This window comes from uncultured Bradyrhizobium sp. (assembly GCF_936943645.1).
GTDB lineage: Bacteria > Pseudomonadota > Alphaproteobacteria > Rhizobiales > Xanthobacteraceae > Bradyrhizobium.
In genome coordinates this window covers 57,494-113,808 of sequence record NZ_CAKZJO010000084.1, presented here as the reverse complement: position 1 = coordinate 113,808, position 56,315 = coordinate 57,494, and the positions used below count along the sequence as shown (strand labels likewise).

51 protein-coding genes (2 of these 51 running past the window's edge) are annotated in these 56,315 nt (G+C 64.4%); 17 read left to right on the top strand and 34 right to left on the bottom strand.

The window, feature by feature from the left end:
* From Q0743_RS24590 to Q0743_RS24560, 7 genes are all read right to left on the bottom strand, one after another.
* Window positions 1-2,700 carry the 5' portion of a nitrate reductase gene (locus Q0743_RS24590; RefSeq protein WP_298244066.1) on the bottom strand. 6 nt of this gene lie to the left of the window's left edge, so only the first 2,700 of its 2,706 coding nucleotides appear in the window; it begins with the start codon at window positions 2,698-2,700; its stop codon lies off the left edge, out of view.
* Between the two features lies 1 nt (window position 2,701).
* Window positions 2,702-3,919, bottom strand: a complete 1,218-nt coding sequence (locus Q0743_RS24585; protein WP_298244065.1) for an FAD-dependent oxidoreductase — start codon at window positions 3,917-3,919, stop codon at window positions 2,702-2,704.
* A gap of 10 nt (window positions 3,920-3,929) precedes the next feature.
* Window positions 3,930-4,358, bottom strand: coding sequence for a globin family protein (locus Q0743_RS24580; protein ID WP_097659768.1), 429 nt, complete (start codon window positions 4,356-4,358; stop codon window positions 3,930-3,932).
* A 122-nt stretch (window positions 4,359-4,480) separates the two neighbouring features.
* Window positions 4,481-5,872 carry an MFS transporter gene (locus Q0743_RS24575; RefSeq protein WP_298244064.1) on the bottom strand — a complete coding sequence of 464 codons (1,392 nt, stop codon included), beginning with the start codon at window positions 5,870-5,872 and terminating at the stop codon, window positions 4,481-4,483.
* 326 nt (window positions 5,873-6,198) lie between these two features.
* The gene (locus Q0743_RS24570) at window positions 6,199-7,917 is read right to left on the bottom strand and encodes a nitrate ABC transporter ATP-binding protein (protein ID WP_298244063.1); all 1,719 of its coding nucleotides are present in this window, start codon (window positions 7,915-7,917) and stop codon (window positions 6,199-6,201) included.
* A gap of 6 nt (window positions 7,918-7,923) precedes the next feature.
* Window positions 7,924-9,012, bottom strand: a complete 1,089-nt coding sequence (locus Q0743_RS24565; RefSeq protein WP_298244062.1) for an ABC transporter permease — start codon at window positions 9,010-9,012, stop codon at window positions 7,924-7,926.
* 76 nt (window positions 9,013-9,088) lie between these two features.
* Entirely contained in the window at window positions 9,089-10,552 is a 1,464-nt protein-coding gene (locus tag Q0743_RS24560; RefSeq protein WP_298244061.1) for a CmpA/NrtA family ABC transporter substrate-binding protein, read from the bottom strand.
* 728 nt (window positions 10,553-11,280) lie between these two features.
* Between Q0743_RS24560 and Q0743_RS24555 the strand changes: the two genes are divergently transcribed.
* From Q0743_RS24555 to Q0743_RS24545, 3 genes are all read left to right on the top strand, one after another.
* Entirely contained in the window at window positions 11,281-12,120 is an 840-nt protein-coding gene (locus tag Q0743_RS24555) for a formate/nitrite transporter family protein (protein WP_298244060.1), read from the top strand.
* A 59-nt stretch (window positions 12,121-12,179) separates the two neighbouring features.
* On the top strand, window positions 12,180-13,916 hold the full coding sequence (locus Q0743_RS24550) for a bifunctional protein-serine/threonine kinase/phosphatase (protein WP_298244059.1): 1,737 nt from the start codon (window positions 12,180-12,182) through the stop codon (window positions 13,914-13,916).
* A gap of 253 nt (window positions 13,917-14,169) precedes the next feature.
* Window positions 14,170-15,465 carry an endonuclease/exonuclease/phosphatase family protein gene (locus tag Q0743_RS24545; protein ID WP_298244058.1) on the top strand — a complete coding sequence of 432 codons (1,296 nt, stop codon included), beginning with the start codon at window positions 14,170-14,172 and terminating at the stop codon, window positions 15,463-15,465.
* Window positions 15,466-15,547: 82 nt separating this feature from the next.
* On the opposite strand, the gene Q0743_RS24540 is transcribed toward Q0743_RS24545, so the two are convergent.
* Window positions 15,548-16,465: an intradiol ring-cleavage dioxygenase gene (locus tag Q0743_RS24540; protein ID WP_298244057.1), complete on the bottom strand. Its 918-nt coding sequence runs from the start codon at window positions 16,463-16,465 to the stop codon at window positions 15,548-15,550.
* A gap of 162 nt (window positions 16,466-16,627) precedes the next feature.
* On the opposite strand from Q0743_RS24540, the gene Q0743_RS24535 reads away from it, so the two are divergent.
* Window positions 16,628-17,902 carry a serine hydrolase gene (locus Q0743_RS24535; protein WP_298244056.1) on the top strand — a complete coding sequence of 425 codons (1,275 nt, stop codon included), beginning with the start codon at window positions 16,628-16,630 and terminating at the stop codon, window positions 17,900-17,902.
* Between the two features lie 51 nt (window positions 17,903-17,953).
* Here the strand turns inward: Q0743_RS24535 and Q0743_RS24530 are convergent, their stop codons facing one another.
* The 3 genes from Q0743_RS24530 to Q0743_RS24520 all read right to left on the bottom strand — a co-directional run bounded on the left by Q0743_RS24530 (window position 17,954) and on the right by Q0743_RS24520 (window position 20,870).
* Window positions 17,954-19,273, bottom strand: a complete 1,320-nt coding sequence (locus Q0743_RS24530; RefSeq protein WP_298244055.1) for a TRAP transporter large permease — start codon at window positions 19,271-19,273, stop codon at window positions 17,954-17,956.
* Entirely contained in the window at window positions 19,270-19,785 is a 516-nt protein-coding gene (locus Q0743_RS24525; RefSeq protein ID WP_298244054.1) for a TRAP transporter small permease, read from the bottom strand. The genes Q0743_RS24530 and Q0743_RS24525 overlap by 4 nt, the downstream gene beginning before the upstream one ends.
* A gap of 86 nt (window positions 19,786-19,871) precedes the next feature.
* Entirely contained in the window at window positions 19,872-20,870 is a 999-nt protein-coding gene (locus Q0743_RS24520; RefSeq protein WP_298244053.1) for a TRAP transporter substrate-binding protein, read from the bottom strand.
* Between the two features lie 524 nt (window positions 20,871-21,394).
* Between Q0743_RS24520 and Q0743_RS24515 the strand changes: the two genes are divergently transcribed.
* From Q0743_RS24515 to Q0743_RS24495, 5 genes are all read left to right on the top strand, one after another.
* Entirely contained in the window at window positions 21,395-22,852 is a 1,458-nt protein-coding gene (locus Q0743_RS24515) for a sensor histidine kinase (RefSeq protein ID WP_298244095.1), read from the top strand.
* A 412-nt stretch (window positions 22,853-23,264) separates the two neighbouring features.
* On the top strand, window positions 23,265-24,224 hold the full coding sequence (locus tag Q0743_RS24510) for an AraC family transcriptional regulator (RefSeq protein WP_298244052.1): 960 nt from the start codon (window positions 23,265-23,267) through the stop codon (window positions 24,222-24,224).
* Between the two features lie 97 nt (window positions 24,225-24,321).
* Complete coding sequence (locus Q0743_RS24505) at window positions 24,322-24,612, top strand: hypothetical protein (RefSeq protein ID WP_298244051.1); 291 nt, start codon at window positions 24,322-24,324, stop codon at window positions 24,610-24,612.
* A gap of 129 nt (window positions 24,613-24,741) precedes the next feature.
* Window positions 24,742-25,947, top strand: coding sequence for an NAD(P)/FAD-dependent oxidoreductase (locus tag Q0743_RS24500; protein ID WP_298244050.1), 1,206 nt, complete (start codon window positions 24,742-24,744; stop codon window positions 25,945-25,947).
* Window positions 25,948-26,040: 93 nt separating this feature from the next.
* Window positions 26,041-26,958 carry an MBL fold metallo-hydrolase gene (locus Q0743_RS24495; RefSeq protein WP_298244094.1) on the top strand — a complete coding sequence of 306 codons (918 nt, stop codon included), beginning with the start codon at window positions 26,041-26,043 and terminating at the stop codon, window positions 26,956-26,958.
* A gap of 247 nt (window positions 26,959-27,205) precedes the next feature.
* On the opposite strand, the gene Q0743_RS24490 is transcribed toward Q0743_RS24495, so the two are convergent.
* Both Q0743_RS24490 and Q0743_RS24485 read right to left on the bottom strand, forming a co-directional pair.
* A complete protein-coding gene (locus Q0743_RS24490) occupies window positions 27,206-27,937 on the bottom strand; it encodes a cytochrome c biogenesis protein CcdA (protein WP_298244049.1) in 732 nt (243 codons plus the stop codon).
* A 206-nt stretch (window positions 27,938-28,143) separates the two neighbouring features.
* On the bottom strand, window positions 28,144-28,410 hold the full coding sequence (locus Q0743_RS24485; RefSeq protein WP_097659543.1) for a hypothetical protein: 267 nt from the start codon (window positions 28,408-28,410) through the stop codon (window positions 28,144-28,146).
* A gap of 484 nt (window positions 28,411-28,894) precedes the next feature.
* Between Q0743_RS24485 and Q0743_RS24480 the strand changes: the two genes are divergently transcribed.
* From Q0743_RS24480 to Q0743_RS24465, 4 genes are all read left to right on the top strand, one after another.
* Window positions 28,895-29,944 (top strand): LysR family transcriptional regulator, encoded by a 1,050-nt coding sequence (locus Q0743_RS24480; protein ID WP_298244048.1) that lies wholly within the window; start codon window positions 28,895-28,897, stop codon window positions 29,942-29,944.
* A gap of 29 nt (window positions 29,945-29,973) precedes the next feature.
* Window positions 29,974-30,345: a helix-turn-helix transcriptional regulator gene (locus Q0743_RS24475; RefSeq protein WP_020608151.1), complete on the top strand. Its 372-nt coding sequence runs from the start codon at window positions 29,974-29,976 to the stop codon at window positions 30,343-30,345.
* A gap of 265 nt (window positions 30,346-30,610) precedes the next feature.
* Window positions 30,611-31,426, top strand: a complete 816-nt coding sequence (locus Q0743_RS24470; RefSeq protein ID WP_298244047.1) for an enoyl-CoA hydratase — start codon at window positions 30,611-30,613, stop codon at window positions 31,424-31,426.
* 99 nt (window positions 31,427-31,525) lie between these two features.
* Window positions 31,526-31,810: a hypothetical protein gene (locus Q0743_RS24465; RefSeq protein ID WP_298244046.1), complete on the top strand. Its 285-nt coding sequence runs from the start codon at window positions 31,526-31,528 to the stop codon at window positions 31,808-31,810.
* Window positions 31,811-31,858: 48 nt separating this feature from the next.
* On the opposite strand, the gene Q0743_RS24460 is transcribed toward Q0743_RS24465, so the two are convergent.
* The 8 genes from Q0743_RS24460 to Q0743_RS24425 form a co-directional block, all read right to left on the bottom strand.
* Window positions 31,859-32,938, bottom strand: a complete 1,080-nt coding sequence (locus Q0743_RS24460) for an isocitrate/isopropylmalate dehydrogenase family protein (RefSeq protein ID WP_298244045.1) — start codon at window positions 32,936-32,938, stop codon at window positions 31,859-31,861.
* A 128-nt stretch (window positions 32,939-33,066) separates the two neighbouring features.
* A complete protein-coding gene (locus tag Q0743_RS24455; protein ID WP_298244044.1) occupies window positions 33,067-34,134 on the bottom strand; it encodes an alcohol dehydrogenase in 1,068 nt (355 codons plus the stop codon).
* Window positions 34,135-34,209: 75 nt separating this feature from the next.
* A complete protein-coding gene (locus tag Q0743_RS24450) occupies window positions 34,210-35,181 on the bottom strand; it encodes an ABC transporter ATP-binding protein (protein ID WP_298244043.1) in 972 nt (323 codons plus the stop codon).
* Window positions 35,178-36,167, bottom strand: coding sequence for an ABC transporter ATP-binding protein (locus Q0743_RS24445; protein WP_298244042.1), 990 nt, complete (start codon window positions 36,165-36,167; stop codon window positions 35,178-35,180). The genes Q0743_RS24450 and Q0743_RS24445 overlap by 4 nt, the downstream gene beginning before the upstream one ends.
* A complete protein-coding gene (locus Q0743_RS24440; RefSeq protein WP_298244041.1) occupies window positions 36,164-37,036 on the bottom strand; it encodes an ABC transporter permease in 873 nt (290 codons plus the stop codon). Before Q0743_RS24440 ends, Q0743_RS24445 begins: the two co-directional genes overlap by 4 nt.
* A complete protein-coding gene (locus Q0743_RS24435; RefSeq protein ID WP_298244040.1) occupies window positions 37,023-37,973 on the bottom strand; it encodes an ABC transporter permease in 951 nt (316 codons plus the stop codon). The genes Q0743_RS24440 and Q0743_RS24435 overlap by 14 nt, the downstream gene beginning before the upstream one ends.
* Before the next feature lie 7 nt (window positions 37,974-37,980).
* Window positions 37,981-39,525, bottom strand: coding sequence for an ABC transporter substrate-binding protein (locus tag Q0743_RS24430; RefSeq protein ID WP_298244039.1), 1,545 nt, complete (start codon window positions 39,523-39,525; stop codon window positions 37,981-37,983).
* Between the two features lie 131 nt (window positions 39,526-39,656).
* Window positions 39,657-40,853, bottom strand: coding sequence for a CoA transferase (locus tag Q0743_RS24425; RefSeq protein WP_298244038.1), 1,197 nt, complete (start codon window positions 40,851-40,853; stop codon window positions 39,657-39,659).
* A 191-nt stretch (window positions 40,854-41,044) separates the two neighbouring features.
* On the opposite strand from Q0743_RS24425, the gene glgA reads away from it, so the two are divergent.
* On the top strand, window positions 41,045-42,460 hold the full coding sequence (glgA, locus tag Q0743_RS24420) for a glycogen synthase GlgA (RefSeq protein ID WP_298244037.1): 1,416 nt from the start codon (window positions 41,045-41,047) through the stop codon (window positions 42,458-42,460).
* A 377-nt stretch (window positions 42,461-42,837) separates the two neighbouring features.
* Here glgA and Q0743_RS24415 read toward each other — a convergent pair whose 3' ends face one another.
* Complete coding sequence (locus Q0743_RS24415) at window positions 42,838-43,986, bottom strand: patatin-like phospholipase family protein (RefSeq protein ID WP_298244036.1); 1,149 nt, start codon at window positions 43,984-43,986, stop codon at window positions 42,838-42,840.
* 49 nt (window positions 43,987-44,035) lie between these two features.
* Window positions 44,036-44,860, bottom strand: coding sequence for a 3-hydroxybutyrate dehydrogenase (locus Q0743_RS24410; RefSeq protein ID WP_298244035.1), 825 nt, complete (start codon window positions 44,858-44,860; stop codon window positions 44,036-44,038).
* 177 nt (window positions 44,861-45,037) lie between these two features.
* Here Q0743_RS24410 and Q0743_RS24405 point away from each other — a divergent pair, with 177 nt between their 5' ends.
* Complete coding sequence (locus tag Q0743_RS24405) at window positions 45,038-45,919, top strand: LysR family transcriptional regulator (protein ID WP_298244034.1); 882 nt, start codon at window positions 45,038-45,040, stop codon at window positions 45,917-45,919.
* Window positions 45,920-46,104: 185 nt separating this feature from the next.
* Here Q0743_RS24405 and Q0743_RS24400 read toward each other — a convergent pair whose 3' ends face one another.
* The 3 genes from Q0743_RS24400 to Q0743_RS24390 form a co-directional block, all read right to left on the bottom strand.
* On the bottom strand, window positions 46,105-46,821 hold the full coding sequence (locus Q0743_RS24400; protein WP_298244033.1) for a peroxiredoxin-like family protein: 717 nt from the start codon (window positions 46,819-46,821) through the stop codon (window positions 46,105-46,107).
* Between the two features lie 83 nt (window positions 46,822-46,904).
* On the bottom strand, window positions 46,905-47,189 hold the full coding sequence (locus Q0743_RS24395) for a hypothetical protein (protein ID WP_038946988.1): 285 nt from the start codon (window positions 47,187-47,189) through the stop codon (window positions 46,905-46,907).
* A 49-nt stretch (window positions 47,190-47,238) separates the two neighbouring features.
* Entirely contained in the window at window positions 47,239-47,415 is a 177-nt protein-coding gene (locus Q0743_RS24390; RefSeq protein ID WP_298244032.1) for a hypothetical protein, read from the bottom strand.
* Window positions 47,416-47,427: 12 nt separating this feature from the next.
* Between Q0743_RS24390 and Q0743_RS24385 the strand changes: the two genes are divergently transcribed.
* Together Q0743_RS24385 and Q0743_RS24380 are read left to right on the top strand one after the other, a co-directional pair.
* Window positions 47,428-47,922 carry a cupin domain-containing protein gene (locus Q0743_RS24385; RefSeq protein ID WP_298244031.1) on the top strand — a complete coding sequence of 165 codons (495 nt, stop codon included), beginning with the start codon at window positions 47,428-47,430 and terminating at the stop codon, window positions 47,920-47,922.
* A 187-nt stretch (window positions 47,923-48,109) separates the two neighbouring features.
* On the top strand, window positions 48,110-49,309 hold the full coding sequence (locus Q0743_RS24380) for an MFS transporter (protein ID WP_298244030.1): 1,200 nt from the start codon (window positions 48,110-48,112) through the stop codon (window positions 49,307-49,309).
* Here Q0743_RS24380 and ccoS read toward each other — a convergent pair.
* The 8 genes from ccoS to ccoN all read right to left on the bottom strand — a co-directional run.
* The gene (gene ccoS, locus Q0743_RS24375) at window positions 49,306-49,473 is read right to left on the bottom strand and encodes a cbb3-type cytochrome oxidase assembly protein CcoS (RefSeq protein WP_008550618.1); all 168 of its coding nucleotides are present in this window, start codon (window positions 49,471-49,473) and stop codon (window positions 49,306-49,308) included. The genes Q0743_RS24380 and ccoS overlap by 4 nt on opposite strands.
* Complete coding sequence (locus tag Q0743_RS24370; RefSeq protein WP_298244029.1) at window positions 49,473-51,662, bottom strand: cation-translocating P-type ATPase; 2,190 nt, start codon at window positions 51,660-51,662, stop codon at window positions 49,473-49,475. The genes ccoS and Q0743_RS24370 overlap by 1 nt, the downstream gene beginning before the upstream one ends.
* A gap of 11 nt (window positions 51,663-51,673) precedes the next feature.
* Window positions 51,674-52,159, bottom strand: coding sequence for a FixH family protein (locus Q0743_RS24365; RefSeq protein WP_298244028.1), 486 nt, complete (start codon window positions 52,157-52,159; stop codon window positions 51,674-51,676).
* A gap of 15 nt (window positions 52,160-52,174) precedes the next feature.
* Window positions 52,175-53,641, bottom strand: coding sequence for a cytochrome c oxidase accessory protein CcoG (gene ccoG, locus Q0743_RS24360; RefSeq protein ID WP_298244027.1), 1,467 nt, complete (start codon window positions 53,639-53,641; stop codon window positions 52,175-52,177).
* 121 nt (window positions 53,642-53,762) lie between these two features.
* On the bottom strand, window positions 53,763-54,638 hold the full coding sequence (ccoP, locus tag Q0743_RS24355) for a cytochrome-c oxidase, cbb3-type subunit III (protein ID WP_298244026.1): 876 nt from the start codon (window positions 54,636-54,638) through the stop codon (window positions 53,763-53,765).
* 6 nt (window positions 54,639-54,644) lie between these two features.
* Window positions 54,645-54,809, bottom strand: a complete 165-nt coding sequence (locus Q0743_RS24350) for a cbb3-type cytochrome c oxidase subunit 3 (RefSeq protein WP_212343476.1) — start codon at window positions 54,807-54,809, stop codon at window positions 54,645-54,647.
* 13 nt (window positions 54,810-54,822) lie between these two features.
* Complete coding sequence (gene ccoO, locus Q0743_RS24345; RefSeq protein ID WP_298244025.1) at window positions 54,823-55,557, bottom strand: cytochrome-c oxidase, cbb3-type subunit II; 735 nt, start codon at window positions 55,555-55,557, stop codon at window positions 54,823-54,825.
* Window positions 55,558-55,569: 12 nt separating this feature from the next.
* Window positions 55,570-56,315, bottom strand: partial view of a cytochrome-c oxidase, cbb3-type subunit I gene (ccoN, locus tag Q0743_RS24340; RefSeq protein ID WP_298244024.1) — the 3' end only. Its footprint extends 904 nt past the window's final position; the window shows 746 of its 1,650 coding nt (coding positions 905-1,650); its start codon lies beyond the right edge, outside the window; the stop codon is at window positions 55,570-55,572.

Below are 56,315 nucleotides of genomic sequence, written 5' to 3'. Positions count from 1 at the left end.
CACCGCGCTCGCGACCTTCGCCTGCTTCGCAGGCGCTGCCTCCGTCGTTGCAATCAACCGCTTCAGTTCCGGGATGCACGACCCGCAATTGGTGCCGGCCTTGAGCTTGGCGCCGATCTCGGCGGCGGTGCGCGCGCCGGCCGCGATGGTGTCGCAGATGGTTCCGCGGCCGACGCCGAAGCAGGCGCAGACGATCGGCCCGGTCGACGCGGCGCCTTCGCTCGATTTACCTGACAGCAGCATCCGCCGCTCGTCGTCGGTGACGTGGTCGGCAACGAACAGTCTCTTTACCACCTCCCAGTCGCCGGCGTCATGCGCGGGACCGACAAACAGGCAGGTCTCGATGCGATCGCCTGCGAAAGATGCGGCGCGATAGACACCGCCGCCGAAGTCGCGATAGTCGGCGACGTCCTCGCCCGCGACGGTCTCTAGCCAGGCCGGCCAGCGCGAGAGATCCGCATTGTCGGCAAAGAGATAGCCGAAGCCGCCGGCGACGGTGACGCGGGTCCAGAGCAGGTTCGGCGGAAGTGCGAGCTGCTTGCGCGACAGCGCAAAGCCGCGGAAGACGAATTCGTAAGGTGCGATCGCGGCCGGCGTCGCCTTGGACTCCGGCTGCCCGGAAAACGGATCGGTGAACGACTGCACCAGCGCGCCGACGCGACCGTGCGAGGCGTTCATCGCGCTCCAGTGGATCGGCACGAACAGCGCGCCGCGCTGCTGGCCCCCACTGACGACGGCCTTCAGGATGCACTGCCCATAATCGGTGGTGATACGGGCATAGCCATCATGAACGATGCCGTATTTGCCGGCGTCGTCAGGATGGATCTCGACAAAGGGCTCCGGCAGATGCGCGCCGAGGCGCTGGCTGAGACCCGTGCGCGTCATGGTGTGCCACTGGTCGCGAATGCGCCCGGTGTTGAGCCTGAGGGGGCGCGAAGCACCCGTCTCGCTGCGCAGCGATGGCACCTCCGGCGCGACGAAGCGGCCTTTGCCGTCATTGGTGAAGAACCCACCCTTCGCGAAGAACCGGTCGCCGGGCGCCCCGCCTTCGAGCACCGGCCACTGCACCGGCTTCAGGGCATCAAAGCCCTCGTCGGACAGTGAGGTCAGCGCGCCGATGTCGAAATCGCGGCTGCCCTCATTCTCGAAGGCCGAGAGCGCGGCATGCTCGCGGAAGATCTCGGCGGCGGATTTGTAGTTGAAGCTGTCGCCGAAGCCGAGGCGCTTTGCGGTCTCGCTCAGGATCCACCAATCGGGCCGCGCCTCGCCCGGCGCCGGCAGGAAAGAGCGCTGGCGCGAGATGCGGCGCTCGGAGTTGGTCACCGTGCCTGATTTCTCGCCCCAGGCGAGCGCGGGCAGCAGCACATGCGGACCGGCCTCGACGGTGTCGTTGGAGAGCACGTTCTCGGAGACGACGAACAACTCGAGCTTCTTCAGCGCCTCGCGCACGAAGTCCGCATCGGGCAGCGACACCGCGGGGTTGGTGCCCATCACCCACAGCGCTTTCACTTCGCCGCGGTTGATGGCCTCGAACAGCTGCACCGCCTTCAGGCCCTCATGGGTGGCGATGCGCGGCGCCTTCCAGAACCGCCTGACGCGGTCGATGTCCGGCGGCGTGAAACCCATGTGCGCGGCCAGCATGTTGGCGAGCCCGCCGACCTCGCGGCCGCCCATCGCATTGGGTTGGCCGGTGAGCGAAAACGGAGAGGCGCCGGGCTTGCCGATGCGTCCCGTCGCGAGATGGCAGTTGAGAATCGCGTTGACCTTGTCGGTGCCCTGCGCCGACTGGTTGACGCCCTGCGAATAGAGCGTGACGACCTTCTCGGTGGCGCGGAACATCTTGAAGAAGGCGGCGACGTCCTGCTCGGACAGGCCGGTGGCGAGCGCGGTCGCAGTGACGCTGCCGGCGATATTGCGCGCGCGTGCCAGCGCGTCATCGAAACCCGACGTGCTCTGCGCGATGTAGTCCTGGTCCAGCGCGCCGTTGTCGGCGAGATGGACGAACAGGCCGGAGAACAACGCGGTGTCGGTGCCCGGCTTGAGGCCGAGGAAAAGGTCGACGTCTTCAGCGGTGTCGGTACGCCGCGGATCGATCACGATCATGCGCGCGCCGCGCTCTTGCCTGTTCTTCAGCATGCGCTGGAACAGCACCGGATGACACCAGGCTGCGTTGGAGCCGACGAAGACCAGCAAATCGGCCTGATCAAGATCTTCATAGCAACCGGGCACGGTATCCGAGCCGAAGGCACGGCGATGGCCGGCGACCGAGGACGACATGCAGAGCCGCGAATTGGTGTCGACGTTGGCCGTACCGACAAAGCCCTTCATCAGCTTGTTGGCGACGTAATAGTCCTCCGTGAGGAGCTGGCCGGAGAGATAGAACGCGACCGCGTCGGCGCCGTCGCGGGCCACAATATGCTTCATGCGATGAGCGACATGATCCAGCGCATCGCTCCAGGCGACCCGCTCCATCACACCCTTGCAGCGGATCATCGGATAGAGCAGACGGCCTTCGAGGCCAACGGTCTCGCCGAGCGCAGAGCCCTTCGAGCACAGCCGGCCGAAATTGGCGGGATGATCCGGATCGCCCGCGATCGCAGCCCCGCCCTTGCCGTCGGGTGTCACCAGCACGCCGCAACCGACGCCGCAATAGGGGCATGTCGTTCGGGTCGCACGGAGGTTTGGATCGATTGCCGTCATATCAAGCCGCTTTCGAAGGCAGCGCAAGCGCGCGGCCGAACATCATGTCGGTGCGGATCGCCGCCACCTTGTCGCGATTGCGGATCAGCTCGAGATACCAGAGCGCATCCACGGTATCGCCGATCAGCACCGCGCCGGTGAGCCGGCCGTCGGCGATGACGAGCTTCTTGTAGGTGCCGCGCCTGCGGTCGGTGAGGACGAGACTCTCGCTGCCCTCCCCACCCATGAAGTCGCCGGCGGAGAACACGCTGACGCCGGAGACCTTCAGATTGGTCGAGACCACACTGCCCTGATAGGCGGCGGGCCGGCCGGCCAGATGCCGCGCCAACGCGCGCGCCTGTTCATAGGCAGGCTCGACCAGGCCATAGCAGGTGCCGCGATGCTCGGCGCATTCACCGAGCGCGAAGATGTCGGAGGAGGAAGTCTGCATCACGTCGTTGACGACGACGCCGCGGTTGACAGCGATCCCCGCCTCTTTCGCCAGCGCGACGTTCGGCTTGATGCCGGCAGCGAAGATCACCGCATCGGCCTCGATGCGGCTGCCGTCCGCCAGCTCGACGGCCTCGACGTGACCATCGCCATGGATGCGGGCAGTGGAGGCGTTGAGCAGGATGCGGATGCCCTTGCGCTCGACCAGCGTCTTGAGCAGGTCGGCCGCGGGCGCGTCGAGCTGACGCTCCATCAGCCGGTCCATCAGATGCAGCAGCGTGACGGGCGCGCCGGCCTTGGCGAGACCATAAGCAGCCTCAAGTCCGAGCAGGCCGCCGCCAACGACGACGACGCGTTTCTTCGCCGCGGCCAGCGTCAGCAAGAGGTCGACGTCGCGGGTGTCGCGGAAGGTGTGAACGCCGGCGAGATCGGCACCCGGCACGTTGAGCCGCAGCGGCGTCGATCCCGTGGCGAGCACGAGCTTGGAGTACTCCATGCTCTCCTCGCCCTCGATCTTCAGCTCGCGACGCCCGGTGTCGATCTCGGTGACGCGATAGCCGTAGCGGACGGTGACGCCGCGATGGCGCCACCAATCTGCCGGCCGCAGCTCGATCTCGTGCGAGCCGGTCTCGCCGGCCAGCACGGACGAGAGCAGGACGCGATTGTAAGCGAGCCGCGGCTCTTCGCCGATGACGGCGACCGCGTAGCGGCCGAGCGCGGTCTTGGCGAGTTCGTCGACCAGACGCGCGGCTGCCATACCGTTACCGACGATGACCAGCGGTTCACTCACGAGGCATCTCCTATTCAGCCGCCTGCGGCCGTGCGCCGTAGGCTTCGGACATCATGTAGCCGGACAGCACGCCATAGGCGTCGGTCCAGGCCTTTGCCAGTTCGGGCGTCCATGCTTCGCCGAGACCCTTTTCCAGGGTCCACAGCAGGGTCGCACCGACCACGGGATAGTGCTCGGCCATTGCGCCGTAAGCGACGTGACGCTTGGCGAGCGCGGAGGCCGCGGGAAGAATCGTCTCGAGGTTCGAGAGGCCGCCGACGACGGCGGCGAGCATGCCCATCAACTTCTTGCGCTGCTCGGTCATGTCTTCGGGAAACATCGCGCGCACGGACGGCGCCACCTCGAACAGTCGGTCGTAGAACAGCACCGCAGCCTGCTCCGATATCGGTGCGACCTTGGCGAAGCTCTGCTGGATGAGAGTGATCTGTTCGGGCGTCATGTGGTTCTCCTGTCTGTTTCGGTTTGCCTTGGTGCGCGCCGTTGCGAACAAGGTTCATGGGTCAAACGTCATCAGAGAGTCTTCTCCCCGCGTACGGGGAGAAGCGAGATTCGTACCAAGTTTTAGACTCTTGCTTCGGCAAGGCTTGACGCGCCCTCGCCCTGCGGGCTGCGACGCAGATAGAACCACCAGGTCAGAGCAAGGCACGAGGCGTAGAAGCCGAGATAGATCGCGAGCGCGAGCTGCGGGCCGCCAGTCAAGGCGATCGACTTGCCGAAACCGGTCGGGATCAGGTAGCCGCCGACGGCGCCGATCGCGCCGATGAAGCCGACTGCCGCGCCGCTCTCGATGCTCGCCGTCTTCAATGCGGCGCTGCGTGCCGCATCGCCCTTGCCGCGCACTTTGAACAGATTCTCCTCGCGGAAGATCGAGGGGATCATGCGGTAGGTCGAGCCGTTGCCGATGCCCGTCGTCACGAACAGGATCAGGAACATCGACAGGAAGCCGATGAAATCCTTCTGTCCGACGAAGTAGAGCACGCCGACCGTGGCGCCGGCCATCGCGATGAAGTTCCAGAACGTCAGGATGGAACCGCCGATCCTGTCGGCAAGCCAGCCGCCAAGCGGACGCGACAGTGAGCCGACCAGCGGCCCCAGGAACGCGATCGAGATCGTCATTGCCGGAAACTGGGTCTTGATCAGCAGCGGAAACGCCGCGGAATAGCCGATGAAGGAGCCGAACGTGCCGATATAGAGATACGCCATGATCCAGGTGTGCTTGCGCTTGACGATCGCAAGCTGGTTCTTCACCGACGACTTGGCCGTCGTCAGGTTGTTCATGAAGAACACCGCTCCGAACACCGCGATCGCGATCGGCAGCACCCACATCAGGCCGGCGTTCTGCAGGAAGATGCCGTCGACGGGCGTGGCCTGGAACAGGTTGAAGACGGCGAGCGTCATCAGGATCGGGGTCAACAGCTGCACGCTGGAGACGCCGATATTGCCGCCGGCTGCATTCAGGCCGAGCGCCCACCCTTTCATCCGATCCGGAAAGAAGAAGGAGATGTTGGTCATGCTGGAGGCGAAATTGCCGCCGCCGAGGCCGGCGGTCGCGGCGACCAGCAGCATCAGCCAGAACGGGGTGTCGGGCTGGCTCACGAAATAGGCGAGCGACAAGGTCGGGATGAACAGGATCGCCGCGCTGAAGATGGTCCAGTTGCGGCCGCCGAAGGTCGTGACCGCGAAGGTGTAGGGAAAGCGCATCAGGGCGCCGATCAGGCCCGGCACCGCGATCAGCTGGAACAGCTGGTCCGTCGTGTAGTGGAAGCCTGCCTGCGGCAGCTTGGTGGTGACGATGCTCCAGATCAGCCAGACCGAGAAGCCGATATGCTCGGCCACGATCGACCAGATCAGGTTGCGTCGCGCGATAGTCTTGCCAGTCGCAGTCCAGAACGCCTCATCTTCGGGGCGCCAGTCTGAAATCCAAGTGGAGTTCAGATTCGGATTCTTCGTCATTGAGTATCCCTTCCAGGCTCACCGCTGCGTCGTTGCAGGCTCGGCCTCCAGGCACGGAGGCGTGCTCCGAGGCTTCACCCCGGTGGCGAGATCACGATGCTGATTGATGATGTTGAGGGACGTCGTCGTTGGCGTCGCGCAAAGACGTTTCAATTTCCGTGCCAATTGCGCGCACGAGTGAAATACAGGGATTTCAGAACGTTATTCGCGTCGCCCGAAATTTTCGCAGGGCTTTTCGCACGCTTAATTTGCGATTCGCTCAATCCTTGTGCGACGCACAAGGATTGAGCTTGGTGTCGATTAATTAAGCGTGTGGTGGATCATGATCACGCCGCCTCAGGATTCGCTGCCGAGGTCACCGCCGGCGCCTTCGGTGCGGCCCCATGCTCATACGCCTCGAGGAAATCGAGCAGCTCACGGCGGTAGCGGTAGTAGTCCGGATGCTCGAGCAGGGTCTTGCGCGTGCGGGGCCGGGAAATGTCGACCTCCATGATGTGGCCGATCCGAGCATTGGGCCCGTTTGTCATCATCACCACGCGATCGGCAAGCAGGATCGCTTCGTCGACATCGTGGGTCACGCACATGGCCGTTACCTGCGTGCGCTTCCAGACTTCCATCAGCACTTCCTGGAGGTCCCAGCGGGTGAGGCTGTCGAGCATTCCGAAGGGTTCGTCCAGCAGCAGCAGCTTCGGGGACAACGCGAAGGCACGCGCGATTCCGACGCGCTGGCGCATGCCGTTCGACATCGCCGCGGCTGGCTTGTCGAAGGAATCGGCGAGACCGACGCGCTCGAGGTAATAGTCGACGATCTCGTCGCGCTGCCGCCGCGTGGCGTGCGGATAGACACGATCGACGCCCAGCGCAACATTCTCCCGGGCCGTGAGCCACGGAAACAGCGAGGGAGCCTGGAACACGACGGCCCGGTCGGGGCCGGCCGTGGTGACCTCGCGACCATCGAGAATGATGCCGCCCAAGGAGACGTCGTTCAGGCCCGCGGTCATCGACAACACCGTCGACTTGCCGCAGCCGGAGTGGCCGATCACCGAGATGAACTCGCCCTTGCGCACCTTGAGATCGAAATTATCGACCACGGTCAGCGGTCCGGTAGGCGTCGGGTAGACCTTCGATAGTTGAGAGAATTCGAGATAGCGATCGAGATTGAAGGAGGTGGACGCCGCCTTCTCTCGATAGGCTGCCGGCGGCCTCTCGGTCTGGGTAATCGGCACAACGTTCGGCAGCTGACGTACTTCGCCGTCCGACCGCGAGGCGCGCTCGTTGACAACGTCCAGAAGATAGCTGGTGACGGCTTGGCGCAGCCGCTTGAACGCCGGGTCCTCGTTGACCGACGCACGGTCGCGCGGTCGCGGAATATCGACCCTGAACTCCTGGCCCAGGGTCGCGTCCGGGCCCGGCAGCAGCGGGATGATCCGGTCGGCAAGCAGGATCGCCTCGTCGACGTCGTTGGTGATGAGCACCACGGTGCGCTTGTCGCGCGACCAGATGTCGACGATCTCGTCCTGCAGCTTGGCGCGGGTCAATGCATCGAGCGCGGACAACGGCTCATCGAGCAGGAGGATCTCCGGACTGGTTGCGAGCGCGCGAGCAACGGCGACCCGCTGCCGCATGCCACCGGACAACTCGGCAGGCAGGCGCGTTGCAGCGTGCGAAAGCCCGACCATGGCGATGTAGCGATCGACCCGCGCCGAGCGTTCGGCCCTGCTCTCGCGAGCGAAGACCTGGTCGACCGCGAGCGCCACATTGCCGCGCACGGTGAGCCAGGGCATTAGGGAGTAGGACTGGAACACGACTCCACGGTCCGGACCTGGTCCACGCACCGGCTCGCCCTTGAGCGTGATCTCACCGGAGTCGGGCTGTACGAGCCCTGCGATGGTCGAGATCAGCGTCGTCTTGCCGCTTCCCGAGAAGCCCACGATGGCTATGAACTCGCCTTCGGCGACCTCGAGATTGACGTCGGAGAGCACGCTGGTCCGCTCGGCGCCGGTGCCGTAGGCCTTGCACAGACCCTTGAGAGACAGGAACGACATGCGACCTCAGCGCTGGCTTGAGAAGGTGAAGGCAGACTGCAACGCGTACATCACGCGGTCGAGCAGGAAGCCGATGATGCCGATGGTCAGCACCGCCACGATGATCCGCGCGAGCGATTGCGACGAGCCGTTCTGGAACTCGTCCCAGACGAACTTTCCAAGGCCCGGATTCTGCGCCAGCATCTCGGCCGCAATCAGCACCATCCAGCCGACGCCGAGCGAAAGCCGCAGACCGGTGAAGATCAGCGGGAGCGAGCTCGGCAGCACCAGCTTGGTGATCGTACGCCACGTCGGCAACTGCAGCACGCGCCCGACGTTGAGCAGATCCTTGTCGATCGAGGCGACGCCAAGCGCGGTGTTGATCAACGTCGGCCAGAGCGAGCAGAGCGTTACTGTGATCGCGGAGATGACCAGCGATTTCGGCAGGAATTCCGACGGGTTCACATAGAGTGCCGAAACCACCATCGTCACGATCGGCAACCAGGCGAGAGGCGACACCGGCTTGAAGATCTGGATCAGCGGGTTGAGTGCGCCATTCATGGTCTTGGACAGGCCGCAGAGGATGCCGAGCGGAACGGCAACAAGCGTCGCAACCACGAAGCCGAGCGCGACCGTCATGAGACTGGTCATGATCTGGTCGAAATAAGTTGGCTTGCCTGCATAGTTGCGATGCCGAACTTCCTCGGGATGCCCGTCGATGACGGCCTTGGCGTTGCGCGCATCCTGGCGCTCGTAGAATGCCGCCTGCTTGGCACGCTCGGCACGATGGTCGGCATAGAGGTTCTTTGCCTGGACCCACACTTCGGCTGGCCCGGGAATGGCGCCGAGCGAGGTCTTGACCTGCGGTGCAGCCAGGGCCCAGGCGAGGAGAAAGACGCCGATGCCGACAAGCGGCACCAGCAATCCCTGGCGCAACTCCTTCAACTGAGGCTTGACGATGTCGCCGGCAGCGATGCGCGCGAGCGGCGCAAGCCAACCGAGGCCCAGAATGTTCAGATAGACGGCGGCGCTATTGATGCGCGCGAGCATTCGCTCGCGCCGCGCGCGCTTTGCCTCTTCAGCGCTGACGTCAACGTATTCGCTAACCAATGCCATTTGCATCTTCCCTTGGTGTCCACCGCCGGATTACGAGCAGGACGCCGGGCCGCAACCGCGGCCCGGCTGCGATTTCTCAGCCGTCGATGACTTTGGCGCCGTCGATCTTCTGCTTGCCCTTCAGACCGATCTTCAGGCTGTCGATGTAGGCGTTGGGCTTGCGGCCATCGTAGGTGATGCCGTCGATGAACTCGGATGTCGGCGGGCGGTAGCCGTCCGTTTCCCAGGGGAAGTCTTCCTTCTTGGCCTTGCCGTCGGCGATCAGAAGCTTGGCCGCGGCCAGATACAGGTCGGAACGGTACACGCTCTTCGCCGTGTCGTGATACCACGCATCGGTCTTGGCTTCGCCGATCTGTCCCCAGCGGCGCATCTGGGTCAGGTACCAGACGGCATCGGACAGGTACGGATAGGTGGCGAAGTAACGGAAGAAGACATTGAAATCGGGTATCGGCCGCTTGTCGCCTTTCTCATATTCGAAGGTGCCGGTCATCGAATTGGCAATGACCGCCTTGTCGGCCCCGACATATTCCGGCCTCGAGAGCAGCTCGACCGCCTTGGCGCGGTTGGCATTGGCATTCTCATCCAGCCACATTGCAGCGCGGATCAGCGCCTTGGTGAGAGCAAGCACCGTATTCGGGTTCTTCTCGGCGAATGCCGCGGTGATGCCGAATACTTTCTCCGGGTTATTCTTCCAGATCTCGTAGTCGGTGATCACGGGCACGCCGATGCCCTTGAAGACGGCAGCCTGGTTCCAGGGCTCGCCGACGCAATAGCCGTTGATCGTGCCGGCCTCGAGGGTCGCCGGCATCTGCGGCGGCGGCGTTACCGAGAGCAGCGCTTCGGCCGCGACCGTTCCGGTCACGTCCTCGGCCGAATAGTAGCCGGGATTGATGCCGCCCGAAGCGAGCCAGTAACGAAGCTCGTAATTGTGGGTCGAGACCGGAAACACCATGCCCATCTTGAAGGCCTTGCCGTCGGCCTTCAGCTTCTCGACGGCCGGCCGCAACGTGTCGGCCTTGATCGGGTGCAAGAGCTTGCCGCTCGCATCCTTTGGGATGCTCGGCTTCATCAATGCGAAGATCTCGTTCGAGACCGTGATGGCGTTCCCATTGAGGTCCATCGAGAACGGGGTGATGATATGGGCCTTGGTACCGAAGCCGATCGTGGCAGCCAGCGGCTGGCCGGCGAGCATGTGCGCGCCATCGAGCTCGCCGCTGATGACGCGGTCGAGCAGAACTTTCCAGTTGGCTTGTGCTTCCAGCGTGACGAACAGGCCCTCGTCTTCGAAGTAGCCGTTCTCCTTGGCGACAGCCAGCGGCGCCATGTCGGTCAGCTTGATGAAGCCGAACTTTAGCTCTTCCTTCTCTGGTTTGAGAGTGGCCGCGCACACCCGGCCGGCGGAGATCGCGTAAGCCGCGGCGGCAGCGCCCCCGGCAAGGAAAGTGCGACGGTCGAGACCGGTGAGCGGGTTCGCGCCAGCTTCGCCGAGAAGATTGCTCTTATGGCGGCCGCGCAAGGACTTGTCAGTTGGCTTCGTCATTGAATGTGATGCTCCTTTGTGACCGAAGGACCATCCGCGCATGCCAACTCCCCCAACGCGCACGGGGACGCGTCTCCGGGAAGGCCCGGATGGCGAAGGTCACGATTCGGATGGAGATCTTCGAGGGACGGCGTCGATGGCGTCGACCCCTCCCAAACAAGAAGCATGCCAAGCCGAGCCATTCTAAAAAACATAAAAATGTCAGCTAGTTGCTTCCGATGTCGTCCGTGCCACTGACTCCGGATGCGCTCGCAAATCCAGCGGATCGCCCAGACTTTGTGCGACGCACAAGAAATGGGCAGAGGTCGTTGCGGAAGGGGCGAAACGATCGCGTGCAGGCCCAGAACGAAGACAGGGATGGCGACGATTCAGGGCTCCGGCAGGCTTTGGGCTCTGAAATAGCCGCCTCATCTGCATCAAACCCGCGCGAGAGAGGTAGCCACGGCCAACCACATGGGTTGGCACGTGGATTGCTTCATCCTCGATCACTCAGTCAACGACGACTGCGGTTCGCCGAAATGTTGAGGCCTCCTGGGGCTGAAACGCGGGGAAAGCTTGACCGTGCTCCGCCGGCCCCCGGCGCAGTCGTCGTGACGCGATCCACGCGAAATCTTGTGCTCCTGGGGTCCGCTCGTTGCCGGCTCGCCAATACGCGCGGAAAGGATGCGCCAATAACTGCGCCGCCCGGAACGAACGTACCTTCATTCATACGAGCAAAGGAACCATTGATGTCGTATCTCGCGCCTTCGGAATTCGTCACCAAGATGGTGGATGCAGGCGAGTCCAAGATCTTCATGTCCACCCGGGATACGGTCATCCGGGCCTATATGGCCGGTGCGATCCTCGCGCTAGCGGCCTGGTTCGCCGTCACGATCAACGTCAACACCGGCCAGCCGATCATCGGCGCCCTGTTGTTTCCGGTCGGCTTTTCCATGCTCTATCTTCTGGGCTTCGACCTACTGACCGGCGTCTTCGTGCTTGCGCCGCTCGCCCTGATCGACAAGCGCCCCGGCGTCACCCTTGGCGGCGTGCTGCGCAACTGGGGCCTCGTCTTCGTCGGCAATTTCGCCGGCGCCTTCACCGTCGCCTTCATGATGGCCTTCGTCACGACGTTCGGCTTTACGCAGGCGCCTGACAAGGTCGGCGCGGCGATCGGCAACATCGGCGAGGGCCGAACACTCGGCTACGCCGCGCATGGTGCGGCCGGCATGGCGACGCTGTTCATGCGCGGCATGCTTTGCAACTGGATGGTCTCGACCGGCGTCGTCGGCGCCATGATCTCGACCTCAGTCCCCGGCAAGGTCATTGCGATGTGGATGCCGATCCTGGTGTTCTTCTACATGGTGTTCGAGCATTCCGTCGTGAACATGTTCCTGTTCCCGTCGGGACTGATGCTCCACGCCAAGTTCTCGATCATGGACTATCTGATCTGGAACGAGATCCCGACCGTGCTCGGCAACCTCGTCGGCGGCCTCGCCTTCACCGGCATGACCCTCTATGCCACGCACATCATGACGTTGCCGAAGCGCCAGGTCGACAAGGCTGTAAAGCCGCGCGTCGTCGCCTGAGCGAAACATCTCGACAGGGGAGCCTCGCCCGAGCAGGGTGAGGCTCCCCTCTCCTGGTGATGACGATGACCCCCGGACTCCTGATTTCGGTCGGCCAGCACTCCGACAAGGGCCGCAAGCCCGTCAACCAGGATTTCCACGGCGTCCTGATTCCAGAGGAGCCGCTGCTCGGCCTGAAGGGCATCGCCGCGGTCCTCGCCGACGGAATCTCCAGCAGCAGCGTGAGCCAGATCGCCAGCGAGTCGGCGGTCAAGAGCTTCCTGATGGACTATTACTGCACGTCGGAATCCTGGACGGTCAAGACGTCCGCCCGCCGCGTGCTGGATGCCACCAATTCCTGGCTGCACGCGCAGACGCGCAAGAGCCAATATGCCTATGACCGCGACAAGGGCTATGTCTGCACCCTCAGCGCCCTGGTCATCAAGGCGACCACCGCGCACATCTTCCACGTCGGCGACTGCCGCATCTACCGCGTCGCCGGCAAGGCGCTGGAGCAGCTGACCGACGATCACCGCATCATCGTCTCGTCCGAGCAGACCTATCTCGGCCGCGCGCTCGGGATCAATCCGCAGCTCGAGATCGACTACCAGGCATTCGAGGTCGAAGCCGGCGACACCTTCCTGCTGGCGACCGACGGCGCCTATGAATTCGTCGACGCGCGTTTCGTCACCAGCGCGCTGAACGAGCATGCCGCCGAGCTCGACGTCGCGGCAAAGGCGATCGCCGAGGAGGCCTACCGGCGCGGCAGCGACGACAACATCACCGTCCAGATCATTCGCATCGACACGGTGCCGCAGCGCGAGCCGGCCGGCATTTTCAATCAGACCTCGGAGTTGCCGCTTCCCGCGTTGCCGGAGCCGCGGGCGATCTTCGACGGCTATCGGATCGTCCGCGAGATCCACGGCAGCAGCCGCAGTCACATCTATCTTGCCGTCGACACCGAAACCGAGCAGCCGGTCGCGCTCAAGCTGCCATCGGTCGATTTGCGCGACAATGCCGCCTATCTCAAGCGCTTCTTGATGGAGGAGTGGATCGCGCGCCGGATCGACAGTCCGCACGTTCTGAAGCCGCTGTCACAGTCGCGACGGCGCGGCTATCTCTATGTCGCGACGGAATTCGTCGAGGGGCAGACCCTGAAGCAGTGGATGACCGACAATCCACGCCCCGATCTCGAAACCGTGCGCGGCATCATCGAGCAGATCGCCGCGGGCCTGCGCGCCTTCCATCGCATGGAGATGCTGCACCAGGACCTCAGACCCGACAACATCCTGATCGACAAGACCGGCACCGCCAAGATCATCGACTTCGGATCGGTCAGGGTCGCCGGCGTCGCGGAGGCTGCGCCGCTGGAGGAAGCTGACGAAATCCTGGGCACGGTCCAGTACACGGCACCGGAGTATTTTCTTGGGCAGGGCGGCTCGCCGCGCTCCGACATGTTTTCGCTCGCCGTGATCTGCTACCAGATGCTGACGGGAAAGCTACCTTACGGCACCCAGGTCGCCAGGATCCGGCGAAAGGCGGATGTGCGGAAGCTCAAATATCGCCCTGCAGACGAGGACCGTAACGTGCCGGTCTGGGTCGATGGTGCGCTCCGGCGCGCGCTGCATCCAGATCCGTACAAGCGGCATGAGGATCTCTCGGAGTTCGTCTACGAGCTGCGCACGCCCAATCCGGCCTATCTCGACACGCGGATAACGCCCCTCCTGGAGCGCAGCCCGCTGATGTTCTGGAAGCTGACCTCGGCCGTGCTCGCCTGCGCCGTCGTGGTGCTGCTGGCGCTGCTGCATGCGAGATAGGGCTGTTTAGAGAGACGCGGACGTCAGCTTTTCGCGCTGTCATGCCCGCGCTCTTCGAGCTCTCGCCGAAATTGGCACCATTCACCACTGCGACATTTGGTTGTATTGACAGGAAAAACGCCCGTAAGAAGAGTGTGGCTCTATTCAACTTCCGATTGCGCAGCTGTCGATAGAGCGGGCACTTCAAAATCGTTGCTAGCAACAAGCCTTGCATCCCGGCAGCGGCGACCAACGCCTTTTATTGCGAGGGATTATGTCGAACAACTACACCGAACTTCGTGCATTTCTGAAGGCAGATCCAACAGCCGCGAAGCGCTGCATCGAAAGACTGATCAAGATTCGATCATCCCTCAACGAAGTTCGCAGACGCAAGAGCGACGGCACTCTCCTGTTGGCAACGTGGAATCTCCGCGACTTCGATTCCAACAAATTCGGCTTTGGATTTCGCTTGAGGGAATCATTCTACTACATCGCCGAAATGATTTCGGCCTTCGATCTCGTCGCGGTCCAAGAGGTCAACCGTGATCTTTCTGGGCTCCGGAAAGTCATGCGCATCCTCGGACGAGAATGGGACTACATCGCAACGGACGCGACGGAGGGCCCAGGCGGCAACGCCGAGCGCATGGTCTTCATCTTCAACACGGAGAAAGTCTGGTTTCGCAAGATCGCTGGCGAGGTGGTTCTTCCGGACGGCCAGCTCATCGTCTCGCCAAAGGTTGTCAAACCACCAAAGGACCAGAAAGCGGTCAAAGCGAAGCCGAGGACCAGAGAGGTCGAGCAGCAATTTGCCCGAACTCCGTTTCTCGTCGCATTTCAATCAGGCTGGTTTCACTTCAGCCTTTGCACGGTCCACATCTACTACGGAAAGGATACAGGCCCCCAGCTCAAGAGACGCATTGCCGAAATCGAGAAGCTGGTCGAGTTCTTCGCCAAACGTCAGGACGAGGACACCAAGCAGGAAATCGACAATCTTGGAAATGTCGAAAATTACATCTTGCTCGGCGACTTCAACGTCGTCAGTCCTGACCACCAAACGATGGAAGCACTCAAGGGGCAGGGTTTCAAGGTTCCCGAACAAATCGATGGTGACAGGGTTCGAAAAGACGGCGACCACTTCTATGATCAGATCGCGGTTCGCGTTAAGGACCCGCGATTCAAGGTCAATACTGGAGGCCTCGTTGACCTTTATGCCGATGTGTTTCGAGAAGAGGATCTCGAAATCTACGAGCCGCTCATGCCCAAGAAAGATCCTGAGAAGAACAAGAAGTTTCAGGCAAAGTCGTCAGTGCAACTCTACAAGAAGTGGCGTACTTGGCAGATGTCGGATCACAGCCCGCTCTGGATCGAGATTGGGACCGATTTCACGGAGAACTACCTGTCGGGGCTCGTGAACCCAGCAATCGAGATGGCGTCGGATGGTACCCCGCGCAAGAAATCCAAGCCGGCGGAAAAGCTGCTGAAGGTGCCAAAGAGGGACGTCACTGGGCCGAAAGGAAAGACCTCTAAACGGAAGTCGACCCAAAAGAGAAAGAAATCCGCGAGTTCATAGCGAAGTCCTGTCCACGCCATTGACCAGAGAGGCCGGGGGCATAGCCAACACCCTGGCACTGCGTCCGATATACTCCCGGCCCTCACGCCGACTCTCCCGCCTTCACCCCCAGTGGTTTCGGCACCATGCCGCCGCCTGGCTTGAGGTGGAATTCGTAGGTCATCAGATGCCATTGGCCGTTCGCCTTGGTGCCGTCGGGCATTGCCGGATCCTTGCGCGGCTCGACCTTGGCGACGAGATCGTCCTTGACGCCGAAGACGACGTCGGAATCCAGGTATTTGTCACCGTCCATGAAGACGTGGGTGATCAGCGGCTCATAGCCTTTCGCATTGACGAGGAAGTGCACATGCGCCGGGCGCATCGGATGGCGGCCCGTCTGCACGATCATCTCGCCGACCGGACCATCGGTCGGGATCGGATAACTGCACGGCAGGATGGTCCGGAAGAAGAAGCGGCCGTCGCTGTCGGTGACGAAGCGCGCCCGCGCCGAAGCGCCGACCTCGTCATAGTTCGGCTTCTGGGAATCGTAGAAACCATCGTCATCGGCATGCCAGACGTCGACGGGGACGTTCGCGAGCGGCTTGCCCTTGAGATCGGTGACGCGGCTCTGCACGAACATCCGCTCGCCGGTCTGGTTGTTCGGTGAGATATCCGTGCCGTGCGCAGTCACCTTGTGCTCGCCGACATAGAACGGGCCGAGCACGGTGGTCTGGGTGGCGCCCTCGCGGTCGCGATGGTTGACCGCATCGACCAGCATGGAAACGCCGAGCACGTCGGACAAGAGGATGAATTCCTGGCGGGTGTCCGTGCATTTCTGCCCGGTGCGGGTCAGGAAATCGATGGCGTAGTCCCATTCCTCGAAGGTCAGGCCGGTCTTGCTCACGTAATCGTGCAGCGATTTCACCAATTCCTGGAGCAGGAATTTGGCGCGGGGATTGGGCGTGCTGTCGAAGCTTCTGACGACGGCTTCGGTGAGATCGGTCTCGTTGAACTGGGTCATAAGCGTTTGCCCTCGCGTTTTTCTCGTTGGCCCGATTGGGCTCTCTGGGAGCGTTCCGGGGCAAGCCTACACCAGTCGGCGGGGCAGCGTTAAGCGCAACCGGCTTGGAATGGGGCCGCCATTTCGCTATCAATTTTCCGACAAAACCGCCCGGAGGAACTGATGCTCGCGCCCACCCCCGCCTCGCCCGAATCCGTCGGCATGTCCAAGGCCGCGCTCGACCGTGTCGATGCGCATCTGAAGAGCCGCTACATCGATGCCGGCCGCTTCCCGGGCACGCAGCTCCTGGTCTACCGCCGCGGCAAGATCGCGCACAGCTCGGTGCAGGGCCTTGCCGATGTCGAGCGCAAGCTGCCGGTCAAGGACGACACCATCTACCGCATCTATTCCATGACCAAGCCGCTCACCAGCGTTGCCTTCATGATGCTGGTCGAGCAGGGCCTCGTCGCCATCGACGAGCCCGTCGCCAAATACATTCCGGAATGGAAGGACCTCGGCGTCTTCGTCGCCGGCACCTCCCCGGCCTTCCTGACCCGGCCGCCGTCCCGGCCGATGCTGATCGTCGACCTGCTGCGCCACACCTCCGGCCTCACCTACGGCTTCCAGCAGCGCTCCAATGTCGATGCCGCCTATCGCACTGAAAAGATCGGCGAGGTCGAGAAGTCGGGCACCCTCCAGACCATGATCGACGGCCTGGCAAAGATCCCGCTGGAATTCTCGCCGGGCGAAGCCTGGAACTATTCGGTCTCGACCGACGTGGTCGGCTACCTCGTCGGCAAGATTTCCGGCATGCCGTTCGAGCAGTTCCTGAAGACGCGGATCCTCGATCCGCTCGGCATGACCGACACCGATTTCCACGTCCCGGCCTCCAAGGCGCACCGCTTCGCCGCCTGCTACTCGGCGGACCCCGGGGGCGGCATGACCTTCCATGCGGGCCAGCGCCGCGAAGGCATGACGCTGCAGGACGATCCGACGACGAGTTCGTTCCTGTCACCGCCCTCTTTCATCTCCGGCGGCGGCGGCCTCTGCTCGACGGTCGCCGACTACCTCACCTTCTGCCGCGCGCTGCTCAACGGCGGCGAGCTCGGCGGCGTCAGGCTGATCGGACCGAAGACGTTGGCTCTGATGACCAGCAATCACATCCCCGGGGGCCGCGCGCTGCCGGAAGTGTCGCGCTCGATGTTTGCCGAGGCCGCCTATAACGGCATCGGCTTCGGGCTCGGCTTCGCCGTGACGATGCGCCCCGCGGAGACGCTGATCGCCGGCAGCCCCGGCGAATACAATTGGGGCGGCGCGGCGACGACCTCGTTCTGGATCGATCCGGCGGAAGAGCTGATCGCGATCTTCATGACACAGGTGCTGCCGTCGAGCGCCTACCCGATCCGCCGCGAACTCCGCAGCATGGTTTACGCCGCGATCACCGAGAGCAATCTCTAGCCGGGGACTCAATCCCGCGGCCGCCAGCCGCGGGATTGCCCCCTTAGACGCTCATTTGAGCATCTCCGGCACGATCAGGCGCGGCAGGAACAGCGACACGCTGGGCCAGACGATGACGGCCGCGAGCACGAGCAGCATCGGGATCAGCATGATCACGGTGTCCTTCAGCGCATAGCGCAGCCGCACGCCCGCGATCGAACAGGCGATCATCAGGCACAATCCATAAGGCGGTGTCACCAGTCCGAAGGCCAGCGATACGATGGAAATGATCGCGAACTGGACCGGATGGAGATCGACGGACTTGGCGAGCGGCTCCAGCACGGTGCCGACGATGATGATGGCCGGGATGGCATCGAGGAAGCAGCCGACCACCAGAAAGCAGAAGGAGATGAAGAAGCCGGCGGCAATGGCGCCCATGCCCCATGTCGAGACGTTGGCCAGCAGCTCCTGCGGGATCTTGTAGTAAGCGAGCAGCCAGCCGAACGCACTCGCGGTGCCGACGCAAAACAGTGCCACGCCGGCGAGGCGTCCGGTGTCGAGCAGTGCCTTGTACAATTCGCGCAGACCCGTCTCGCGGTAGAAGAACGCCGAGAGCACCACGGAATAGAGCACCGCGACGCAGGCGGACTCGGTTGCCGTGAACCAGCCGAGAAGAATGCCGCCAACGATGATGAACGGCGTCATCAGCGCAGGGATCGACTTCCAGATGGCGCATCGCATCTCGACCCAGGTCGCCTTCGGATAGGTCGGATAGCCGCGGCGCACCGCATAGATGTGCACCGTCGCCATCTGTGCACCCGCGATCAGCAGGCCCGGCACGATGCCGGCCAGATACATCGCCGCAATCGAGGTCGAGATCAGCCCGCCCCAGACGATCATGAGAATCGACGGCGGGATGACGACCGCCAGAACCGCCGACACCGCCGTGATGGCGATGGAAAACGAGAGATCGTAGCCCTCCTTGGTCTGCGCATCGATGAAGATCTTGGACTGGCTCGCCGCATCGGCGGTGGAGGAGCCCGAGATACCGGCAAAGAACACCGACAGCACGACGTTGATCTGCGCCAGCGACCCCGGCCAGTGCCCGACCATCGACCGCGACAGCGCCACCAGACGGTCGGTGATGCCGCCGATGCTCATCAGGTTCGCCGTCAGCAGGAAGAACGGCACCGCGAGCAGGATGAACGAATTGTAGGCGTTGAACGTCTCCTGCGCGAGCATCATCAGCGACAGATGTGGCTCGATCAGCAGGATCGGAACGCAGGCAAGGCCGAGCGCGAAAGCGACCGGCACGCGCACGATGAGCAGGCCGACGAAGACCCCGAACAGCACCATCGCCGCCTGTCCGGCAGAGAGTACATTGCCGCTCATTGCCGTGCCCCGGCCAGGACACGCATTTCATTGATGATCTGCTCGCCTGCGAAGACGATCCAGGTCACGCCGGCAGCGGGCCAGGCAACGTGAATCAGCCACAGCGGCAGGTCGGCCAGTTCCGACGTTCTGTTCCAGGCAAAGCGCGTGAACTCGAGGCCGGCAGACACGAACACCAGCGCCAGCGCAAGCACCCCGAGCCGCGCGAGGATCCGCACCGCGGCCTCCGACCGCCGCGACAGGTCCGGCCACACGTCGACCTCGAAATGCTGCGCTTCCCGCACGCCCACCATGGCCCCAATCATGATGGTCCAGACGAACAGGAAGCGCGCCATCTCCTCCGTCCAGATGTAGGACGGAATAAAGGGCGTGTAGCGCGAGATGATCTGCAGCGTCACGGGGACGACGAGAATGCCGACGCAGGCCGCGAGGAGGATCTCCAGCAATTTCGCATAGGCCGCCGTGACGCGGCGCCACAGCGACGGTGCGGACGGGACGGGTATTTCGGACATTGGGGCTCCGTGCGGGCAGCTCATCCGCCACGGCCGGGCAAGAAGCGGGGCTCGCCCGGACATGCCGTCGGCGGATTGCAACAAGCTCAGGCGACGTTGATCTTCTCGAAAATGCCCTCCGCACCGATCTCCTTGGCGTAGGTGGCCATGACGGGGTCGGCGAGCTTCTTCATGGCGTCCCGCTCCCCGAACGGAACGCGCTTGAGCTTGCCGGCCTTCTCGAGCGTATCGAGCTTGACGACCTCTTCGCTCGACTCCAGTTGACGGCCGTAATCGCCTGCCTCCTTGCCGGCCTTCATGATCGCGTCCTGCAAGTCCTTCGGCAGGGTCTTCAGCGTCTTCACCGAGAAGCAGATCGGCCGGATCGACACGGCATGCTGGGTCAGATTGAGATGCGGCGCCACTTCGTAGAACTTCATCGCCTCGACGCCGGCCGCCTCGTTTTCCCCAGCCGATATCACGCCGTTCTGGATCGCGTTGTAGATCTCGTTATAGGCGATCACCGTCGGGCTCATGCCGACCGCGGCAAAAGTCTTCGACCAGATCGGGGCGCCCTGCACGCGAACCTTCAACCCCTTGAGATCGGCGAGGTTCTTGAGCGGCTTGTTCGCGAAGATGTTGCGGATGCCGCCGCCGGAATAGCCGATCAGGACGACCTCGGCCTTGGCAGCCACTTCGTCGGCGATCGGCGCCAGGATATTGGCTTCCACGACCTTGTTCATATGCTCGATGCCCTTGAACACGAAGGGCGCGTCGATGAACGGGGCCGCCTTGGCGAAGGTCGACATGTGAGCGGGCGAGACGATGCCGTAATCGACTGCCTTACCTTGCGACATGTACTCGAAATACTGCTTCTCGAGGCCGAGCGAGGAATTCTTGTGCAGGGTGAAGTTGACCGGCTTGCCGTAATATTTCTTCACCAGCTCCTCGAACCGGATCAGTGCCCGGTTGAAGGCGTGATCGTCGTTGAACTGCACGGCTCCGTTGAGCGTGATCGGCGCCTGCGCCCTGAGGATCGAGGGCGTGCCGATCACGGCCGCCGCGGTGGTCGCACCGAACCCAGCGAGAAATGACCTTCGCTTCATCGTCTCCCTCCCTTTGATGCACCGTCCCCTGTTGCCGGGGCGTGAGTGAAGCCGGTATGCGGCTTGCGAGAGAAGCGTATGAAAATCCCCGGTTGGACGGAAGTTATTTCGCCGGCGCTGAAGCGACTCCTTCGTCGCAGGGCACCCCGCTGTTGCACTGCAACTCGGGCTCCGGCCGGCGCGCGATTCGGCCGCGTTGACAGAAATCCGAGACTTACGGACCTCGCGGACGGCAAAGCGACGTTGCAGCGAGCATCAACGCTGCCGGGCTCTGGTTGGCGGCCGCTTATGCCATGCGTCGACTATTGACCGCAGTCAGCATGAGCGAAGCTGCGGCCGCCGGCCGACGCGATGAAAACTCATCCCGGACCGCTCCCCAGTTGCGAAAATCGTGGCGCCCGGCAGGCCCCACCCCTATGGTCTGCCCAAAATCATAGTCCGGCGCCGCTGCGCCGGAACCGGGACGTCCGCGTTTGTCAAAGCTCACCCTGCCGGTCCGACTCGCGCTTCTGGTCACGGGAACGATGTTGCCGCTGATCGTCTTTGCGGTCGGTATCGCCGTCTACAACTACAGGCAGGACCGCGGCGACGCGACGCGCCGGGTGCTGGAGAACGTGCGCAGCATGCGCCTCGTCCTGGACTCCGAAGTTCAGCGCATGACCGGCGGCCTGCAAGTGCTCGCGTTGACCAATTCGCTGCGCAACGACGACTTCCAGAGCTTCCGCCGCATCGCGCTCGGTTTCGTCGAGCAATATGGCAGGGGCGGCCTGGTGCTGATCTCTGACCGCAAGGGCCGGCTGCTGTTCTCCTCGGCGACCGAAGACACCGCGAGCCTGCCGTGGCGCGGCAATCTCGAGATCATCGAAAGAGTATTTGCGAGCAAATCGCCGCAATATTCCGACCTGTTCACCGGCGCGATCAACGGGCGGCAGGTGCTCACCGTCGAGGTTCCGGTGTTTCGCGACGGCGAGGTGATCTACGATCTCTGCTTCAGCCCGCCGATCAGCATCTTCCAGGAGCTTGTCGAGAAGCAGCGCCCCGACCAGCTCTGGACCGTGTCTCTGGTCGACACCAAAGCCATCGTCTTCGCGCGCGCACCGAACCCGAGCGCAACGATCGGCAAGCAGGCGTCCGGCGCGATTTACGACGCGATGTCACGCACCTCGGAGGAGACCTTATCGACGGTGTCGCTCGACGGGGTGCCGCTGTCTTCCGCCTTTACAACTTCGCGCCTGACCGGCTGGAGGGTCGTGGCCGGGGTCGCCGAGAGCTCGCTCATTGCGCCGCTCTGGCGCAACATCGCCATCACCAGCCTGATCGGCGGCATCCTGCTGCTGACTGGCCTCACCTTCGCGGTCAGGATGGCGACCACGATCGCGCGCGGCGAGATGCTGCACAATCTCCTGATCGACGAGCTCAACCACCGGGTCAAGAACACGCTGGCCTTGATGCAGGCGATCGCGGTGCAGACCTTCCGCAGCGCCAGCCGCGACGAGCGGACCAAGTTCGAGGGCCGGCTCGGTGCACTGGCCGAAGCGCATAACCTCCTCAGCCAGGAGAAATGGGCGGGCTCCGAGCTCCGGGATGTGATCGCCCGCGCACTTCAGCCATTCCTGCTGAACAGCCCCGACCGCATCCGCATGGCTGGTCCCGCCGTGCCGTTGTCGCCGCGTCTCGCCGTGGTGCTGTCGATGATCGTGCACGAGATCGCCACCAACGCCGCGAAATACGGTGCGCTGTCCAACGAGACGGGCCGCGTGACGCTGGACTGGGAGGTCATCACCGACGCGCCGAAGCCGCGGCTCCGGCTGATCTGGACAGAAATCGGCGGACCGCCGGTGACGGCGCCGGTACGGCGCGGCTTCGGCTCGCGCCTGATCGAGCGTAGCGCACGCGACCAGCTCGGCGGCGAGGCCACCGTCGACTTCCTGCCGCGCGGCGTGGTTTGCACAGTGGTCTGCACGCTGGACGAGGCGCGCTGAAGGCGGAAGATCGACCATGACGATCACAGGCATTCACCCCCACAACCGCTAGCGGGTGTTGTGCGCCCCGACGGTCCTGGACCAGGGATCGAGCGCGACGCGCTGGCTAGCCTTGCGAATTAGGGCACATCGTCGGTGACGACCGGCTCGCCGGATAGCCGTGTGACGGCTGGCAAGCCGTCTTTTCCAAGACATTTCAACGGCTTTTGACGCCTCTCGCGCGATCCCCGCTCGATACCGCGGCGCTGCCCGACGTGCATTTGCGAAAGCGCGCGCCTGCCCTGAGCAGGATCGGACAAAGCATGGCCGCTTCAGGAAAGACCCTGGGCCCCTGCAGCCATAGAACACGCGCCGACCCGTACAAATACGGACGACTGATGTGCAGCCTGAGACGATCAGGAGGAGCCACATAATGATCGGGAGCACCGCACTCATGCGCAATCCCTCGCCCAAGGGCTTGCCACCCTCACCCGGCGCGCAGCCTGACGATGGCGCAACGACCGAGCTACGCGCAGCCGATACGGAAATGGCGCGCGTGCTCAAGACGAAGCCGCTTCGCATGGCCTCCGATTCCCAGAGCGGCACGATCGCCTATTGGAAGCACGAGCCGTTGCACGATGTCGTCGAACCCATGGTCGATCACGTCATCATGACCTATCCCGCCGGCTCGCAGGCGCTCGAACGCCGCAGCGGAAAATCGGCGGCCATCAGCACGGCGCGCCCCGGCGTCGTGACGATCATTCCGGCCGGATCGACCTCGCGATGGGACATTCACCGGCCCATGCATGTCGTTCAGCTCTATCTTCCGCAGCGGACGCTGCTGCGCATCGCCGATGAAGCCAGCACAGCGAGCCCCGGTGACCTCCTGGAAAGAACCGGACATCCCGACGCGATCACGTCCCGCCTGCTGCTGAGCGCTGCCGACTCGCTCGAAGGCAGCGCCACGCTCGACACACTGTTCAGGCAGCAACTGACCGATCTCCTCGCCACGCGCGTGCTCGCGGCCCATGCCGGCGTGCCGGCCGCGCCGCTGCCGATCATCGGCGGCCTCTCGCCGACCGTCCTGCGCCGGGCCATCGAGCGTCTTCGCTCGGACTGCGATGCGGACGTCTCGCTCTCGGCGCTTGCAGCCGACGCCGGTCTGTCGCGCTTCCATTTTTGCCGGTCCTTCAAGGAGAGTACCGGGCTTTCGCCACATGCCTGGCTGCGCCAGCACCGGCTCGAGCAGGCCATGAACATGCTGCGAGAGAGCGAGGAATCGATTGTCTCGATCGCCGCCGCGCTCGGCTACTCCTCGCAGACGGCGTTCGCGGCGGCATTCAAGAAGCTGACCGGGGAAACGCCGAGCGACTGGCGCAGGCGCGTGCGTTAGCAGCAATCGCTCGACACGGACGGCAATCGCTCTGGGGCAGTCGAATACTCAGTTCGCTAGATATCGCAGCATCGCAGCACGCCGACGGAGACGTACGATGGACTGGAAACATCTTGCTATCGCACCGCGACGGAAAGCCGTCTCGACGGCGCTCATCTACGGCCTCTCCCTCACGGTGCGTTTCACCTCGCCAACGGCCGAGGAAGCGCCGGTGCAGGTCACGCAAGGCGCCAATCCCACGACGTCAATTCTGATCAATCGTGATTGGCCCCGGAAGCCCTCGATGCCGGTAGCCATGCTCGGCTGGCCATTGAGCCCGCGAAGCTGCCGCTCGGCTTGCGAGGGCCCTGCGCTGCTGTCGTCGTTGCCGAACTGCACCGCACGTTAAGGTCCGGGCCGTCTCCGTCTCGCCCCACTGCGTCATCATCGATCACGGCTGCCCTGGTCGCATCACGCGACGTCGATGGTGCGCGCGTTGCGAACACCGGGCCCAGAATCAAACTCAGGAGTGAACCACATGAGACTTCTCATCATCGGCGCCGGCTTTGCCGGCATGTATGCCGCGCTTTCCGCCGCCCGCCTGCGCGACATCCAGGGCGTTTCGCCCGACGATCTCCAGATCGCGCTGATCGCACCGGAGCCGACGCTGGTGGTCCGCCCTCGGCTCTACGAGCCGAAGCCGGAAACCCTGACGGCGCCGTTGCTCGATGTCCTCGAGGCGATCGACGTCGATTATGTCCAGGGCAGCGCCGAGGCGATCGACACGGAAGCGCGCACGGTGCACATCGCGGCTGCGAAAGGCGCCAAGAAATCGTTGTCCTACGACCGCCTCGTGATCGCGACCGGGAGCCGCCTCTTCCGCCCCAACCTTCCCGGCCTTGCCGAGCACGGGTTCAGCGTCGATTCGCTGGACGATGCCATCGCGCTCGACAGGCATCTGCACGGCCTCGCGGACCGGCCGGCCGTGAACGGACGCGACACGGTCGTCATCGCCGGCGGCGGCTTCACCGGCATCGAGGCCGCGACCGAGCTGCCGGCACGCCTGCGCAAGATCTTCGGCAAGGACACCAAGTCGCGCGTGATCATCGTCGAGCGCAACGGCGCGATCGCGCCCGACATGGGCGAAGGCCCGCGCCCGCTGATCGAGGAGGCGCTGCGCAAGCTCGGCGTCGAGACCCGGCTCGGCGCCGGCGTCACCTCGCTCGACAAATCCGGCGTGACGCTGTCGACCGGCGAGCACATCGAAACCGAGACGGTGGTGTGGGCGGCCGGCATCCGCGCCGCGCCGCTGACGACGCAGATTCCCGCCGAGCGCGACAAATTCGGCCGGCTGCTGGTGGATCGCGATCTGCGCGTGCCCGGTGTCGCCGGCGTCTTCGCCACCGGCGATGCAGCCCGCGCCGCCTGCGACGACGACGGCAATTATGCGCTGATGTCGTGCCAACACGCCACGCGCATGGGCGCCTTTGCCGGCAACAACGCCGCCGCAGAGCTGCTCGGCGTTCCGACCAGGCCGTACCACCAGAAGGCCTACGTCACCTGCCTCGACCTCGGCGAAGCCGGCGCGCTGTTCACGCGCGGCTGGGAGCGCAAGGTCGAGATGGTCGGCGACGTCGCCAAGAAGACCAAGCAAGAGATCAACACCGTCTGGATCTATCCGCCGAAGGCCGAGCGTGCCGCTGCGCTCGCATCGGCAGATCCGGAGCGCGTGACCGACCTCTAGATGCACGAATCGATGATGGCCGCGCTTTCTGGCAGCGCGGCCCGCTCGACTAGGAGCCAGCCAGAAGTCTTCCACGAAACAGGAGAAACAGACATGAACCTTCACAACACCGCATATCCCGTGTCATCGGGCCCCGAAGAGCTCGTTCCGTCGCGCTACGCGCTGAAGATCGGCGACATCGACGTGCTGGTGGTCAGCGACGGCGTGCTACCGCTGCCGACCACGATGCTGGCGCACAACGCCGCCCCGGCCGAGCGCGCAGCCTGGCTGCACGACATGTTCCTGCCACAGGACGCGTTCGACTGGGCGCTGAATGCGGTCATGGTCCGCAGCGGCGGCAAGACCATCCTGATCGACGCCGGCCTCGGATCCGACCCCAACTTGCACTTGCCGCGCGCCGGTCAGCTGATCAAGCGGCTGGAGGCCGCCGGTATCGATCTGTCGTCCGTGACCGACCTCGTGCTGACCCACCTTCATATGGATCACATCGGCGGGCTGCTCGTCGACGGCGTGAAACAGCGGTTGCGCAAGGACCTGCGGGTCCACGTGGCGGCTGCCGAGGTCAAGTTCTGGGAAGCGCCCGACTTCTCGCATACCAACATGCCGCAAGGTTTTCCGGATGCGCTTCGGGCCACCGCCAAGCGGTTCGTGCAGGAATACGGCAGCCAGTTGCGGACATTCGAGGAGACGCAGGAGATTGCGCCCGGCGTCATCGCTCGTCGCACCGGCGGCCACACCCCGGGACACAGCGTGGTTCGCGTGGCGTCCGGCGGCGAGGCGCTGACTTTTGCCGGCGACGCCGTGTTTGCGGTCGGGTTCGAGCAGCCCGCGTGGCACAACGGCTTCGAGCACGACCCGGAGGAGGCTGCGCGCGTTCGTGTCCGCCTGCTGCGGGAGCTTGCCGAGACCGGCGAGATGCTGGTCGCCACCCATCTGCCGTTCCCGTCCGTCGGACGCGTCGCGACAGACGGCGGCGCCTTCCGCTGGGTGCCGGTGTTCTGGGACTACTGACCGCGTGTTGGGTGAGACGAAACCGGGGCGCATGCTCGCGACGTTCGCGACGCGCGTGCCCCGGTTCATGTCAGGCCGCAAGAATGAGAGTCCTCGGCTGTACCGGAGGCGATTCGGGAGCCGAGCGGGAGTTATCAGAGGTCTGTAACGAGCTCTTTCAATCGAAAGGGCGATCTTCCGGCTCGACTAGGCACGGGGTGGTCACAGGACTCTCAAGCCCCGCTCCAAAAGCGGTGTGGCACATGCGCTACCCGATCGTTTGCAGCGCCGGGAAGGTCTCCAGCAGCCAGATGCTCACATTCGAGACCGCGCCGGTGAGAAAGCCGATGCCGGTGATCACCATCAGGACCCCCATGGCGCGCTCGACATTGACGAGGTGGCCCTTCATGCGCGCGAACAGCGCGGAGAACTGCTCGATCATCAGCGCGGCGATCAGGAAGGGAATGCCGAGACCTGCGGAATAGACCGCGAGCAGGCCGGCGCCCTTCATCACCGTGGCCTCAGCCGCGGCGATCGAGAGGATCGCGGCGAGGATGGGACCGATGCAGGGGGTCCAGCCGAAAGCGAAGGCGAGGCCCATGATATAGGCCCCCCAGAGGCCGACGGGCTTCGGGATCGGCAGCCGGCCCTCACGCATCAACAGGCCGATGCGCGTCAGCCCGAGGAAGTGCAGGCCCATGATGATGATGACGATGCCGGCAAGGATCGACAGTTCCGCCGACCAGGCCCGGATCAGCCCGCCGATCAGCGAGGCACTGGCGCCGAGCGCGACGAATACCGTGGAGAAGCCGAGCACGAACAGCAGCGCCGACATCATGATCGCGCGCTTGGAGGCCGCAGCCGGCTCGTCGCTCTCGACATGCTCGATCGTGGCGCCCGTGAGGTAGATCAGATAGGGCGGGACCAGCGGCAGGACGCAAGGCGAGAGGAAGCTGACGAGGCCGGCAATCAGCGCCGCCGGGATCGAAACATTTTGCATGATGCCGTCTGAGCCATCTCAGGTGCCGGTACGGCGCGCGGGAAATGCGCCCGGCCCGGAGCCGAACCGGCTCTGGTGTAGCCGATGCCGGGGAATGCGCAACAGAGGCGCACAAAACCAGGGCTCCTCCCGATGCCGTCTGCGATCACAGGTGCGGCATCGGGACGCGCACAAATCTCGCCAAAAAGCGAGATTCGGCGGCGCGGCTACTTCACCACGCGGAGCAGCGGACGCCGGGGCTGGTCCTGCGTCTGCTTGGAAGGAGATGGCGGCTCGCTCGCGGCGCTCCGCAGCATTTCGTCGCACAGCGCCTTGAGATCGGCACTGTCAATTCCCTTGAGCTTCATCCTGACGTCCAGGATGACAATGGACAGCAGCTCGGCCGACTCACGGCTGTTGCACGCGGTGAGAACCCTGCGGCACTCCTCGAGCGTTTCCAGCACCGACTGCAACTGTTCGTCTGAATGCGACACCGGCGTTCTTTCCGTTAATTCGGCCTGCGAGATGTGATTGCAACGACCCCTTCGGCCCCCATGGAGCCGCAAGGATAGCATGAGGCTGCGGTGCCTTCGAACCTGATTTCAGCGTGTTTCTGCTGTGGAACCGCGGTTCCCGCGGCCATCGACGCCCCGCGCCAGTGCAGGCCGTCGAAGCGATCAACGAGGAAACGCCCGGCGCGCGATGATTGATCCGTTGGAAGACACGGCGCCGGGTTGCGCGCGAAGGCGATTGTTGCGGACAGCGCCTGCAATCCCGCAGCCATTTCACGGCTCGCAACGGAACTCACGCCACACCCCTCATACGGACGAAAAATCCGCCCGATTCCCAGCCCATGACAGCATCCCAATACCACCCACCAGATAGTAAGGATGACGGTTCAAAACTCATCATCCCCCAACCCGCCGTGGTTGTGGTTTGCGTCAGATTCTGCCAGTTTAGCCGCCCGAAGGGACTTGTATGCACTCCTTGGCGGAAAGGGGCGTTCTTCTGGCGGAACGCCCAAAGACAAATCTCAGCGGCCTCTCGGATTGGGATGCGGCCCGCATATTCCTCGAAGTCGTCCGATGCGGAAGTTTCCGGTCGGCGGCCGAGCGCCTGTCGCTGTCGATCAACGCCGTGCGCCGGCGGATCGACGATTTCGAGCGCCAGACCGGCACCACCCTGTTCACCCGCGACGTCCACGGCACCCATCTGACCGACGAAGGTGCGCTGGTGGTCTCTGCCGTCGAACGCATGGAGGCCGCCACCTTCGACGTGCTGCGCGCCAGCGATTCGATGGCCAACGCGCTGTCCGGCGAGGTCCGGGTCGCCGTCACCGAGGGCCTCGGCACGTTCTGGCTCGCCCCGCGCCTGGTCGAATTCCAGCAGGCCTATCCGAAGATCCTGGTCGACCTGCATTGCGCGATGCGTTCGGCCGACGTTTCGCGCCACGAGGCTGACGTCGCCATTCATCTGTCCCGTCCTTCGGCGCTCGACATCAAGCTGGTGCGGCTCGGCCGCATGCACCTGATGTTCTGGGCCTCCGAGAAATACATCGAAAAGCATGGCGCGCCGCGGTCGGCGGCGGAATTGATCAAGCATCGCCTGGTGCTGCAATTCGCCGACCAGCTCGCCGCCAAGGAATCCTTCGAGAGCTTCTTCCCGGGCGTTTCGGAACGTGACCTTCTGGTCATGAAGACCAACGTCTCGAGCGCCAACTATTGGGCGGTCGCGAACGGCGCCGGCATCGGCGTCTTCCCGAGCTACGCCATTGCGCTTGGCGGAAAACTAATTCCACTGGAGGTCGAGCTGAACCGGCCGCTGGATATCTGGTTGTCCTACCATCCCGGTAGCGGCCGTATTCCGCGCGTGCGGCACATGATTGACTGGCTAATCGACGCTTTCAATCCGGCTCGTTTCCCGTGGTTTAAGGAAGAGTTCGTGCACCCGCATGAATTCAAGGACTCCTATATGGGCGAACCCCTGACCCAGCTCTTCGGGGGATTTTCAACCGAAGAACAAAGGTGAAAACAGAGATGAAAGCAGCGGCGAAAAGAATGAAGCAGCGTAGTGCCGGCAAGCCGGACATCGAGCTCGGCAAGCGGATTCGTCTGCGGCGCGTCGAGATGAAGATCTCGCAGGCCGAGCTCGGCGAGAAGCTCGGCGTCAGCTTCCAGCAGGTCCAGAAATACGAGAAGGGCGTCAATCGCGTGGGCGCGGCTCGCCTGCAGCAGATCGCCTCCGCGCTCGATGTGCCCGTGACCTTCTTCTACGACGGCGACAACAAGGCGCGCGAAGTCGAGAGCCTGCTCTTCCTCGATTCGGCCTTCAGCCTCCGCCTGCTGCGCGCCTACAGCAAGATCAAGGACCAGACGGTTCAGCGCCAGCTCGTCTCGCTGATGGAATCGATCGCGGCGAACGAAAGCTGAGATCGGTCGACGGTCCGGTCTTCACGGCCGATCTTCAATCCGCCGCGTCACGGGGACGCGGCCGGATTGAACGAGCATATTCTGGCCGGGTGCACTTGCGCGCGGCCTTCCGGGGCGGTTCGACCGCCCCTTTTTCTTTGCGCACGCGAGCCGGCGTCCATGCAATCCCGGTACAGGCCGATGCAGACTCGCCCACCCTGCCCCGGTTGACCCCGAAAGCACTAGCGCCGCACATTGCGCTCGCCCCACGACAAGCGAGCGCGCGATGCCAGACATCTCCGGTGAAACATCCTACGCCGACGGCAAGATCCTCAAGCACGTCACCGATGGCGTCGGCGTGATCACGTTCAACAATCCCGCCAAGCGCAACGCGATGTCGCTGGAGATGTGGGAAGGATTTGGCGAGGCGCTGACGGCCTTGCGCGACGACGAGACGGTACGCGTCGTGATCCTGCGCGGTGCAGGCGGCAAGGCGTTCGTATCGGGGGCCGACATCAGCCAGTTCGAGAAGACGCGGCACAACGCGGCCGCGTCCGAGGAATACGCCAGGCGCAGCGCCGCCCAGCGCGCGCTGCTCGCCGACTATCCCAAGCCGACCATCGCCTGCATCGAGGGCTTCTGTCTCGGCGGCGGCATGCAGGTCGCGATGCTCGCCGACATCCGCCTCGCCGCACACGGCAGCCAGTTCGGCATTCCCGCGGCCAGGCTTGGCATCGCCTATGGCTATGACGGCTTGAAGCACCTGGTGTCGCTGGTCGGCCCGTCCTGGGCGCGGCTGCTGATGTACACGGGCATGCGGATCGATTCCGCCGAGGCGCTGCGCATCGGCCTCGTCGAGCGCGTGTTCCCTGTCGACGAGCTCTGGGGCGAGACCATGACGATCGCCGAGACGATCTCCCAGAACGCACCGCTCGCGATCAAGGCCGCCAAGATCACCATCGCTCAGGTGTTGAAAGACGAGAGCCGACGTGACATGGACGCGATCAAGGCGATCGGCGCCGCATGCATGGACAGCGCGGACTTCCGCGAGGGCCGCCAAGCCTTCATGGAGAAGCGCAAGCCCAAGTTCCAGGGCAAGTGAACCAACGTTCAGGAAGATTAAATTCCTCAACCACTCGTACCGCGATAGCAACCAACTGATCCCTCGCAAGTTCTTCCGCCACCAACGAGGGAGATTGCGATGAAACTCAGATTTGCTGTTCTTGGTCTGGCTGCCTTGGGCGGCGCGGCGCTCGCCTCAGGGCAGGCGCTCGCCGCGATGCCGAATGGCATTCCGCAGGCCGACCGCGTCGCAAGCGGGCCGGCCGCAAATGTCGATCAGGTGCGCATGGTTTGCAATGCCTGGGGCCGCTGCTGGTGGCGACCGAACTATTACCGTGCCTACGGCTATTACGGCCCGCGCCGCTTCTATGGCCCGCGTCCCTGGGGCTGGGGCCATCGCCATCACCACTGGCGTCGCTGGTAAACGACAAAGGGGTCCCGAGGGGGCCCCTTTTTCACGTGCGCGCGTCGACTACAGCGCTCCCAGCACCGCCTTGGTGATATCCGCCGTGCCATTGCTGCCGCCGAACTCCGTCGGCTTGATGCCGCCGGCATAGACCTGATCGATCGCACGCTCGATCTGTTCGCCGGCTTCCGCCGCACTCTCCACGCCATGCTTCTCGGCGAGCCAGTCCAGCATCATCGCCGCCGACAGGATCATGCCGGTGGGATTGGCCTTGCCCTGTCCCATGATGTCAGGCGCTGTGCCGTGACACGGCTGGAACACCGCATATTTGTCGCCGATGTCGGCCGACGGCGCCATGCCGAGGCCGCCGATCAGGCTCGCGGTGATGTCGGAGACGATATCGCCGAACATGTTCTCCATCACCATCACGTCGAAATCCCAGGGACGCTTCACCAGCATCGCCGAGCAGGCATCGACATAGAGCCGGTCGGTCTTCACGCCAGGGTGCTTCTTCTCGATCTCGTCGAAGATGCCGCGGAAGAACGCGAAGGCCTTGAACACGTTCGCCTTGTCGACGCAGGTCAAGGCGCCCGGCTTGCCGCGCGCCTTGCGCCGTTCGGCGAGGCGAAACGAGAACTCGAACAGGCGCTCGGAGGTCCTGCGCGTGATCACCATGGTCTCGCGCGCGTCTTCATGCGTGACGACGCCCTTGCCCATCGAGGCGAACAGGCCTTCAGTCGATTCGCGGATCACGACGAGATCGATGCCGCGCTGGTCGGCGCCGACGATCGGGCTCGGCACGCCCGGAATGAGACGCGCCGGACGCACGCCGGCATAGAGCTCGAAGATGAAGCGCAGCTCGATCTGCGGCGCGATCTCGGTATTGTCAGGATAGCGCACCGACGGCAGGCCGCAGGCGCCGAGCAGGATTGCGTCGGCCTCCTCGCAGAGCTTGATGGTGCTGTCAGGCATCGACTTGCCGGTGGCCAGATAATTGGTGGCGCCGGCCGGCGCCTCGGTGAAGCGGAAGCTCAGGCCGGATTTGTCGCCGACCTTGCGCAGCACCTCGAGCGCTGGCGCCATGACCTCGGGACCGATGCCGTCACCGGCGAGCACGGCAATGTGGAAGGCGTTGTTTGCAGACATGGGGTTTCCTACTCTCTCCACCGTCATGCCCGGGCTTGACCCGGGCATCCACGTCTTAGTGCCGTTTCCGTGGCAAGGCGTGGATGGCCGGGTCAAGCCCGGCCATGACGAGAAACAAACGGTGGTTGCTACGGCGTCAGCACCGTGCGTCCCACCACCGCGCCCTGCTGCAATTGCACCAGCGCGTCATTGGCCTTGGCGAGCGGCGCCGTCGTCACCGGGATCGGCGGTACCTTTTTGGTCCGCACGAGGTCGAGCAGCTCCTGCGTCTCGCGCAGGTTTCCGACATAGCTGCCCTGGATCGTGATCGCCTTGATCGGAATCAGCGGCAGGGCCCAGGTCGCGCCGCCGCCGAACAGGCCGACGATGACGAGCTTGCCGCCCTTGGTGAGGCAGTCAAAACCGAGCTGCGTCGTCGCGGCATTGCCGACGAGGTCGATCACGGCGCGGATCGGCCCACCCGCCTTCTTGGCAAGCTGCTCGAGCGCATCCGGCGCCTTGGGATCGACGGTCGCGAGCGCGCCGGCCTTCTCTGCGGCCTCGCGCTTTCTGGCGTCGATGTCGACCATGATCGCGCCCTTGCCGCCCATCGCCCTCAACAGTGACAGCGCCATCAGGCCGAGCCCGCCGGCGCCGAACATCACGATCGGCGTATCAAAATGCTGCTCGACTTTCTTCAGCGCGCTGTAGGTGGTGACGCCCGAGCAGGCATAGGGCGCGGTGGTCGCGGGATCGAGCCCTTTCAGGTTGAGCAGATAGCGCGGATGCGGCACCAGCATGTGATCGGAATAGCCGCCGTCGCAATAGACGCCGAGCGAGCGCGGCGTCAGGCACATGTTCTCGTCACCGGCAAGGCACGTCGCGCACTTGCCGCAGCCGATCCAGGGATAGACCAGCCCGACATCGCCGAGCTTGAGGTCGCCCTGATCGGTCGGCTTCACGTCCGGTCCGAACGCCAGGACCTCGCCGACCGTCTCGTGGCCCATGGTCAGCGGCAGGTTGATGCCGCGATCCTTCAGCGACAGTGGCTTGCGGCCGTGGCCGAGATCATAGCCGCCTTCCCAGATGTGGAGATCGCTGTGGCAAACGCCGGCGGCCTTCACCCTGATCAGCACCTGCGTGCCCGTCGGCTGCGGCGTCGCCTCGTCGAACTCCTGCAGCGGCGCCTTGAAATCGGCTACCTTGAAACTCTTCATCGGCGTCCTCCCGCATGCTTCTTGTCGCCGCGCCACCATGCCATGGCCGGCAAGGCGAGACAAACCGGTCTTAGTTCAGGCCAGCGGATGATGGCAAGCCGCGAACTGGCCGGGTGCGACCTCGCGCAACTCCGGTATCTCCGCGCTGCATCGCTGATCGGCCCTTGGGCAGCGGGTGCGGAAGCGGCAGCCGGAGGGCGGCGCAATCGGCGATGGCGGCTCCCCGCCCGCCACACTCTCGGCGGGACGCACGTCCGGATCGGGCACCGGGATCGCCTGCAACAACAGCGCCGTATAGGGATGCGCAGGCCTCGCAAACAGCTCCTCCGAAGGACCGACCTCGCAGAGCCGGCCGAGATACATCACCGCGACACGGTCGCTGACCGCTTTGACCACTGCGAGGTCATGCGCGATGAACAGCAGCGTCAGCCCGAAGCGCGCCTTCATCTCCTCCAGCAGGTTGAGAATTTGCGCGCGGATGGAGACGTCGAGCGCCGAAACCGGCTCATCGCAGACGATGAACTCCGGATTGAGCACAAGCGATCGCGCGATGCAGATCCGCTGGCACTGCCCGCCGGAGAATTCGTGCGGCAGGCGGCCCGACACGAGATCGGGATCGAGCCCGACCGCCGAGAGCACCTCGTGGACCCTGCGCTTGCGCTCGGCGGCGTCCTTGACGCCGGCGATGATCAGCGGCTCGGCCACGATGTCGCCAATACGGCGTCGCGGGTTGAGCGAGGCGATCGGGTCCTGGAAGATGAGCTGCACGCGGCGGCGCATCTTGCGCAGCGCCTCGCCCTCCATCGCGGTCAGATCCTCGCCGTCGAACAGCACGCGGCCGGATTTGGCACGGCGCAGTTGCAGCACTGCGCGTCCCAGCGTCGACTTGCCGCAGCCGGATTCGCCGACCAACCCAAGCGTCTCTCCACGCGCGACCTGCAGGCTGACGCCGGAGACGGCATGAACCGTCTTGTTGCCGAGACCATATTCGACGACGAGATTATCGACATCCAGAAGCGGCTCGGCCCGCACGGCAAGCTGCATCATGCGTCAACTCCCGCCGCCATCTGGATCGGGTGAAAGCAGGCATAAAGATGTCCAGGCGTCTCCGCGCTCGTCAGCGCCGGCTTGGCCTCGTGACAGCGGCCTGCGGCATAGCGACAACGCGGCGCAAAGGAGCAGCCGCGCAGCGGCCGTGTCGGATCGGGCGGACGGCCGGAGATAGCCGGCAACGGCGTATGTGGCGCGGCATCCAGCTTCGGGATCGCTGCCAGCAGCGCCTCGGTGTAAGGCATATGCATGCGCTTGAACAACGCTGGCGTCGGCGCGCGCTCCACCACCCTGCCCGCATACATCACCGCGACCTCATCGGCACGGCCGGCGACGACGCCGAGATCGTGGGTGATGATGATCATCGCCATATGGCGGCGCCGCTGCTCGCGCGCCAGCAGATCGAGGATCTGCGCCTGGATGGTGACGTCGAGCGCCGTGGTCGGCTCGTCCGCGATCAGGAGCTTCGGCTCGCAGGACAGCGCGATCGCGATTGCGATGCGCTGGCGCATGCCGCCGGAACATTGATGCGGATATTGCGCGAGCCGCTGCTCCGGCGCGGGAATGCCGACGGCGGCAAGCAGCTCGATGCTGCGCGCCTTCGCGGCCGGGGCATCGAGCTCGAGATGCTCCTGGATCGTCTCCATCAGCTGCGTGCCGATGGTGAGCACCGGATTGAGCGAGGTCATGGGGTCCTGGAATACGACCGCAAGGTCTCGCCCGCGCAGGCGCCGCAGGCTTTCCGGCGCGAGCCGCGCCAGGTCCTGGCCGTCGAACATCACGCGTCCCGTGAGCTTCGCCTTCTTCGGCAGCAGCTGCAACACCGCCCGCGACAGCATGGTCTTGCCGCAGCCGGATTCGCCGACGATGCCGAGCGTGCGGCCCGCCTCAAGCGACAGATCGACGTGATCCACCGCGCGCAGGTTTCCGCGCGGCGTCGGCAGCTCGACCGCGACGTCTGCGATGGTCAGGAGCGTGCTCACAGCGCCCCCTGACGCGGGTCGGTCAATGCCCGCATGGTGTCGCCGACAAGGTTGAACGCCAGCACGGTGAGGAACAGCCCCGCCGCAGGCAGGAACGCCAGCCGCGGTGCGACATCGAGGCTGTCGCGCCCTTCGCCGATCATGCTGCCCCAACTCGCCATCGGCGGCGGCACGCCAAGGCCGAGGAAGGACAGCGCACCCTCGACCACGATGGTGACGGCGACGCCGAGCAGAAAGAAGGCCAGCAGCGGCAGGATCACGTTCGGCAACAGCTCGCGCACGAGGATGCGCGCATGGCTGGCACCGAGCGCCTCGGCCGCGATCACGAATTCCCGCCGTGCCAGCGTCAGCGTCGCCGCGCGTGCCACCCGCATGAAGGCGGGAATGCCGAGCACGCCGAGGATCACGGTGAGATTGGGGACGGACTGACCGAGATAGGCCGTCACCGCGAGCGCGAAGATCAACGGCGGAAAGGCGAGCAGCACGTCCATGCTGCCGACCACGAGCGTCTCGAACCGGCCCCGGAAATAGCCGGCAAGCAGGCCGAGCGCGCCGCCGATGGTCAGGCCGATCATCGGTGCGATCAGCCCGACCGTCAGCGAGGCCCGCGCACCGAAGATCAGGCGGGCGAGCTCGTCGCGGCCGAGCCCGTCGGTGCCGAGCCAGTGCTCGGTCGAGAACGCGGCTCGGCGCTCCAGCATGTCCATGTCGACCGGGTTCTGCAGCGGCAGCACCGGTGCGAGGATCGCGAGCGCCAGGATGATCACGAGCCAGCTGCTCGCGATCCAGAACAGCAGGCCGAGCTTTCGCTTGCGCCTGCCGAGTGCGGCCGTCACCTCGTCCTGCATCGCGAGCTCAAGCGTGGCCATGACGGATCCTGGGGTCGAGCACCGCGTAGAGCATGTCGACGATGAAGTTCACGATGACGAAGCCGCAGGCGACCAGCAGCACCACGCCCTGGAGGATGACGAGATCGCGGGTGTAGATCGCCCCGACCAGGAGCCTGCCGATGCCGGGCAGCGCGAAGATCGATTCCACGATCAGCGTGCCGCCCAGCAGACGGCCGATATTGATGCCGGTCACCGTCACCAGCGTCAGCGACGACGGCTTCAGCGCATGCACGAACAGGATGCGCGCGGGCTTGAGACCTTTTGCTTTCGCCAGCGCGATATAGTCTTCCTGCAAGGTCGCGATCATGTCGGACCGCAGCACCCGCATGATTCCAGGCCATTCGGCGAGAGCCAGCGTCAACGCCGGCAGCACGAAGAAGCGGAGATTGTCCAGTGGCTCCTCGGAAAATGGGACATAGCCGGTCGCCGGCAGCCAGTGCAGCTCGACGGCGAACAGATAGATCAGCAGGATCGCCACGAGAAAGGACGGCATCGACAGGATCGCAAATGCGCTGCCGGTCATGAAACGGTCGAACGCGCCGCCGGCGCGCGCCGCGCAGGCGATCGCGACGGGAACGCCGATCAAGAGGCCGATGAACTCCGCCATCAGCATCAATTGGAGCGAGACCGGAATGCGCTCGGCGACCGCCTGCAGCACCGTCTGCCCGGTGCGGAACGAGCGGCCGAGGTCGCCCTGCAGGACGTGGCCGAGCCAGCTCAGATAACGCCACCACAACGGCTGATCGAGCCCCATGTCGCGGCGCAGCGCCGCGACATTCTCAGGCGTTGCCTGATCGCCGAGGACGACGAGAGCGAGATCGCCCGGCAGCAGCGAGGCGATCAGAAAGGTCAGCAGCGAGACGGCGAGCAGCACCGGCAGCATGGCAAGCAGCCGCCGAACGACGAAGTTCAGCATCGCGCCATCATTCCAGCCAGGTCATCGAGACGTCGATGACGCTGTTGTAGATCTTCGGGAAGCCCTTCAGCTTGGCGCTCGACAGCGCGTAATAGGTGTTCTGGAAGGTCCAGAACCAGATCGCTTCCTTGTTGATCAGGCGGCTGATGGCGCAGTAATCCTCGGTGCGCTGGCCGAGGTCGGCCGTGACGCGCGCATGGTCGAGCAGCTTGTCGAGCTCGGGGTTTGAGTATCCGGCGAGCGCCAGCGGGCTGCCGCTGCGGAAGTTCGCATACATCTGCGGATCGGGATCGGCGAGATCGACGATGCGCCACGGCGTCATCTGGAATTGGCGGGTGAAGGCGCGCGAGGGAATGGTGGCCTGATCGACCTGCTCGATCTCCATGTTGGCGCCGGCGCGCTTCCAGAATTGCTGCAGCACCTGGCCGATCATGCGGCCTCGCGGCGTCGCCGTCACCAGCATCTTGAACTCGACCGGCTTGCCGTAGTCCTTGATCAGCGCCTTGGCCTTCTCGACGTCGAACGGGAGCGCGCCATCGTCCTTGCACTTGACCCAGGAGCCCTCGCCATAGGGATTGCTCGCGGGCCGGCTCAGGCCGTTGCTGATCGCCTGCGACATCTTGGGACGGTCGATCGCCATCACCAGCGCCTGGCGCACGCGGACGTCGTCGAACGGCGCGACCTTGGTGTTGAAGGCGTAGACCTGCGCGCCCGAGCCCTTGTAGGTGTGGACGGTGAGCTTGGAGTCCTTCTGCGCCTTCAAGATATTGTCGGCGTCGGCCTCGTCGTCCCAGATGATGTCGGCCTCGCCCGATTGCAGCGAGGCGAAGCGTGACTGCGCGTCGGGCAGCGGCTTCAGGACGATGCGGTCGAGGTAGGGGCGGCCCTTGTCCCAGTAGTTGGGATTCTTCTCCAGCACCATGCGGTCACCGGCGGTCCAGGATTTCAGGATATAGGGACCGGTGCCGACGGGATTGCGGTTATAGTCGTCGCCCTTGGTCTTCCAGGCCGTCGGCGAATGAATGACATTGTTCTGGCTCTGGATGGTGATTGTTGCCGGCAGGTTCACCGAGGGATCGGTCAGCTTGTAAACGACCGTGGTGTCGTCGGGCGCCTGCACCTCCTTGACGTTGGTGATGTAGAAGGCGCAGCGGCATTTGTTGGCGGGATCCTTCTGCCGGTCGAAATTCTCCTTGAAGGCCTGCGCATTGAAGGGCGTGCCGTCGTGGAATTTGACCCCCTCGCGCAGCTTGAAGGTCCAGGTCATGTAGTCGTCGGAATGGGTCCAGGACACCGCGAGTTTTGGCGCGGCCTCGCCCTTTTCATTCAACGTGGTGAGCGTGTCGAAGATGGCGGCGGCGGCGGTGAAGGTCGAGGTGTCGTAGACGCCGACCTTGAGCGGATCGAAGCCTGCAATCTCCAGCTCCTGGCCGACAGTGATGCTGCCGCCGGATTTCTGCGCCTGCGCGGGCTCAGACAATGGAAGGATGGCAAATGCCGCAACAAGGAAAATCGGCGCGTGCTTGCGCGCTGCAGCAGCAGACTTCGTCATGGTTCCTCCCGGGATCCCTCGTCCGATGTTTCGGATCGCTGAATGACTGGGAGCGAGATTGGCGACAAATGCGCGCGACGGCAAGGGGCACGCGCGACAGATCAAACGCGTGAGGTGCGGCGCAATGGTGCTCAGCGTGTCGCGGCTGTTTTGCCTGTCGGAATTGACGCATCATCGGCGAAGCCGATTTCGTCGCGCAGCGCATCGGTATGCTCGCCGAGCACGGCCATCGTCCTGGCCGGCTTGGTGTCGGCACCCGACATCCGGAATGGCAGGTTGAGCACCTGGAACGAGCCGCCCTCGTCCCGTACCTCGGACAGCGCCTGCCGGTGCGCGAGCTGTGGATCGGCCAGCGCCTCGGACACGGTGCGGTAGGCCGATGCGGGCACACCGGCCGCGCCGAGCGCAGCGAGACAGGCATCGGTCGTGAATTGCCGCGACCATGCTTCGACCCCGTGCATCACCTCGGCCCAATTGTCGCGGCGCGCGGCATAGGTCGCAAAGCGCGGGTCGGAGATCCATTCGGGGTGGCCGATCACGCCCATCAATGCCTGGAAGGTCTTCTCGCTGGCGACCGTGATCATGACGTAGCCATTGGCCGTCTCGGTCGGGCCGAACATCGGGCGCGGCGGCGGCTTCACCGCGAATTGCGCACTCTGCAATTCGGTCAGCGTCAATGACAGCATCGTTTCCAGCATCGAGACGTCGATGTGCTGGCCGAGCCCGGTCACGGTCCGCTGATAGAGCGCGGACGCGATCGCGCCGAAGCCATAGGTGCCGGTGACGACGTCGGCGTGATAGATGCCGCAATAATCGGGGCGGTTGCGGCCGGGCTGGTAGGCCAGATGCGCCATGTCGTAGCCGGAAGCGGCATGGATCACCGGCGCGTAGGCCGGCAGCTCGGCCGAAGGGCCGCTCTGGCCGTAGCCGGAGATCGAGCAATAGATCAGCCTCGGATTGACGGCGCGCAGCTTGTCATAGTCGAGCCGCAGGCGGTGCATCACACCGGGACGGAAGTTCTCGACCAGGATGTCGGCGGTGGCGGCCAGCCGGCGGACCGCCTCCCTGCCGTCCTCGGATTTGAGGTCGAGCACGAGGCTCTTCTTGCCGACATTGAGCTGGCCGAACGCTGTGCTGCAGCCGTTGCGCAGCGGTGGCCGGGTCCGCATCGTCTCCCCGCCGTCGGTCTCGATCTTGATGACCTCGGCGCCCATGTCGGCTAGCATCCGCGCGCAGTGCGGACCGGCGATGGTGGTTGAAAAATCCAGGACCCGCAGGCCTGCGAAGGCCTTTGTCGTCGTCCCCTCATGCTTATCTGCTAGCTGCATGCGTGCCGTGTCCCCGGGCCTTTGGAACTATGGAAGTTCTCTCTTGTTGGTGCGGCGACCCTAGAGGGCGGCGGCTGAGTAGGAAAGTGTTTACCGAACAGACGCGCCGCGTGGGCGGGCTTTAAACATTCCTGGGCAACTGGACCCGTTCTTGCATAGCAGCAAGCGGGATCGGAAGAGGGCAGCTGTTCTTGAGGGTCTTGTTCGTCACCACGGAGATGGACGATTTCGTCCGCGTCGGCGGACTCGGCGCCGTGTCCGCCGCGCTCCCGCGAGCCCTCCGCCCCTTTGCCGATATCCGGATCATGCTGCCCGGCTATCGCGACATCATCGAGCAACTCACGCATATTCAGATCGTTGGCCGCTGTCCGGCCTTCGCGGAAATGCCCGCCTGCTCGCTCGGCCGGGCCGCGACCAAGGACGGAATGCCCGTCTACGTGCTGCTTTGCTCACAACTCTACGACCGGCCCGGCAATCCCTATGGCGACGAGTCCGGGCGCGACTGGCCGGACAATGACATCCGCTTCGCGCGCTTTGCCTCGGCAGCCGCTGAGCTGGCCATGGGCAAGCTGGACAAGAATTGGGCAGCAGACCTGATCCATGCCAATGACTGGCAGGCTTCGCTGGTGCCGGCCTATCTCGCCTGGCGCGGCGCCAAGCTGCCGTCGATCCTGACCATTCACAACCTCGCCTATCAGGGTCTCTTCCCGAAGGACGCGCTGCGGCGGATCGGCGCACCGGAGAGCTCCTTCCACATCGACGGCATCGAATTCTACGACCAGCTCTCCTTCCTCAAGGCAGGACTCGTCTACGCCTCGCACCTCACCACGGTCAGCGGCACCTATGCGCGCGAGATCACCACGCCCGAGTACGGCTGCGGCCTGGAGGGCCTGCTCCAGCTGCGCTCCGATGCCGCCGAGCTCACCGGCATCCTCAACGGCATCGACGAGAGCTGGGACCCGCGTTCCTGCGCCCAGCTCGCCCAGCAATTCGGCGCCGGCGACTGGATCGGCAAGAAGGCCAATGCGGATTACGTCCGCAAGCAGTTTGGCCTGGCGGTCTCGCGCGGCCCGATGTTCGGCATCGTCGCCCGCCTCGTGCACCAGAAGGGGATTGACCTCGTGCTGTCGGCAGCCGACGAGATCGTCGATGCCGGCGGGCAGATCGTCGTCACAGGCTCCGGCGAACCGGCGCTCGAGCAGGCCTTGATCGACGCGCATCGCCGCCGCCCCGATGCCATCGGCGTCGTGATCGGCTTCAACGAGGCGCAAGCTCGCCGCATCTTTGCCGGCAGCGATTTCACCCTGATGCCCTCGCGCTTCGAGCCGTGCGGGCTCAGCCAGATGTACGCCCAGCGCTTCGGCTCGCTGCCGATCGGGCACCAGACCGGCGGCCTTGCCGAAACCATCACCGACGGCGAGACCGGATTCCTGTTCTCGAAACCCTCGCGCGATTCCTTCCTCGGCGGCGTCCGCCGGGCCTTCTCGGCTTTCATGGCGCAGGACCAGCTCGACACCATGCGCCGCAGCGCCATGGGCCGGTCGTTCTCCTGGAGCATCTCGGCCGGCAGCTACAACGCGCTGTATCGGAAGCTGGCCTCGGTGTGAGGCCGAAGTTCTTCCGCATACTCCGTCATTGCGAGCGCATCCCTCTCCACGCGTCATTGCGACGAAGCAATCCAGAATCTTTCCGCGGAAGGACTCTGGATTGCGTCGCTGCGCTCGCAATGACGAGGCGGAGAAAGCCGCGCGGCCCACTCCGCTCTCGTGCCCCGGACGCAGCGCAGCGCGTCGCCTTTGCGAAATGGTGCGCTGCTGAGCCGGGGCCCATGTCTCGACTGCGTTTGTGGTTTCTGGGTCCCGGCTCTGCGCTGCAACGCTCGCGCGTTGCAGCTTGTCCGGGACACGCCGGGAGCGCTCAGCGACGCCTGCGGATCGCCGACGATCCGCAAGGCCTGTGGCAATTCGATGATGAGAGAGCAGCTCTATTCCGCCGCCATCGGCATCTCGTCCGTATGCTCGTGCAGCACCACGCCGGCGAGTGGATCGAATTCGCCGATCCAAGGCTTGCGCGTCAGGACCGACCGCGTGTGAGCGTAACCAGCGTGCCAGCGCCGCGTGATCCCCGACGGACTGAAGTCGATATCCTTGGTGTGGGTCTCAAGCTCGAGCTGCGGCGCCAGTAGCCGCACCACATGCATGCGGGTCGGACAACCGTAGCTCGTCAATTCCCTCACCGCGGGATCGTTACGCTCGGTCTCCGGAAGCCGTGCCGCGAGCTGATTGATGACATGGCGCAGGCGGTGAGCCTGCTGCTGGCGTGCGATCTGGCTCGAAATGCGACTGGAATACTGCACGTCCTTGTGGCGGTTCAGCACCTCCGCCATCGTCGTCGGCTCGGCGCCGACGGGATTCCACAAATGCACGGAAAAGATCAGCGAATCCCGCCGTGGATTGTCGTCGAACACCGCCTCGGTCGGCGTGTTCGACAGGATGCCGCCATCCCAATAAAGTTCCCCGTCGATGCGCACCGCCGGGAAGGCCGGCGGCAGCGCGCCCGACGCCAGCACATGCTTCACCGTTATCTCGCCGTCACGGCTGTCGAAATAGCGCATGACACTGGTGCCGACATGAGCCGCACCAACCGTCAGGCGCGGCGCGCAACGATTGGCAAGATCGAAATCGACCAGTTCGCTCAGCGTCTTCTCCAGCGGAGCGGTCGAATAATAGCCTGCGTTGTCCGCACCGAGCGGATAGGAATCGCCGGCATGCGCCAGCGGGTTGGGCCGGAAGAAACCGGGAATGCCGTGGGTGACGGTCGACCAATAGGCCAGCTTCTCATTGAAACCGGGAAACGCGGCGCGCCAGTCCCAGACCGGCTTCTGCTCCATCCGCTTCCAGAATTCCCTCAGGCGCTCCAGTCGATGCTCCCGCGCGTTGCCGGCAATCAGGCTCGCATTGATGGCACCGATCGAGGTGCCGATGACCCAATCCGGCTCGATCCCGACCTCGTGCAAGGCCTGATAGACGCCGGCCTGATAGGAGCCAAGCGCGCCGCCGCCCTGGAGCACGAGAACGATCTGACCCGGCAGGTCGTGACCCTTGCCCGATGTGGTGTCGTGTGTGCCGTTCATGTCACGCTCCTGCATTGATCGAATACTGGACTTGTTGCGCCGGCTCATGTCAATGCGCGGTCCAGCCGCCGTCGACCGGAAGCGCGATGCCGGTGATCGAAGCCGCCGCATCCGTCGCCAGGAACACCGCGAGCGCACCGAGTTCCTCGACCGCGGCAAAGCGCTTGTTCGGCTGTTGCGCCAGCAGCACATCGCGAATGACCTGCTCGCGGGAGATGCCGTGCGCCTTGGCCTGTCCGTCGATCTGCGCTTCGACCAGAGGTGTATAGACGTAGCCGGGACAGACCGCGTTGCAGGTGATGCCCTCCTCCGCGGTCTCCAGCGCCGTGACCTTGGTCAGGCCGACGATGCCGTGCTTGGCAGCGACGTAGGCGGCCTTGAACGGCGAGCCGACCAGGCCGTGCGCTGACGCAATGTTGATGATCCGGCCAAAGCCGTTCTGGCGCATCGCCGGCAGCGCGAGCCGCGTCGTGTGGAAGGCCGAGGTCAGGTTGATCGCGAGGATCTGGTCCCATTTCTCGACCGGAAATTGCTCGAGCGGCGCAACATGCTGAATGCCGGCGTTGTTGACGAGGATGTCGAGCCGGCCGGATTCGGCGATGGTCGCCGCGATCATCTCGGCGATCGACTTTGGCCTCGTCATGTCCGCCGGCGAATAGCTCGCCTTGACGCCGAACTCGGCGGCGATCTGCTCGCGTGCCTTGCCGATCTCAGCGGCGACGCCAAGCCCGTTCAGCACCACGTCGGCGCCGGCCGCCGCCAGTGCACGCGCGATGCCGAGCCCGATGCCGCTGGTCGAACCCGTGACCAGGGCCACCTTGCCGGCCAGTGTACGTGCCGGCTGAGAGGTCTGCGGCTTCAGCGGTATGTTCATGACCCGATCTCCATTGACGATGACTGGGCTCCCAGCCTTCGCAAAAACCTGGAGGACCGGCCGCCCGAACGGAAATACCGGCTGGCTTCCGAATCCATAGGCGCGCGCTATTGCGGCTGGGATGTCATTCGCCGGTTCGATCCGATAGGATCGCCCTATCTTGCCGGGAGCCGATTCATGGAAATGCACCAGGTCCGCTATTTCCTCGCGGTCGCGCAGTTGCTCAATTTCACGCGCGCAGCGGAGGAGTGCAATGTCACGCAGCCGTCGCTGACGCGCGCGATCAAGCAGCTCGAAGCCGAGCTCGGCGGCGACCTGTTTCGCCGCGAGCGGCCGGCGGCGCAACTGACCGAGCTCGGCCAGCGCATGCATCCGCTGCTGAAGCAGTGCTATGACGCCGCCGCCGGCGCGCGTTCGCTCGCCTCCTCGTTCAAAAGCGGAGAGGTCGGCGCGCTCCGGATCGCGCTGACGCATTCGATCGATCTGGCATTGCTGATCCCCCACCTCAACGAGATCAGGCGGCAGTTCAACCGGCTCGAGCTGCGCTTCCTGCGCGGAACGGCCCGCGAGGTCGGCGACTTCCTCAAGAAGGGAGAGGCCGAGCTCGGCATCGCCGCCGAGATCGACGAGGCCTGGGACCGGCTCGACGTCTGGCCGCTGTTCACCGAGAGCTTCGAGCTCGTCGTTGGCGAGGGACACCGGCTGGCCGGCCGCAGCAGCATCGAGCTGGAGGATCTGCGCTCCGAGCAATTGCTGAGCCGGACCTTCTGCGAGCATGCGCGCCGCATCTCCGCGAGCCTGCACGAGCACGGCATAGAGCATGGTCACGAGATTTCGAGCGAGCGCGACCTGATCGAGCTGGTCGACGCCGAGATCGGCGTTGCCATGGTGCCGCACACCTCGCCTTTGCCGGACACGCTGACGCGCGCCACCGTCGCAGGACTCGATGCCCGCCGCACCGTCAGCCTTTACGGCGTGGCCGGCCGCCAGCGAACGGCCGTCGCCAACACCGTCATGCGCATGCTGCGCGGCGCCGACTGGCGCGAGATCGCGGGGTAATATCGCGAATGACCGCCGGCGCTCTTCCTTCTCCCCTTGTGGGAGAAGGTGGCGCGAAGCGCCGGATGAGGGGTTCTTTCCAATTGCACAACCGCTCGTGAGGATGAAGACCCCTCACCCGTCTCGCCGCTTTGCGGCGAGCCACTCTCTCCCACAAGGGGAGAGGGAAAGAAAAAATAGGCGCCTCAGTTCTGGCGGCTCGCGCCCTCCAGCGCTTCGATCAGATCATCGATCTCCATCCGCTTGCGGAAATCGGGGTCGACAAAGCGCGCTTTTACGATGCCGTCGCGACCGACCACGAACACGGCGGGGATCGGCAGCATCCAGCCGTCGTTGCCATGGAATTTCGCCATCTCCTGGTAGGACAGCAGGCTCTGGATCTCGGCGCCGAGCCAGATCGCCAGATTAAGCGACAGCGCATAGCCGTTGTCGAGATCGGTCAGGATCGGGAACGGCGCGCCGGATTCGGCCTTGAGCCGTCCAGTGTATTCCTGCGTCTCCGGCATCACCGCGACGACCTGCGCCCCGATCGCCTTGATGCGGTCGAGTGCCTGGACCACGGCGCGGACATTGAGCCGGCAATACGGACACCAATGGCCGCGGAAGAACATCACGGCGAGCGGACCGCGCTCCAGCAGCGACGGCAGAGCGACGAGACGCCCGGCTTCGTCCGGCAGCATGAAGGGCGGCATCGTATCGCCCGGCCGCGGCGCGGACTCGCCGCCGCCGTTCTCGCCCAATCTCGCCACCAGGCGGTCGACGGCCTCGCCATAGGCCGGAAAGACCGCACGGCTGGCGTCGGCATAGGCGCGGAGCTGTTCGTTCAGCGTGCCGTCCATGTCGCGGCAGCGCTGGAAGGCAAGCCTGAGCTGTTCGGCATCGGCTGGCGAGAGAGATGTCATCTTCTGCTCCGGCATTCTCTTCGGCGAATATTAGTTTCCCGGTTCGGCCGCCCGCAAGGGGCGGCCGCGATGCCAGGCCCCGTTCAGTTCACGTAGAAATTGCCGGTCGGATCCAGCCGTCCCGAGGTGGAATACAGCGATCCGTTGCTCATGAAGAAGACGGTGTTGTCGGGCACCTTCTTGGCGTTCTTCATCATTGCCTCGTGGTTCTTCTCGGCCGGGGCCATGGCCATCGCCGACATCTTGCCGGGACCACCATAGACATAGGCCATGCCGGCCTTGAAGTCCCAGGCGGCCTCCGAGAAGGCGGAGGTGGCGATGACCGCAAAAGCGGCGGTGGCGATCAGGGTCTTGGACAATTTCGGCATGGGGGTGCTCCTCCGGATTGACGTGAACGCCCGCCAATCGGGCGCCCTGTCATCGGACGCCGAATGTCGCGAAAGCGGAAATGCCGTTGCCCAATCGGATCGATAGCCACCGCGCATCGAGATAGCGCACCGCTATCGCATCGAGAGCGAGCCGGCATTTCAGGATCGACGCGATCTCGATGAAGCTCCCGTCATAGCCGGCAACCAGCGGGGTTGCGGCCAACACAGGAGATCTTCCATGTCCACGAGCCATTCCAAGAGCCAAGTCTTGTCGCGTCTGATCTGGCCCGGCCTTGCCGTCGCCGGCGCGCTGATGTTGTCGGCGCATCCGGTCGTTGCCGGCGAATGTCCAGCCAGCAAGATCAAGCCGAACGCCCAGCAGATGGTCGACTACAAGCCTGTCGGCGTCACCGACGTCACGCTCGGTGCGATCGACCTCGGCAAGCAGCCGGCCCATATCGAGGGACGCGAGCTGCGCTTCCGCAAACTGACCATCGAGCCCGGCGGCATCGTGCCCTGGCACAGCCACGACGACCGTCCCGCGCTGATCTTCGTGCAGCAGGGCGAGATCGTCGAATACGCCTCCAACTGCGTCGACCCGATCGTGCACAAGGCCGGCGATATCCGTCCCGAGGTCTCCGGCACCTCGCATTGGTGGAAGAACCTCGGCAAGGAGACCGTCATTCTCTACGTCGGCGACGTCCGCAAGGATCCCAACGATCACCACATGTAGTCGCTGCGGCTATCCTTCGAGACGCCCGCTTTGAGCGGGCTCCTCAGGATGAGGACGGAGTGCGCGGCGACAGCCCCAGGGGGCACGATGTCGCTTAGCCTCATCCTGAGGAGACCGCGAAGCGGTCGTCTCGAAGGACGAGACGCGCGCACCCGCAATGACATCAGGCACAAGGGGGCGCAACGCCATGACCAACCTTTCCACGCCGCTCGGGCCGGCGATGACGATGGAGACGCATTCGCCGGGTTTGGCGTTGCGCTCGCTCGTGATCGGCCTGACGGCATTCCTGACCGTCGTCGATCTCTTCGCGACGCAGGCGATCCTGCCCGCGCTGACGCGGCACTACGGCGTCACGCCGGCGGCGATGGGCTTTGCCGTCAACGCCAGCACCTTCGGCATGGCCACAGCCAGCCTCGTCGTCGGCTTCTTCAGCCCGCACATCGACCGGCGGACCGGCATTCTGCTCAGCCTGGCGCTGCTGGCGGTCCCCACCAGCCTCCTGGCCGCGGCGCCGAATCTGGCCGTCTTCACCGCCTTGCGGATCACGCAGGGCCTGTGCATGGCGGCCGCTTTCGCGCTCACCCTCGCCTATCTCGGCGAGCAATGCAGCGCGATGGACACTGGCGGTGCCTTTGCCGCCTACATCACCGGCAATGTCGCGAGCAATCTCGTGGGACGGCTGATCTCGGCCGCAATCGCCGACGGACTGGGCCTCGCCTGGAATTTCTATCTGTTCGCAGCCCTCAACCTCGTCGGCGCAGTGCTGGTCTATTTCACGATCCGACGCGTGCAGCCGATGCATGCGACGATGCTGGCGGCTTCGCCGCTCGCCGCCACACTCGCACATTGGCGCAATCCGCGCCTGTGCGCGGCCTTCGGCATCGGCTTCTGCATCCTCTGCGCCTTCATCGGCACGTTCACCTTCGTCAATTTCGTGCTGGTGCGGCCGCCGCTGGCGCTCGGCATGATGGATCTCGGCCTCGTCTATTTTGTCTTCCTGCCATCGGTCGTCACGACCCTTCTGGCCGGCAGGGTGGCAGCAATGCTCGGAACGCGTCCGACGATCTGGGGCGCGCTCGCAATGGCCGGGCTCGGCCTGCCCTTGTTGCTGATGCCGCATCTGAGCGAAGTCCTCGCCGGCATGGTTCTGGTCGGCGTCGGCACGTTCTTCGCGCAGGCCGCCGCGACAGGCTTCGTCGGACAGGCGGCTGCCGACAACCGCGGCATCGCCAGCGGGAGCTATCTTGCGTGCTATTTCTTGGGCGGGCTGGTCGGGACGGCCGTACTCGGGCGCCTGTTCGACGCGTACGGCTGGCATGCCTGCGTGTTCGGCGTCGGCCTGGCCCTCTCCGCCGCGGCCTTGCTCACCTTCGCTCTGAAACGCTAGCGCTTGGCTGGAGCTTCCTGCGGCGGCTCGTCGTCGGCGATGGCGCGCCAGGCGGCACCGTCGAGATCGTCGTACTGGCCGCTTCTGAGCGACCACAGGAAGGCGACGAGACCGGCGCCGCCAAGCATCAAGGCCAACGGCACCAGGATGACCAGAATCTCCATCACACGATCTCCCGCGAGGAAGTGCGCGCGCGCAGCGAATTCAGCATGACCAGGATCGAGGATCCGCTCATGGCGGCCGCCGCAATCAGCGGCGTCACGACGCCACTGATTGCAACCGGCACCGCGAGCACATTGTAGCCGATGGCGAGCCAAAGGTTTTGCCGCATCAGATGCAGCGCCTTGCGCGAAGCGTCGATGGCGGCAACTACCGGCGCCAATGGACGTCCGAGGAAGACGAGGTCGGCGGTGGCCTGGCTGAGATGCGCGGCCGAAATCGGCGACATCGAGACATGGGCTGCCGCCAGCGACGGCGCGTCGTTCATGCCGTCGCCGACCATCAGCACCTTGGCGCCGCGCTGCTTCAATTGCTCGATCCGCGCGATCTTGTCGGCCGGCGTGACGCCGGCGCGCCATTCCGGAATTTCAAGCGCCTTGGCCGCCGCCTTCACGGCCGGCTCGCGGTCGCCCGAGAGAATCTCGATGCCGACGTTGCGCGCCTTCAGCGCCGCAATCACGGCCTGTGCATCCGGCCGCAGGCCCTGGCGGACCGAAAGGACGAACCGGTCGCTGCCCCTGCTGAACGCGACGATGGAGGCTTCGGGATCGACGATAGTGCTGCCGATCAGCGCCTCCGCACCGCAGAAGGACGGGCGGCCAAGACGGAGCTCGACGCCGTCCACGGTCGCACGGACGCCCTGCCCGGCCTCTTCGATCGCACCGACAACCGGCGATTTGGCGCCGGCAGCCTGCGCCACCGCGGCCGCAACCGGATGATGGCTCGACAGTGCGAGCCGGCCGGCCAGCTCGAAGATGTCAGCGGGAATGCTGGCGGCGTTCATCACCTCGAGATCGGGCAGCGTCAGCGTGCCGGTCTTGTCGAAGATGACATGATCCGCCTCGGCCAACCGCTCGATTGCGTCGCCGGAATTCAGCAGCACGCCGGACTTGAACATCGCGCCGGAGGCGATGGTCTGCACGGTCGGAATGGCAAGGCCCAGCGCGCAGGGACAGGTGATGATCAACACCGCGACGCCCGTGACGATCGCATCGTGCCAGGCCGCGCCGGCGATGACCCAGCCCAGGATGGTCAGCAGCGCGGTCGCATGCACCACCGGCGCATAGAGGCGCGAGGCACGGTCGGCGAGGCGCATATAGCGCGAGCGCGCCTGGAGCGCGTTGTCGAGCAGCCGCGTGATCTCGGCGAGCAGCGTCGCCTCGGACGCGGCCGAAACGCGCACCCGCAGCGTGCCGGAGATGTTCATGGAGCCCGCATAAACCGCCGTGCCCTGCTCGGCCGTGACGTAGAGCGTCTCGCCGGTGATCAGGCTCTGGTCGATCTCCGAACGCCCCTCGATCACAGTGCCGTCGACGGCGCAGCGCTCGCCGGGCCTGAGCAGCACGATGTCGCCGGGATTGATCGCAGCCACCGGCACCTGCGAGATCTCGTCAGGACCGACGAACTTGGCCGCCGTCTCCGCCTTGAGCGCGGCGAGATTGCCGGCGACGGCGCGGGTCCGCCGCCGCATGTTCTGGTCGAGGAAGCGACCGACAAGCAGGAAGGTCAGCAGCATGATCGCCGCGTCGAAATAGGCATGCTCGGCGTGGTGGAATGTCTCGACCACGGACATGCCGAGCGCGAGAATTACGCCGATCGAGATCGGCACGTCCATGTTGGTCGTCTTCGCCGACAGCGCGCGCCAGGCCGAACGGAAGAACGGCTGGCCGGCATAGGCCGCCGCCGGCAGCGCGATCAGCGCCGAGAGCCAGTGGAAGAAGTCGCGCTGCTCGGGCAGCATGTCGGAGACGTTGCCCGACCACACCGGGATCGACAGCATCATCACGTTCATGGTGGCGAACGCGGCGACACCGAGGCAGCGCAGCAGGAAGCGCGATTCGGCGACCTCCGCCACTTCGGCACTTTCGGTTTCGAACGGATAGGCCTTGTAGCCGAGCTCTTCGAGCCTGTCGATGAAGCGGCCGGGGTCGAGCGTACCTGCCTTCCACTCCAGCGCGACGCGGCGGTCGGTCAGGTTCACGCGCGCCAGCGTGACGTCGGGAATGGCGGACAGGCCGCGTTCGATCTTGGCCATGCAGCCGGCGCAGTGAACGCCTTCGACCGCGAGATCGATGTGCTGGACGCCCTCGCCCGCCTCGCGAACATAATGAGAGAAATCGCGCGTGACCTGCATGACAAAATCCTTCAGTTCAGGATCACGCGGTTGCGCGACATGAAAACCCGCGTCCCTCGCGCCTCGCCCTCGATCACCAGGTCCCACTGGCCCGGCGCGACGGATGCGGCATCGCCCCGATAGAGGCCGATTCCGGCCTCGTTGAGCTCGACGGCGAGATCGGCGCGCTTGTCGGTCGGCCGCTCCAGGTGCCCGCTGAATTTCAGCCCGGAGATCGGCTGGCCGCCGGCATCGCGCGCTTCGACCTGGACCACCGCGCCGCCGTCGTTGCGGCGCTCGATATGGGCGGTGACCTTCCATTTGCGCGCGGCCTGGTCATGCGCCGCGGAGATCTCGCGATCGTAGGTCAGGCCCGCCGCATAGGGACTGTCGACGTCGGTGCCGGGCAGCGTCGCGATCGCGAGCTTCATCATCGTGACGTTGACGCCGATCACGAGGCCGAAGAAGGCGAGCAGCATCAGGAAGACCTTGGTTCCGGTCAGCGGCTTGGATGACATGACGGTCTCCTGAACTTACGGCGCGACGAAATTGTCGGTGGCGCTCGCGGCGACGCCCAGCCCGATGTCCATGACGTGGAAGCGGACCGGAATCGACTTCTCCGGATTGTTTTCGGCTGGCGCGGTGACCAGCAGCCGCAGCTCGCTGGTGGAGTCGCGCGGGATCACGATGATCGGCCTATCAGGCGTCACCGAGTCGGCGCCGACGACGTGCATCGTCGGATTGACCGGCCCCTCCACGTCGATGGCGATGGCACGGTCGTAGCCGCTCTTGTTCAGCAGCCGAACCGTGTAGGCGTTGCGGATCGAGCCGTCGCTGAGCTTGACCGCGACGGGGTTGCGGTCATGCAGCACGTTGACGTCGAGCAGGCTGCGGGTCGCGAGCATGTAGACCATGAAGCCACCGATCGCGGCGATGATCGCGCTGTAGACGATGGTGCGGGGACGGACGATCCGGTAGATCGGCGCCTTGCCTTCCTGGCGGCGGTGGATGTTGATGTCGTTGTCGTAGCCGATCAGCCGCTTCGGCCGGCCGATCTTGGCCATGACGTTGTCGCAAGCGTCGATGCAGAGGCCGCACTGGATGCATTCCATCTGCGGTCCGTTGCGGATGTCGATCCCGGTCGGGCAGACCGCGACGCATTGGTAGCAATCGACGCAGTCGCCGACCTGCTGGCCGAGCGCGCGCAGCTCGGCGGCCTTCTTGACCGAGGTACGCTTCTCGCCGCGGTCGTAGCGATAGGTGACGTTGAGCGCCCATTCGTCGGTGAGCGCGGCCTGGATGCGCGGCCACGGGCACATATAGGTGCAGACCTGCTCGCGCATGTAGCCGGCGAGCACATAGGTCGTCGCGGTGAGGATGCCGATCCAGATATAGGCGATCATCGGCCCCTGGAAGGTGACGAGCTCCTTCACCAGGGTCGGCGCGTCGTTGAAGTAGAGCACCCAGGCGCCGCCGGTCCACCAGGCGATCATGAGCCAGATCGAATGCTTGAGCACGATCTCGGAGATCCGCTCGAGCTTCAGCGGATCGGACGATTTGTCCTTCTTCATCCGCTCGCGGCGGTCACCCTCGATCAGGCGCTCGACGGCATAGAACACGTCGGTCCACACCGTCTGCGGACAGAGATAGCCGCACCAGATGCGGCCGCCGACCGAGTTCATCAGGAACAGCGCCACCGCGGCCACGATCAACAGGCCGGTGAAATAGTAGACCTCCTGCGGCCACAGCTCGATGAAGAAGAAGTAGAAGCGGCTGTTGGGAAGATCGATCAGCACCGCCTGGCTGGGCGCGCCGAGGCCGCGGTTCCAGCGCACGAACGGCAGGAAGTAGTAGACGCCGAGACAGACCGCCATCAGGCCCCATTTGATCCGGCGGAACGTGCCAGAGACGCTCTGGGGGTAGACTTTCTTGCGGGCCGCATAGAGCGGGCCGACGTCGTCCGCGGGCTTCAGTTCGTTCGGGTTGACGGTCTTGTTCATCGCCTGGAACTTCTAAAAGAGGTGCGATTAAACCTAGACCCGACATCGCCGCGTCAGTTGATCCAGCTCAAACGGGGGCACTTTTGTTCACCCCCGTCCGAACCTTTGAGCCGCAGCTCCCTTATTTTCCACCGCCCAGCGAGTGGACGTAGACCGCCATCGCCTTGATGGTGGCGGGGTCGAGCCGCCCTTCCCAGGCCGGCATCACGCCGGCGCGGCCCTGGCTGATGGTCTCGATCAGGGTCGCTTCGTCCGAGCCGTAGAGCCAGATCTTGTCGGTCAGGTTCGGGGCGCCCATTTCCTGGTTGCCCTTGCCGCCGTCGCCGTGGCAGGCAACGCAATTCTCGGCAAAGATCTTCTCGCCCTTGGCGGCGTCGAAGCCGTTGCGGGTCGACAGGCCCGACAGCGATCGCACGTAGTTGGCGACCGTGACGATCTCGTCCGGCTTCAGCACGCCGTCCTTGCCGAAGGCGAGCATCTGGCCTTCATGGGTCTTGGCGTGACCGGAACGCGCGCCGAACTGGATGGTCTGCATGATCTGGTCGAGCGTGCCGCCCCACAGCCAGTCGTCGTCGTTCAGGTTCGGATACCCTTTGGCGCCGGCGCCGCCGGAGCCGTGGCAGGGCGCGCAATTGTCGCCGAACACGGTCTTGCCCTTGGCGCGGGCAAGCGCCAGCAAGGCCGGGTCCTTCTCGATGTCGGCGAGCGAGGCAGTCCCCAGCGCCGCCATCTTGTCGCCGCGGATCTTCTCGAGATTGGCAAGCTCGACCGCGACGTCGGCGCGCGAGGAATAGCCGAACATGCCCGTGGTGTTGCTGGAGATCAGCGGCCAGGCCGGATAGACGACCCAGTAGCCGATCGCCCAGACGATGGTGAGGTAGAAGGTGATCACCCACCAGCGCGGCAGCGGCGTGTTGAGCTCCTTGATGCCATCCCACTCGTGGCCGGTGGTGGACTTGCCGGAGACGGAATCGATGTCGCTAGAATGGTCGGTCATGGTTCTCTACTCCTCCCGCAACGGCAGGTGCGCTGCTTCGTCGAACGCAGCCTTGTTACGGGGCCAAAATGCGTAGGCGATGATCGCGAGAAAGATCGCGACGAACACCGGCGTCCAGATCGTGGTCACGAGACTGGATGCGAGATTGTCGAGTGTCAGGATGGCTTTCATCGTTGATGCCTTCTCAGCGAAGATTGGCTTTCTCGTTGTAGATCTTGAAGTCGACCAGCGTGCCGAGCATCTGCAGATACGCGATCAGCGCGTCCATCTCGGTCGGCGTCCCGGTCTTGCCGTCGAAATTGCGCACGACGGCCTTGGCGTAGCGCTTGTTGAAGGCGTCGGTGCCGGCATTCTCCGGATCGGCCTGGGCCTTCAGATCGGCGCTGGCGCTGGCGATCTGGTCGTCCGTGTAGGGCACACCGACGGTCCGCAGCGTGCGCATGTGGTCGGCTATCGCGTCGGGATCGACCTCGTTCTGGCTGAGGAACGGATAGCCGGGCATCACCGACTGCGGCACGATTGCGCGCGGGTTGGTCAGATGGGTCACGTGCCAGTCGTCGGAGTACTTGGCGCCGACGCGGGCGAGATCAGGACCGGTGCGCTTGGAGCCCCACTGGAACGGGTGGTCGAACATGCTCTCGGCGGCGAGCGAGAAGTGGCCGTAGCGCTCGACCTCGTCGCGCAGGGGCCGGATCATCTGCGAGTGGCAGAGATAGCAGCCTTCGCGGACGTAGACGTTGCGTCCGGCGAGTTCCAGCGGCGTGTAGGGCCTGACCCCGTCGACCTTCTCGATCGTGCTCTTGAGGTAGAACAGCGGGGTGATCTCGACGAGACCGCCGATCGCGATCACCAGCAGGATGCCGACGACCAGGATGATCGAGTTCTTTTCGAAGACTTGGTGGCGTGTCCAGAACGACATTGCTTTTGCTCCTCATTCCGCCGGCTGAAGAGCGACGGGCATCTGGACTTCCGCCTCGCCGACGCGAACCGTCATCCAGAGATTGTAGGCCATGATCAGCGCGCCGATCAGGAACAGGCCGCCGCCGGCCGCGCGGATGATGTAGAAGGGATGCATCGCCTCGACGGTTTCGATGAAGGAATATTCGAGGAAGCCGAGCGAGGTGTAGGCGCGCCACATCAGGCCCTGCAGGATGCCGGACACCCACATCGCCGAGATGTAGAGGACGATGCCGAGGGTCGCGACCCAGAAGTGCCAGTTGACGAGCTTCAGGCTGTAGAGGCCCTTGCGGTTCCAGGCCCACGGCACCAGGCAGTAGAGCGCGCCGAAGGAGACGAAGCCGACCCAGCCGAGCGCGCCGGAATGCACGTGGCCGATGGTCCAGTCGGTATAGTGGCTGAGCGAGTTGACCACCTTGATCGACATCATCGGGCCTTCGAAGGTCGACATGCCGTAGAAGGCGACGGAGACCACCAGCATGCGCAGCACGGGGTCGGTGCGCAGCTTGTCCCAGGCACCCGACAGCGTCATCAGGCCGTTGATCATGCCGCCCCAGGAGGGCATCCACAGCATGATCGAGAAGGTCATGCCGAGGGTCTGCGTCCAGTCCGGCAGCGCCGTGTAGTGCAGATGGTGCGGGCCGGCCCAGATGTAGAGGAAGATCAGCGCCCAGAAATGGATGATCGACAGCCGGTAGGAGTAGATCGGCCGCTCGGCGC

What these genes read in the sequence shown, in the direction of transcription:
- Q0743_RS24580 (WP_097659768.1), bottom strand. Translation starts at nt 4,358, where the DNA reads ATGACGCCCGAACAGATCACTCTCATCCAGCAGAGCTTCGCCAAGGTC.
- Q0743_RS24575 (WP_298244064.1), bottom strand. Translation starts at nt 5,872, where the DNA reads ATGACGAAGAATCCGAATCTGAACTCCACTTGGATTTCAGACTGGCGC.
- Q0743_RS24570 (WP_298244063.1), bottom strand. Translation starts at nt 7,917, where the DNA reads ATGTCGTTCCTGTCTCTCAAGGGTCTGTGCAAGGCCTACGGCACCGGC.
- Q0743_RS24565 (WP_298244062.1), bottom strand. Translation starts at nt 9,012, where the DNA reads ATGGCATTGGTTAGCGAATACGTTGACGTCAGCGCTGAAGAGGCAAAG.
- Q0743_RS24560 (WP_298244061.1), bottom strand. Translation starts at nt 10,552, where the DNA reads ATGACGAAGCCAACTGACAAGTCCTTGCGCGGCCGCCATAAGAGCAAT.
- Q0743_RS24555 (WP_298244060.1), top strand. Translation starts at nt 11,281, where the DNA reads ATGTCGTATCTCGCGCCTTCGGAATTCGTCACCAAGATGGTGGATGCA.
- Q0743_RS24550 (WP_298244059.1), top strand. Translation starts at nt 12,180, where the DNA reads ATGACGATGACCCCCGGACTCCTGATTTCGGTCGGCCAGCACTCCGAC.
- Q0743_RS24545 (WP_298244058.1), top strand. Translation starts at nt 14,170, where the DNA reads ATGTCGAACAACTACACCGAACTTCGTGCATTTCTGAAGGCAGATCCA.
- Q0743_RS24540 (WP_298244057.1), bottom strand. Translation starts at nt 16,465, where the DNA reads ATGACCCAGTTCAACGAGACCGATCTCACCGAAGCCGTCGTCAGAAGC.
- Q0743_RS24535 (WP_298244056.1), top strand. Translation starts at nt 16,628, where the DNA reads ATGCTCGCGCCCACCCCCGCCTCGCCCGAATCCGTCGGCATGTCCAAG.
- Q0743_RS24530 (WP_298244055.1), bottom strand. Translation starts at nt 19,273, where the DNA reads ATGAGCGGCAATGTACTCTCTGCCGGACAGGCGGCGATGGTGCTGTTC.
- Q0743_RS24525 (WP_298244054.1), bottom strand. Translation starts at nt 19,785, where the DNA reads ATGTCCGAAATACCCGTCCCGTCCGCACCGTCGCTGTGGCGCCGCGTC.
- Q0743_RS24520 (WP_298244053.1), bottom strand. Translation starts at nt 20,870, where the DNA reads ATGAAGCGAAGGTCATTTCTCGCTGGGTTCGGTGCGACCACCGCGGCG.
- Q0743_RS24515 (WP_298244095.1), top strand. Translation starts at nt 21,395, where the DNA reads ATGTTGCCGCTGATCGTCTTTGCGGTCGGTATCGCCGTCTACAACTAC.
- Q0743_RS24510 (WP_298244052.1), top strand. Translation starts at nt 23,265, where the DNA reads ATGATCGGGAGCACCGCACTCATGCGCAATCCCTCGCCCAAGGGCTTG.
- Q0743_RS24505 (WP_298244051.1), top strand. Translation starts at nt 24,322, where the DNA reads ATGGACTGGAAACATCTTGCTATCGCACCGCGACGGAAAGCCGTCTCG.
- Q0743_RS24500 (WP_298244050.1), top strand. Translation starts at nt 24,742, where the DNA reads ATGAGACTTCTCATCATCGGCGCCGGCTTTGCCGGCATGTATGCCGCG.
- Q0743_RS24495 (WP_298244094.1), top strand. Translation starts at nt 26,041, where the DNA reads ATGAACCTTCACAACACCGCATATCCCGTGTCATCGGGCCCCGAAGAG.
- Q0743_RS24490 (WP_298244049.1), bottom strand. Translation starts at nt 27,937, where the DNA reads ATGCAAAATGTTTCGATCCCGGCGGCGCTGATTGCCGGCCTCGTCAGC.
- Q0743_RS24480 (WP_298244048.1), top strand. Translation starts at nt 28,895, where the DNA reads ATGCACTCCTTGGCGGAAAGGGGCGTTCTTCTGGCGGAACGCCCAAAG.
- Q0743_RS24475 (WP_020608151.1), top strand. Translation starts at nt 29,974, where the DNA reads ATGAAGCAGCGTAGTGCCGGCAAGCCGGACATCGAGCTCGGCAAGCGG.
- Q0743_RS24470 (WP_298244047.1), top strand. Translation starts at nt 30,611, where the DNA reads ATGCCAGACATCTCCGGTGAAACATCCTACGCCGACGGCAAGATCCTC.
- Q0743_RS24465 (WP_298244046.1), top strand. Translation starts at nt 31,526, where the DNA reads ATGAAACTCAGATTTGCTGTTCTTGGTCTGGCTGCCTTGGGCGGCGCG.
- Q0743_RS24460 (WP_298244045.1), bottom strand. Translation starts at nt 32,938, where the DNA reads ATGTCTGCAAACAACGCCTTCCACATTGCCGTGCTCGCCGGTGACGGC.
- Q0743_RS24455 (WP_298244044.1), bottom strand. Translation starts at nt 34,134, where the DNA reads ATGAAGAGTTTCAAGGTAGCCGATTTCAAGGCGCCGCTGCAGGAGTTC.
- Q0743_RS24450 (WP_298244043.1), bottom strand. Translation starts at nt 35,181, where the DNA reads ATGATGCAGCTTGCCGTGCGGGCCGAGCCGCTTCTGGATGTCGATAAT.
- Q0743_RS24440 (WP_298244041.1), bottom strand. Translation starts at nt 37,036, where the DNA reads ATGGCCACGCTTGAGCTCGCGATGCAGGACGAGGTGACGGCCGCACTC.
- Q0743_RS24435 (WP_298244040.1), bottom strand. Translation starts at nt 37,973, where the DNA reads ATGCTGAACTTCGTCGTTCGGCGGCTGCTTGCCATGCTGCCGGTGCTG.
- Q0743_RS24430 (WP_298244039.1), bottom strand. Translation starts at nt 39,525, where the DNA reads ATGACGAAGTCTGCTGCTGCAGCGCGCAAGCACGCGCCGATTTTCCTT.
- Q0743_RS24425 (WP_298244038.1), bottom strand. Translation starts at nt 40,853, where the DNA reads ATGCAGCTAGCAGATAAGCATGAGGGGACGACGACAAAGGCCTTCGCA.
- Q0743_RS24415 (WP_298244036.1), bottom strand. Translation starts at nt 43,986, where the DNA reads ATGAACGGCACACACGACACCACATCGGGCAAGGGTCACGACCTGCCG.
- Q0743_RS24410 (WP_298244035.1), bottom strand. Translation starts at nt 44,860, where the DNA reads ATGAACATACCGCTGAAGCCGCAGACCTCTCAGCCGGCACGTACACTG.
- Q0743_RS24405 (WP_298244034.1), top strand. Translation starts at nt 45,038, where the DNA reads ATGGAAATGCACCAGGTCCGCTATTTCCTCGCGGTCGCGCAGTTGCTC.
- Q0743_RS24400 (WP_298244033.1), bottom strand. Translation starts at nt 46,821, where the DNA reads ATGACATCTCTCTCGCCAGCCGATGCCGAACAGCTCAGGCTTGCCTTC.
- Q0743_RS24395 (WP_038946988.1), bottom strand. Translation starts at nt 47,189, where the DNA reads ATGCCGAAATTGTCCAAGACCCTGATCGCCACCGCCGCTTTTGCGGTC.
- Q0743_RS24385 (WP_298244031.1), top strand. Translation starts at nt 47,428, where the DNA reads ATGTCCACGAGCCATTCCAAGAGCCAAGTCTTGTCGCGTCTGATCTGG.
- Q0743_RS24380 (WP_298244030.1), top strand. Translation starts at nt 48,110, where the DNA reads ATGACCAACCTTTCCACGCCGCTCGGGCCGGCGATGACGATGGAGACG.
- ccoS (WP_008550618.1), bottom strand. Translation starts at nt 49,473, where the DNA reads ATGGAGATTCTGGTCATCCTGGTGCCGTTGGCCTTGATGCTTGGCGGC.
- Q0743_RS24370 (WP_298244029.1), bottom strand. Translation starts at nt 51,662, where the DNA reads ATGCAGGTCACGCGCGATTTCTCTCATTATGTTCGCGAGGCGGGCGAG.
- Q0743_RS24365 (WP_298244028.1), bottom strand. Translation starts at nt 52,159, where the DNA reads ATGTCATCCAAGCCGCTGACCGGAACCAAGGTCTTCCTGATGCTGCTC.
- ccoG (WP_298244027.1), bottom strand. Translation starts at nt 53,641, where the DNA reads ATGAACAAGACCGTCAACCCGAACGAACTGAAGCCCGCGGACGACGTC.
- ccoP (WP_298244026.1), bottom strand. Translation starts at nt 54,638, where the DNA reads ATGACCGACCATTCTAGCGACATCGATTCCGTCTCCGGCAAGTCCACC.
- Q0743_RS24350 (WP_212343476.1), bottom strand. Translation starts at nt 54,809, where the DNA reads ATGAAAGCCATCCTGACACTCGACAATCTCGCATCCAGTCTCGTGACC.
- ccoO (WP_298244025.1), bottom strand. Translation starts at nt 55,557, where the DNA reads ATGTCGTTCTGGACACGCCACCAAGTCTTCGAAAAGAACTCGATCATC.